General features: G+C 70.1%; 59 protein-coding genes (2 of these 59 only partly in view). 21 read left to right on the top strand and 38 right to left on the bottom strand.

The genetic code is table 11. The features are described from left to right. The 8 genes from ACE3TA_RS20080 to ACE3TA_RS20045 all read right to left on the bottom strand — a co-directional run. Positions 1-146: the 5' portion of a hypothetical protein gene (locus ACE3TA_RS20080; RefSeq protein WP_374576116.1), read on the bottom strand. It extends 826 nt beyond the left edge of the window; only the first 146 of its 972 coding nucleotides appear in the window; it begins with the start codon at positions 144-146; its stop codon lies off the left edge, out of view. 16 nt (positions 147-162) lie between these two features. Continuing rightward, on the bottom strand, positions 163-546 hold the full coding sequence (locus ACE3TA_RS20075) for a hypothetical protein (protein ID WP_374576115.1): 384 nt from the start codon (positions 544-546) through the stop codon (positions 163-165). A gap of 1 nt (position 547) precedes the next feature. After that, positions 548-1186, bottom strand: coding sequence for a hypothetical protein (locus ACE3TA_RS20070; protein ID WP_374576114.1), 639 nt, complete (start codon positions 1184-1186; stop codon positions 548-550). A gap of 72 nt (positions 1187-1258) precedes the next feature. Next, the gene (locus ACE3TA_RS20065) at positions 1259-2455 is read right to left on the bottom strand and encodes a P22 phage major capsid protein family protein (RefSeq protein WP_374576113.1); all 1197 of its coding nucleotides are present in this window, start codon (positions 2453-2455) and stop codon (positions 1259-1261) included. 238 nt (positions 2456-2693) lie between these two features. Then, positions 2694-3176, bottom strand: a complete 483-nt coding sequence (locus ACE3TA_RS20060) for a hypothetical protein (protein ID WP_374576112.1) — start codon at positions 3174-3176, stop codon at positions 2694-2696. A gap of 64 nt (positions 3177-3240) precedes the next feature. Beyond that, a complete protein-coding gene (locus tag ACE3TA_RS20055; protein WP_374576111.1) occupies positions 3241-3981 on the bottom strand; it encodes a polymorphic toxin type 44 domain-containing protein in 741 nt (246 codons plus the stop codon). Positions 3982-4040: 59 nt separating this feature from the next. Further along, positions 4041-4853, bottom strand: coding sequence for a hypothetical protein (locus tag ACE3TA_RS20050; RefSeq protein ID WP_374576110.1), 813 nt, complete (start codon positions 4851-4853; stop codon positions 4041-4043). A gap of 180 nt (positions 4854-5033) precedes the next feature. After that, the gene (locus ACE3TA_RS20045) at positions 5034-5603 is read right to left on the bottom strand and encodes a hypothetical protein (protein ID WP_374576109.1); all 570 of its coding nucleotides are present in this window, start codon (positions 5601-5603) and stop codon (positions 5034-5036) included. Positions 5604-5665: 62 nt separating this feature from the next. On the opposite strand from ACE3TA_RS20045, the gene ACE3TA_RS20040 reads away from it, so the two are divergent. Beyond that, complete coding sequence (locus ACE3TA_RS20040; RefSeq protein ID WP_374576108.1) at positions 5666-6133, top strand: hypothetical protein; 468 nt, start codon at positions 5666-5668, stop codon at positions 6131-6133. Between the two features lie 82 nt (positions 6134-6215). On the opposite strand, the gene ACE3TA_RS20035 is transcribed toward ACE3TA_RS20040, so the two are convergent. The 3 genes from ACE3TA_RS20035 to ACE3TA_RS20025 all read right to left on the bottom strand — a co-directional run bounded on the left by ACE3TA_RS20035 (position 6216) and on the right by ACE3TA_RS20025 (position 9385). Further along, positions 6216-8132 carry a portal protein gene (locus ACE3TA_RS20035; protein ID WP_374576107.1) on the bottom strand — a complete coding sequence of 639 codons (1917 nt, stop codon included), beginning with the start codon at positions 8130-8132 and terminating at the stop codon, positions 6216-6218. A gap of 117 nt (positions 8133-8249) precedes the next feature. After that, a complete protein-coding gene (locus tag ACE3TA_RS20030; RefSeq protein ID WP_374576106.1) occupies positions 8250-8777 on the bottom strand; it encodes a hypothetical protein in 528 nt (175 codons plus the stop codon). Then, entirely contained in the window at positions 8747-9385 is a 639-nt protein-coding gene (locus tag ACE3TA_RS20025; protein WP_374576105.1) for a hypothetical protein, read from the bottom strand. The genes ACE3TA_RS20030 and ACE3TA_RS20025 overlap by 31 nt, the downstream gene beginning before the upstream one ends. Before the next feature lie 73 nt (positions 9386-9458). Between ACE3TA_RS20025 and ACE3TA_RS20020 the strand changes: the two genes are divergently transcribed. Together ACE3TA_RS20020 and ACE3TA_RS20015 are read left to right on the top strand one after the other, a co-directional pair. Beyond that, positions 9459-9941 carry a lysozyme inhibitor LprI family protein gene (locus ACE3TA_RS20020; RefSeq protein WP_374576104.1) on the top strand — a complete coding sequence of 161 codons (483 nt, stop codon included), beginning with the start codon at positions 9459-9461 and terminating at the stop codon, positions 9939-9941. Then, positions 9938-10381, top strand: coding sequence for a lysozyme inhibitor LprI family protein (locus ACE3TA_RS20015; RefSeq protein ID WP_374576103.1), 444 nt, complete (start codon positions 9938-9940; stop codon positions 10379-10381). Before ACE3TA_RS20020 ends, ACE3TA_RS20015 begins: the two co-directional genes overlap by 4 nt. On the opposite strand, the gene ACE3TA_RS20010 is transcribed toward ACE3TA_RS20015, so the two are convergent. The 10 genes from ACE3TA_RS20010 to ACE3TA_RS19965 all read right to left on the bottom strand — a co-directional run bounded on the left by ACE3TA_RS20010 (position 10378) and on the right by ACE3TA_RS19965 (position 17408). Then, entirely contained in the window at positions 10378-11037 is a 660-nt protein-coding gene (locus tag ACE3TA_RS20010; protein ID WP_374576102.1) for a hypothetical protein, read from the bottom strand. The genes ACE3TA_RS20015 and ACE3TA_RS20010 overlap by 4 nt on opposite strands. Positions 11038-11221: 184 nt before the next feature. Continuing rightward, positions 11222-11707, bottom strand: coding sequence for a hypothetical protein (locus ACE3TA_RS20005; protein WP_374576101.1), 486 nt, complete (start codon positions 11705-11707; stop codon positions 11222-11224). Then, the gene (locus tag ACE3TA_RS20000; RefSeq protein ID WP_374576100.1) at positions 11704-12219 is read right to left on the bottom strand and encodes a hypothetical protein; all 516 of its coding nucleotides are present in this window, start codon (positions 12217-12219) and stop codon (positions 11704-11706) included. Before ACE3TA_RS20000 ends, ACE3TA_RS20005 begins: the two co-directional genes overlap by 4 nt. A 79-nt stretch (positions 12220-12298) precedes the next feature. Further along, entirely contained in the window at positions 12299-13216 is a 918-nt protein-coding gene (locus ACE3TA_RS19995) for a hypothetical protein (protein ID WP_374576099.1), read from the bottom strand. A gap of 137 nt (positions 13217-13353) precedes the next feature. Continuing rightward, positions 13354-13674 (bottom strand): hypothetical protein, encoded by a 321-nt coding sequence (locus ACE3TA_RS19990; protein WP_374576098.1) that lies wholly within the window; start codon positions 13672-13674, stop codon positions 13354-13356. Positions 13675-13717: 43 nt separating this feature from the next. Further along, positions 13718-14131 carry a hypothetical protein gene (locus tag ACE3TA_RS19985; protein ID WP_374576097.1) on the bottom strand — a complete coding sequence of 138 codons (414 nt, stop codon included), beginning with the start codon at positions 14129-14131 and terminating at the stop codon, positions 13718-13720. A gap of 73 nt (positions 14132-14204) precedes the next feature. Beyond that, positions 14205-14543: a hypothetical protein gene (locus ACE3TA_RS19980; RefSeq protein ID WP_374576096.1), complete on the bottom strand. Its 339-nt coding sequence runs from the start codon at positions 14541-14543 to the stop codon at positions 14205-14207. Positions 14544-14701: 158 nt separating this feature from the next. Continuing rightward, a complete protein-coding gene (locus ACE3TA_RS19975) occupies positions 14702-16021 on the bottom strand; it encodes a hypothetical protein (RefSeq protein ID WP_374576095.1) in 1320 nt (439 codons plus the stop codon). A 21-nt stretch (positions 16022-16042) separates the two neighbouring features. Further along, positions 16043-16867, bottom strand: a complete 825-nt coding sequence (locus ACE3TA_RS19970; RefSeq protein WP_374576094.1) for a hypothetical protein — start codon at positions 16865-16867, stop codon at positions 16043-16045. Positions 16868-17000: 133 nt separating this feature from the next. Beyond that, positions 17001-17408 (bottom strand): hypothetical protein, encoded by a 408-nt coding sequence (locus ACE3TA_RS19965; RefSeq protein ID WP_374576093.1) that lies wholly within the window; start codon positions 17406-17408, stop codon positions 17001-17003. Between the two features lie 517 nt (positions 17409-17925). Here ACE3TA_RS19965 and ACE3TA_RS19960 point away from each other — a divergent pair. Then, the gene (locus tag ACE3TA_RS19960; RefSeq protein ID WP_374576092.1) at positions 17926-18543 is read left to right on the top strand and encodes a DJ-1/PfpI family protein; all 618 of its coding nucleotides are present in this window, start codon (positions 17926-17928) and stop codon (positions 18541-18543) included. Here ACE3TA_RS19960 and ACE3TA_RS19955 read toward each other — a convergent pair. The 3 genes from ACE3TA_RS19955 to ACE3TA_RS19945 are packed head-to-tail and all read right to left on the bottom strand — an operon-like array spanning position 18540 to position 19682. After that, positions 18540-19115 (bottom strand): hypothetical protein, encoded by a 576-nt coding sequence (locus ACE3TA_RS19955; protein ID WP_374576091.1) that lies wholly within the window; start codon positions 19113-19115, stop codon positions 18540-18542. The genes ACE3TA_RS19960 and ACE3TA_RS19955 overlap by 4 nt on opposite strands. A 35-nt stretch (positions 19116-19150) precedes the next feature. Next, the gene (locus ACE3TA_RS19950) at positions 19151-19348 is read right to left on the bottom strand and encodes a hypothetical protein (RefSeq protein WP_374576090.1); all 198 of its coding nucleotides are present in this window, start codon (positions 19346-19348) and stop codon (positions 19151-19153) included. Continuing rightward, positions 19341-19682 (bottom strand): hypothetical protein, encoded by a 342-nt coding sequence (locus tag ACE3TA_RS19945; protein WP_374576089.1) that lies wholly within the window; start codon positions 19680-19682, stop codon positions 19341-19343. The genes ACE3TA_RS19950 and ACE3TA_RS19945 overlap by 8 nt, the downstream gene beginning before the upstream one ends. A gap of 79 nt (positions 19683-19761) precedes the next feature. On the opposite strand from ACE3TA_RS19945, the gene ACE3TA_RS19940 reads away from it, so the two are divergent. The 6 genes from ACE3TA_RS19940 to ACE3TA_RS19915 all read left to right on the top strand — a co-directional run bounded on the left by ACE3TA_RS19940 (position 19762) and on the right by ACE3TA_RS19915 (position 25739). Then, positions 19762-20412 (top strand): peptidase S24, encoded by a 651-nt coding sequence (locus tag ACE3TA_RS19940; protein WP_374576088.1) that lies wholly within the window; start codon positions 19762-19764, stop codon positions 20410-20412. Between the two features lie 66 nt (positions 20413-20478). After that, positions 20479-20919, top strand: a complete 441-nt coding sequence (locus ACE3TA_RS19935) for a hypothetical protein (protein ID WP_374576087.1) — start codon at positions 20479-20481, stop codon at positions 20917-20919. A 41-nt stretch (positions 20920-20960) separates the two neighbouring features. Continuing rightward, positions 20961-21515, top strand: a complete 555-nt coding sequence (locus ACE3TA_RS19930) for an SOS response-associated peptidase (protein ID WP_374576086.1) — start codon at positions 20961-20963, stop codon at positions 21513-21515. A 73-nt stretch (positions 21516-21588) separates the two neighbouring features. Further along, on the top strand, positions 21589-22044 hold the full coding sequence (locus ACE3TA_RS19925) for a MarR family winged helix-turn-helix transcriptional regulator (RefSeq protein ID WP_374576085.1): 456 nt from the start codon (positions 21589-21591) through the stop codon (positions 22042-22044). Continuing rightward, positions 22041-23492 (top strand): MFS transporter, encoded by a 1452-nt coding sequence (locus tag ACE3TA_RS19920; RefSeq protein ID WP_374576084.1) that lies wholly within the window; start codon positions 22041-22043, stop codon positions 23490-23492. Before ACE3TA_RS19925 ends, ACE3TA_RS19920 begins: the two co-directional genes overlap by 4 nt. A gap of 84 nt (positions 23493-23576) precedes the next feature. After that, positions 23577-25739 (top strand): transglycosylase domain-containing protein, encoded by a 2163-nt coding sequence (locus tag ACE3TA_RS19915; protein ID WP_374576083.1) that lies wholly within the window; start codon positions 23577-23579, stop codon positions 25737-25739. 7 nt (positions 25740-25746) lie between these two features. Here ACE3TA_RS19915 and ACE3TA_RS19910 read toward each other — a convergent pair whose 3' ends face one another. Continuing rightward, a complete protein-coding gene (locus tag ACE3TA_RS19910; RefSeq protein ID WP_374576082.1) occupies positions 25747-26757 on the bottom strand; it encodes an NAD(P)H-dependent flavin oxidoreductase in 1011 nt (336 codons plus the stop codon). Between the two features lie 150 nt (positions 26758-26907). Between ACE3TA_RS19910 and ACE3TA_RS19905 the strand changes: the two genes are divergently transcribed. Next, on the top strand, positions 26908-28344 hold the full coding sequence (locus tag ACE3TA_RS19905; protein WP_374576081.1) for a methylmalonyl-CoA mutase family protein: 1437 nt from the start codon (positions 26908-26910) through the stop codon (positions 28342-28344). Beyond that, positions 28341-30500 (top strand): methylmalonyl-CoA mutase, encoded by a 2160-nt coding sequence (gene scpA / locus ACE3TA_RS19900; protein WP_374576080.1) that lies wholly within the window; start codon positions 28341-28343, stop codon positions 30498-30500. The genes ACE3TA_RS19905 and scpA overlap by 4 nt, the downstream gene beginning before the upstream one ends. A 3-nt stretch (positions 30501-30503) precedes the next feature. Here the strand turns inward: scpA and dgcA are convergent, their stop codons facing one another. From dgcA to ACE3TA_RS19860, 8 genes are all read right to left on the bottom strand, one after another. Further along, positions 30504-31475, bottom strand: a complete 972-nt coding sequence (gene dgcA, locus ACE3TA_RS19895; RefSeq protein ID WP_374576079.1) for an N-acetyl-D-Glu racemase DgcA — start codon at positions 31473-31475, stop codon at positions 30504-30506. Between the two features lie 87 nt (positions 31476-31562). Then, positions 31563-32057: a hypothetical protein gene (locus ACE3TA_RS19890; protein ID WP_374576078.1), complete on the bottom strand. Its 495-nt coding sequence runs from the start codon at positions 32055-32057 to the stop codon at positions 31563-31565. Next, the gene (locus tag ACE3TA_RS19885; protein WP_374576077.1) at positions 32054-32602 is read right to left on the bottom strand and encodes a PleD family two-component system response regulator; all 549 of its coding nucleotides are present in this window, start codon (positions 32600-32602) and stop codon (positions 32054-32056) included. Before ACE3TA_RS19885 ends, ACE3TA_RS19890 begins: the two co-directional genes overlap by 4 nt. A gap of 203 nt (positions 32603-32805) precedes the next feature. Further along, entirely contained in the window at positions 32806-35520 is a 2715-nt protein-coding gene (locus ACE3TA_RS19880) for a polar localization protein TipN (protein WP_374576076.1), read from the bottom strand. Between the two features lie 180 nt (positions 35521-35700). After that, the gene (locus ACE3TA_RS19875) at positions 35701-35901 is read right to left on the bottom strand and encodes a hypothetical protein (RefSeq protein WP_374576075.1); all 201 of its coding nucleotides are present in this window, start codon (positions 35899-35901) and stop codon (positions 35701-35703) included. 122 nt (positions 35902-36023) lie between these two features. After that, entirely contained in the window at positions 36024-36650 is a 627-nt protein-coding gene (locus ACE3TA_RS19870) for a beta/gamma crystallin-related protein (RefSeq protein ID WP_374576074.1), read from the bottom strand. Positions 36651-36722: 72 nt separating this feature from the next. Continuing rightward, positions 36723-37250, bottom strand: coding sequence for a methylated-DNA--[protein]-cysteine S-methyltransferase (locus ACE3TA_RS19865; RefSeq protein WP_374576073.1), 528 nt, complete (start codon positions 37248-37250; stop codon positions 36723-36725). Further along, positions 37231-38742 (bottom strand): AlkA N-terminal domain-containing protein, encoded by a 1512-nt coding sequence (locus ACE3TA_RS19860; RefSeq protein WP_374576072.1) that lies wholly within the window; start codon positions 38740-38742, stop codon positions 37231-37233. The genes ACE3TA_RS19865 and ACE3TA_RS19860 overlap by 20 nt, the downstream gene beginning before the upstream one ends. Before the next feature lie 251 nt (positions 38743-38993). Between ACE3TA_RS19860 and cysD the strand changes: the two genes are divergently transcribed. Together cysD and cysN are read left to right on the top strand one after the other, a co-directional pair. Beyond that, a complete protein-coding gene (cysD, locus tag ACE3TA_RS19855; RefSeq protein ID WP_374576071.1) occupies positions 38994-39953 on the top strand; it encodes a sulfate adenylyltransferase subunit CysD in 960 nt (319 codons plus the stop codon). Further along, positions 39953-41857: a sulfate adenylyltransferase subunit CysN gene (gene cysN / locus ACE3TA_RS19850; RefSeq protein WP_374576070.1), complete on the top strand. Its 1905-nt coding sequence runs from the start codon at positions 39953-39955 to the stop codon at positions 41855-41857. The genes cysD and cysN overlap by 1 nt, the downstream gene beginning before the upstream one ends. A gap of 12 nt (positions 41858-41869) precedes the next feature. Here cysN and ACE3TA_RS19845 read toward each other — a convergent pair whose 3' ends face one another. Both ACE3TA_RS19845 and ACE3TA_RS19840 read right to left on the bottom strand, forming a co-directional pair. Further along, a complete protein-coding gene (locus ACE3TA_RS19845) occupies positions 41870-42334 on the bottom strand; it encodes a hypothetical protein (protein ID WP_374576069.1) in 465 nt (154 codons plus the stop codon). A gap of 236 nt (positions 42335-42570) precedes the next feature. Next, the gene (locus ACE3TA_RS19840; RefSeq protein WP_374576068.1) at positions 42571-43587 is read right to left on the bottom strand and encodes an NAD(P)-dependent alcohol dehydrogenase; all 1017 of its coding nucleotides are present in this window, start codon (positions 43585-43587) and stop codon (positions 42571-42573) included. A gap of 110 nt (positions 43588-43697) precedes the next feature. Between ACE3TA_RS19840 and ACE3TA_RS19835 the strand changes: the two genes are divergently transcribed. Further along, complete coding sequence (locus tag ACE3TA_RS19835; RefSeq protein WP_374576067.1) at positions 43698-44339, top strand: hypothetical protein; 642 nt, start codon at positions 43698-43700, stop codon at positions 44337-44339. On the opposite strand, the gene ACE3TA_RS19830 is transcribed toward ACE3TA_RS19835, so the two are convergent. After that, positions 44305-45465: an MFS transporter gene (locus ACE3TA_RS19830; protein ID WP_374576066.1), complete on the bottom strand. Its 1161-nt coding sequence runs from the start codon at positions 45463-45465 to the stop codon at positions 44305-44307. The two genes, ACE3TA_RS19835 and ACE3TA_RS19830, sit on opposite strands and share 35 nt — an antisense overlap. A 136-nt stretch (positions 45466-45601) precedes the next feature. On the opposite strand from ACE3TA_RS19830, the gene ACE3TA_RS19825 reads away from it, so the two are divergent. The 4 genes from ACE3TA_RS19825 to ACE3TA_RS19810 all read left to right on the top strand — a co-directional run bounded on the left by ACE3TA_RS19825 (position 45602) and on the right by ACE3TA_RS19810 (position 49397). Next, on the top strand, positions 45602-46225 hold the full coding sequence (locus tag ACE3TA_RS19825; RefSeq protein ID WP_374576065.1) for an exopolysaccharide biosynthesis protein: 624 nt from the start codon (positions 45602-45604) through the stop codon (positions 46223-46225). A gap of 65 nt (positions 46226-46290) precedes the next feature. After that, positions 46291-47568 (top strand): aminotransferase class III-fold pyridoxal phosphate-dependent enzyme, encoded by a 1278-nt coding sequence (locus tag ACE3TA_RS19820; RefSeq protein ID WP_374576064.1) that lies wholly within the window; start codon positions 46291-46293, stop codon positions 47566-47568. A gap of 21 nt (positions 47569-47589) precedes the next feature. Beyond that, entirely contained in the window at positions 47590-49020 is a 1431-nt protein-coding gene (locus ACE3TA_RS19815; RefSeq protein ID WP_374576063.1) for an amidase, read from the top strand. 14 nt (positions 49021-49034) lie between these two features. Further along, positions 49035-49397 (top strand): DUF423 domain-containing protein, encoded by a 363-nt coding sequence (locus tag ACE3TA_RS19810; RefSeq protein WP_374576062.1) that lies wholly within the window; start codon positions 49035-49037, stop codon positions 49395-49397. Here the strand turns inward: ACE3TA_RS19810 and ACE3TA_RS19805 are convergent. Further along, the gene (locus tag ACE3TA_RS19805; protein ID WP_374576061.1) at positions 49385-50608 is read right to left on the bottom strand and encodes a multidrug effflux MFS transporter; all 1224 of its coding nucleotides are present in this window, start codon (positions 50606-50608) and stop codon (positions 49385-49387) included. The genes ACE3TA_RS19810 and ACE3TA_RS19805 overlap by 13 nt on opposite strands. Positions 50609-50718: 110 nt before the next feature. On the opposite strand from ACE3TA_RS19805, the gene ACE3TA_RS19800 reads away from it, so the two are divergent. After that, complete coding sequence (locus tag ACE3TA_RS19800; protein ID WP_374576060.1) at positions 50719-51702, top strand: alpha/beta fold hydrolase; 984 nt, start codon at positions 50719-50721, stop codon at positions 51700-51702. A gap of 9 nt (positions 51703-51711) precedes the next feature. Next, positions 51712-52704, top strand: coding sequence for a prolyl aminopeptidase (gene pip / locus ACE3TA_RS19795; protein WP_374576059.1), 993 nt, complete (start codon positions 51712-51714; stop codon positions 52702-52704). Positions 52705-52720: 16 nt separating this feature from the next. Here pip and rodA read toward each other — a convergent pair whose 3' ends face one another. Beyond that, on the bottom strand, positions 52721-53648 hold the 3' portion of the coding sequence (gene rodA, locus ACE3TA_RS19790) for a rod shape-determining protein RodA (RefSeq protein ID WP_374576058.1). Its footprint extends 227 nt past the window's final position; the window shows 928 of its 1155 coding nt (coding positions 228-1155); its start codon lies beyond the right edge, outside the window; the stop codon is at positions 52721-52723.

Below are 53648 nucleotides of genomic sequence, written 5' to 3'. Positions count from 1 at the left end.
CTGACCAGCACCTCCCAATAGGTCTTTCCCGACAGCGCCGTGGTGGCGCGTGCGTAGTCGAGGAAGGCGTCCAGAACGGCGGTCAGATCGCCGTTCGACAGATGCGCGCCCGACGACTTGTCCGATGGATTCCAGGTCGTAGCCACGTTTCAGGCCCGGCGATCAGTCTTCGCTGCAGGCGATCGCCGCCGCCGCCACCGTTCCGCTTTCACCGTCGTTGATGGTCCGCGAGGTGGTCAGCGCGCCGACGTAGAGGCAGTTCCCGGACGTGGACGCATCCCAGATGGAGAAGTGGCTCACCGTTCCCCAATCGCCGCCCGAGGCGGTGAAGGTGTGGGTGGAGGTGTTCGACGCCGAGCCCGACGAGGCCGCGCCGAAAGTGATCGCCTGGCGAGCGTAGCCGTTCCCCGACAGCTCCCCGGTCGCGCCGGCATCGGTCGGATCGGCGGTGTGCAGCGCCAGGTAGCGCGCGCTGGGTCGCGTCGGCGTCGCTCCGCCCAGCAGCCAGTCGACCACAGCGGTCTCGGCGTAGTTGGCCTTGCTCACATCAGAACTCCGTCGTCGAGGATGAAACGGTTCGCAGCGTCTGCAGGCCCGGCTCCACCTGCAGCGGACCGGCTTCAGTCGTCTGGCCGGCGCGCAGGCCGGCGAGCGCGGCGTCATAGCCCGCGCTCCAGATCGCGATGGCGTCGGTGTCGCGCAGGTAGGGCGCGGCCTGCAGCAGCGCGCCGAAGAGGTAGGCGTCGGGCGCTTCGGCCAGCACCCAGTTGGTCGTCGTCGAGGCCGAGAGGGCCGGGATCTTGGCGTAGTAGGTCAGGGTCACGCCATAGGCCGCGTCGGGCGGCGGATGCAGGTGGAAGGCCTCGCCCACCACCGCATAGCGCCGGGGTCTCGCCGTTGCGCTCGCAGCGGCCTTCAGCGCCGCAAGCACCTGCGGCGGCGCGGGCGTCAGCACCTGGCCGTCGTCCAAGGTCAGGGCGATCACCTCCAGGAAATCACTCGGAACCGTGGTGAATTCCGCGTCCAGGCTCGCGGTCGATCTGGCGATCATCCGGCGCAGCCTGAGCGAGCGGTTCATCTGCGCCTCGGCCAGGGCGATGAAGTCCGGGATGCGCGCCGTCAGGTCGGCGCGGTCCAGCCAGTCGGCCACGGCCGACTTCAGGTCGGTGTAGGTGGAAAGCGTCATGGCCCCGCCGATGAATGGGAAAAGGTCGAGGGGCGGGACTGGTCCCCGCCCCTCCTGGTCAGCGCCGCGGCGCTAGTTGTTCGCCAGGCGGCAGGCCAGTTGCGGCCGCAGCGTCTGGTAGCCGTAGAGCACGTCCAGCCGGCACGGGAACTTGTCGTTGTTGATGTCGTACTGGCGCACGATCCGCATCGACACCCCGTCGAACACCTCGCGGGCGGCGAAATCCACGCCCCGCGGCATCACCATGTCGGCCGAGGCGAAGGCGAACGCGCCCTTGTGGTAGGCCATGGAGATCCCGTGCGGGGTCGAGGCCGTGCCGGCCACGGTGATCGCGGCATTGTCCGCCGGCGAGCCGGAGACGTTCTGCGTCGCGCCGGTGGTCACGATCGCCGGGCTGATCGCCACGGTCAGGTTGCCCGAGCCGTCCGCCACGCCGTCCGCCGTCGCCACGAACTGCTGCAGGATGCCCGTCGACTGCTTGGTCTCCGGATGCACGCGATAGACGCCGGCGATGGTGAAGACGTCGCCCGCCGTCAGCGCCGCGGTGGAGGCCGTCCAGCCGTCGGTGATCAGCGAGGCGCCGCTCTGGCTCGCCCCCTTCACCAGCGGCGTGCCCGCCTTGGTCCCCACGGTGTGCGAGGGCCACAGCGTGTTCTCCATGAAGTCGAACCCAGCCGTGCGGCCCATGTAGCCTTCGCGGTACTGCTTGGAGATGTTGGTCCGGTCGTTGAACAGGCCCTTCAGCGCGTCGACCAGGTCGACGTTGTCCTGGGTGTTCAGGTTGCAGGTCCGGCCGGCCAGCGGCGCCAGGTTGTCCACCAGGATCTTTCGGCCCTGCAGGATCTTGGCGAAGGTCGCCGTGGCACCGTGGTTGTTCACCTGGTTGTAGACGTCCTTGTACATCGACATGGCGTCCGCCTCGATGTTGGCGGCCAGCACCGACATCGCCGGCTCCAGGATGCGCTCGGAAAAATCGTCCAGCGACAGGGTCAGGTCCACCGAGGTGAAGTTCAGGTCGACCCCCTTCTGGGTCTGCACCTTCAGGTCCACGCTGGTCTCGGTGGAGTCCTGGGCGTCCAGAGTCGAGCCGGTCCGCACCGTGTACTGGTTGGGCAGGCGCACCTTCAGGGTGTCGCCGACCTTGGCGCCTTGCCGGGCGAAGCTGTCGTCGTATTCCCGGGTGATGGAGCCCACGAAGTTCAGCTTCTGGTGCAGCACCCGAAGCGCCTCACGGGTCACCGCCGTGGGCGTGAGAATCGTATTGGCCATAGGGCTTTGGAGGTCCTTCTTCAGGCCCTTGCGGAGCCGCGCTCGCGCACGGGCCGGATGGGTTGCGGATCACGCGGACGCAAGGTCCTGACCGCCCGGCCAGCTCGCGCGCGCAGGGTTGGTCGCGCCGCTTGCCAGCTGGCGCCTTGGGCGACTTCCTCAGGCGGATTGGTCGCCGATCGTTCAGAGTTGGCCGCGCCAAGCGGCGTCAGCCGACGCGCCCGGCCTTGCGGCGCATCTAGTGGAGGTCGACGCCTTGCTTGGCTTCCTGCCTGCGGAGCCAGGCCTCCTCGGCCGAGTCTTTTGGGGCCTCGGCCGCGTGGATCGTGCGATAGCGTACTGACACGCCCAACCCTTCCGGTTCTTCCCGGAACGGCTTGGCGCGGTCGTCGATCATGATGAGGAGCCCGTCGTGATCCCACGACGCCTTGGCTTCATTCCAGTCGAAACCGGCCACGGTCACCGCGCCTTTCTCGTCGAAAGCGTGGCCCGCCTGCGTGAGCACGATCTTGATGCTGTAAGCTGTCGTCGCGCCACAGTTCACACGCACGACATGGGCATCGACGCGGCCGTCAGGCGATGTCACGCGTTCCAGCACATCGTAGCCGCATTCCCCGGTGAGCCCGCCCGGCAGGAAGAAAGCGCCGTACGTGGACCAGAAGCCCCAGGCTGCGAAGGCGAGAACGACGCCCCCCAGCAATCCGGCCGCCCACTTCCACATCAGCTTGCCCTTGACGGTGGTTAGGTGCGCTCAAGCTAGCCCGAACAAAATGGGAACGCAACCGTCAGTGGCTGCCTGCGTATCGAATGCCCTGCTCGATCCAGTACTGGTCGACCGGATCGTCTCCAAGGGATTTAGTTCCTGTAAAGGGCAGGAATCGAATGCCGGGCGAGCCGAATTCCGAGTTGGATGTGTGATCCCGCGTCTGGGCCCGGCCCGCCTCTTGGAAGAGGTTCCCGCTCGGAATGCCGACGGGCCCAACGACCTTGCCGGTGGCCCCGTAGTGGAAGTTGCCGAAGGCTTCGTACTCGCCATTGTTTCCCCGCTGTTTGTAGTCCCAGGGCCCGCGGTTGGGGACCATCTGGCGGAACCAGAACGGATCATGGCTGCGCGCCTCAGCCATGTTGCTGTCGACGTCCGCGACCGCCGGCCCATTGGGCGCCAGGATCGGCCCCACCGCCGCCGCAGAACGACCATTCCCAAAACCCTCGTGCAGGGTGACCTGAGGGACATTGTCCTTGTCCATCCGGATCGTGGCTCGATCCGTGACGATGACGTCACCGGGCTTCGAGCGCGACAGGTCGATCACCGGCGACGCCTTCGGGTCGGTGTTCCGCAGATCCAGCGTCTTAGGACGATGTCCGTCATGGCCGTACTCTGAAGCGTAGAGTCCGCCCGCCGCGTCGTCGTTAGGTTGGCGCGTATCGGAACGGCTGGGAAGCCTTCCACTCGCGCCTCCGCTGCGATCCGCCGGAGCGCTCTGATCGGGAAGCGCGTAGGGAACACCCCGCCAGCCGGCTTCCATTGGCTCCTGGTCCCGCCGCTTAGGAGCCGTCATCAACCGAAGGCGCCAATTCTCCGCCATCAGCGCCCCCGCACGGCCTGGGCGTTGCGCCGCTTCATCCATTCGGCGGTGCCGAGCTCGTCGCGCACGCCGCCGCCGCCGGCCGCCGATCCAGTGACCTGCACGGCCGGGCGCACGGCCTGGGCCTGCTCCACAGTCCGCGCCATCTGTTGCTGGCGGGCCAGCTCGTCGCCCTGCTGGGCGCGGTGCAGGATCTGCCAGAGCCGAGGGTCGGCCGCCTCGCGCAGCTCATCCAGGGTCACGCCGAAGGCCTGGGCGTAGTCCACCAGCTTCATCGCCACCTCGGGCGACCAGCCCTCGATCTGTTGCGACAGCACCTGGCCGGTCTCGGCCAGGCGCTCGGACAAAGCCCGCTCGGCCTGCAGCCGCTGGCGCTCGCCGCGGTGCGCGATCATCCAGGCCAGCCGCTCGCGTCCTTCCAGGAAGGCCTGGTACTGCGCCCATAGCGCCTGGGCCCCTTGCGGGTCCTGCGAGGCGTAGAGCTCCCAGTCGACACCCTGGAACTCGGCCAGGGTCTCGTCCAGGCTGGCCATCCGCGCCTGGTCCATCATCTGCGCCTGGGCGCCTTCAGCCTGTTCGTGGAAGGCGCGCCGGTGAGCCTCCAGCGCGCGCCGCTGCTCGGCCAGCTCCTGGGTCTTGCGGGTGTAGTCGGCGTGGCGCATGAGCGCGCCCTTCAGCGCCGCCGGCGCCTGGTAGATCCGCCCGTCGTGCTCGATCTCCACCAGCTCGTCGCCGCCCGCGCCCAGGCCGGCGTCGTCATCAACGCGCGCGCCATCGCCCGCGTCCATCAAGACCGCGTCTTCCGTTTCCATGTTTTCCTCGGGATAGAGGGGCTCAGCGCCCCGTGGACCAGCTCGCGCAACCGGCGACGCCCAGGCCGTCCCGCGCCTCAGACGCAAGAACCGACGATAGAAACATCGTGCCGAAACCACGCGCGGAAGTCAAGAACAAAATACGAACATCGAAGCGCGCGCCGCCCTCGGCCGCGGCGTTCAGCGCCTCAGATTGTCGCTGATTTCGACCGCGCGCTGGCGCATCCAGTCGAGCGGATTCATGTCGTCGCGCAGGCGGGTCCGCACGCCCCAGAGCTGCCCGCCTTCCAGGCGCTTCCCCGTCAGCACCTGGTAGACATCAGCCGCGACGCTATTTGAGTTCTGGTTCGGCCAATAGCCTCTGCCGAGATCGTTCGTCTCGCGCACGATGTCGGCGGCTCTGCCGGCCAGGGCTTGTCCGGAAACATCGGGCAGAAATGTCGTGAAGTACCGCCTGACCGTCTTGTGCTTCGCCTTGACCATGTCGGGCTCGATGCTCTTGTCGATCGGCTCGACCTCACCGACGACATTCAGGTCGCCGGCCCTCACGGCCTCGTAGAATTCCGCCGGATCACGGCGGCTGGGACCGCCACGTACAATCCACCTCTTTCCTGATGCATTGTCCGTGATCACTAGAAATGCGTGGTTCGGCCCCAGCCCGTCTTCAGGTGCGAGCACGTCATAGGCCATCACCTCAATGGTCGCGCTATCCCGGACGCGTGCGGGACGATAGTCCTGGCGCGGGCTCATCTCTCATTGATCTCCTTGGCTTGCACTTGACGCTGGCAAGTCGACCGTCCACAAAGGAACAAATGAGGAACTCGCCTCGCCTTCGGAAATTCGTCGGGTTCTTCGGCCGCCGCGCCGTCATCGTCACGGCCTCGGGGGTTGGCGCTTCTACGCTGCTCTGGACACTGTCCTGGGGCGCTCTCGGCCTATGGACGGGCCTGGCCGCGATCCTGCTCGTCGGCCTCGCCGTCGCCGGTCGTCGGCTCGAGGCGTCGAGCGCCGATGGACGAGGCGGCCAGGTCGCCTTGGGCCGCGCGCTGGCCTTGGGGAGCGCGGCGATCGCAATGCTCTGGCTGGGCGTGGGCATCGCCGCGTTCGGCCTCGGATGGGCGTTCGTACTCGGCGAGGTCGGCGCGGCCTCAGCCACGATCTATGCGCTGGCTATCGCCAGCCTCGCCATCGGCGCGCTGTTCTTAGTGCTGGGAGCCGTGCTGCTGGCCAGCGCGGTTCTTTCGGCGTGGCGCAGCGACTTTCGGATGCGCTGGTTCTAGTTCTGGCCGCCGTCGAGCCCGCGGCGATCGGCCCGGGTCCGCAACCGGGCCGCCTAGCGCTTCACCTCTTCCATATGGAACTCTAGCTCGCCCTCCGTCCCGGCTCCCCTCCGCCTCCCGCCACCCTCATCCGCTGGGTCTGCGCTTCGAACGCCTCGATCTCAAGCTTGCGGGCGTGCAGGGCGCGGTCCTTCTCCAGCTCTTCGATCCGCGCCTTGGCCGCGGCCAGGGCCTGGACGATCTGGGCCATCTGCTGCCTGGCCTGCTCGATCTGCGGCGAGGGCGCATCGCCACGCACCTGCGGCGGCAGGAGCGAGGCCAGCCGCCCGGCGATCTCCTCGGCGCCCGGCCAGTCCAGGTTCCGCGCCAAGAGGTCGCCGATCACCGGCGCGGCCTGTGGGAAGGCGCGGATCAGGTCGATCATCTGGCTGGCGGCCTCTTCCCGGCGGCTGGTGAAGCTCGGCCCCGAGCGCACCGTCAGGTCGTACTTGCCCGCCGTCAGATCGTAGATCTTCTCGATCTCGCGCAGCTGGCCGTCCGGCCCCGCCGCCTGCTGGCGCACCTTCTGGTTCACGGCCACCGCCCCCGGCTCGCCGCCAGGGCCCAGCACGCGCACCACCCGCGGCGTCGCATACACCTTGGGGATAAGGTCGATCAGGATGCGCCCGGCGTGGCGGATCGCCCGGGAGAGGTTGTCGATGTAGTGGAAGGTCGAGACGTCCCCTTCCCGCTGCCGGGCCATGATCGCCCGGCCGGAGGTCTCGTTCGACCGTGCGCCCAGGCTCGCGTCATGCAGGCCCATGATCGACTTCATGTCGTCGCTGGCGTTCAGCGCCTCCTGCAGCGCCCCGGCCGGCACGCCGGAGAACGGCTGGCGCATCGGCGGCTCGGGCCCGTCGTATTCGATGTAGGCGTGGGTCTGCACGTTGGCCGTGGCCCACTTGGCCGCGTCGCTCTCGAACGCGCCCTTGCGGCCGATGAACGGCGCCTTGGGCGCCAGCGCCACCAGCTCGGTGGAGGTGGTGCGCCAGTAGTTGAACATCCGCTGCGGGTCCTTGGCGTCGCGCACCAGGCTCTTCAGCCGCCGCCGCCCGTCCACGTGCACCTCTTCGCCATAGACCGGCACGATGGGAATGAACCGGCCGACCCACTCCACCGTCTCCAGCACCTCGGCGCCGGTCATGATCCGCTGGACCACCTTTTGGCTGGCCACGTCCCGCGGCTGGCCCACCACCTTCACCCCCAGGGCGTCGAACAGCGCCTTCTGCTGCTCATAGGCCGAAAGTTCCATCACCTGGCCGTCCGACAGGGCGACGATGCGCCGGCGCACCGCCTCGCGCCGCCAGTACTCGGCCACCATCACCCGCTCGCCGTCCAGCCAGGGCGCCTTCATCCCGGCGTAGCCGTCCGCGGCCCAGTCCACCGGATCGGCGCCCTTCCAGCGCGCCTCGAACGCGGCCTTGGGCAGGGTGTCGACGACGAAGGCGGTGTTCCAGTCGCTGGAATCCACCGCCGTGGACTCCGGATCGCCGTAGACCGAGAAGGGATTGGCCACCCGCTCGATGGCGATGTCCTGGTCGAAGGCGTCGTCGCGCGAGTAGCGGGTGTTGATCCGGAAGTAGCCGAAGCCGCAGGTCACCGCGAAGTCGAGGGCGGTGTCGTAGGCGACCTCCGCGTCGCTCGACTGCTCGATGTGGCGGATCAGCCCGTTGAAGATCTCCGCCGTCGCCGGATCGGCCGCCCCGTCCACGGGATGCACGGTGATCGACGGCGAGTTCAGTCGCGCATCGTTCACCACCTGGCGAATGAACGCCGGCAGACGGTTGATGGTCAGGCACGGCCGGCCCTCCAGTTCCCGGTCGCGCCGCACCTTCTCCGGCCACTGCTCGCCAAGGCGCGCGAAGCGCAGGTCGTCCAGCGCCTCGCGCCGGTTCTCGGCCTCGTGCTCGGCCGCCAGGTCGAACGCCTCGCGGGCGTCCTTCAGGATCTCATCGGACATGGGGTCTCCTGCTCCGCCCGCGGGAAGCGGGGGATGTGAATATGCTCAGGCGCTTGTCGAAGGAGGAGGCGGCCGGCTCGGCCGCGCAATGAGCGCCACGGGGCGCAAAGACCTTTGTTATTGCTTGCGATACTCGACCACGCCGTCGAGGTCGCCGCGCAGCCAGAACTGCAGTACAGGCCGTTGGCGCGAGGCTCCTCCCCACTCGGTGGCGTCGTTGTACATCAGGCTGTTGGTCCAACCCGCCGGATATCCTTCGGCCTTGTCGCCCTCCAGCTCGACAGGTGCCCAGTAATCCAACCAGGTTCGACGATTGCCCGGCTTCCCCAATCGCCACGTGCCCGATACTGACACCCTCGGCACGGGGTTGTCGGTCTTGAGAAGCACGTCGCCTGGATCCATTTCCTCAATACTTTTCAGTGGGTAGGCGACGCCGACGAACCGCCCGTCGGCCGCGAAGACCAACTCGCCGCCCTTCTCGCTTGTCCAACGCCCAACAATGTCCTGGGGCGCGGGCGATCGCAGCCCGCAGCCGAAAAGCGGAAACCCGATCGCCAACAAGACGATGCCTATCGCCGCCGCTCTCGTCGCCAACCGCATCGCCGCCCTTTCGATCACTTCCCAGCCGGAATCGTTTCGGTCCACTCGAATGTCTGCGACGTCTTCGATAAGGGGCCCGTCGGCACCAGGCTATTCAGCGCTGGTCCGACAATCTCTTTGTAGGGCCCTGTATATCCCAGCACCGGCGGCCGCGTAGCTGATTCAAGCGTGGACTGGTTTGCTACCTTGAACGCCACTGCCTTTGAGCCGTCCTTGTTCACCGAAAGAACTCTGTACTCGAGTGGATACGAGCCGAGATAGGCTGCCGCTAGATTACCCACCCGACCGCCAGTTGGCACCGCCGAATAGACCTTCGCAAATTTCGGAACGCCCTGCCGTCCTCCAAGAGAAAAATTGTCGTGATAGGTCTTCCCAACTTCGAGCGTCGAATCCGCGATATGTTTTCGCAAGGTCGCAATGTGTTCATGCCCTCTCAGGATCTTGGTCGCCGGATCATTCTGTCCAAACTCATGGCGCCTCGGACCCAGCCCAGTCAGCCATTCGAGTCCAAGCCTGTAGTAGCCTGTGTCGTCTCCATCGCTCAGATCGGTGTCACCCTGCGCTAGGCGGCGAATGGATTTGATCATCGCGTCATAGGCATCGCCCGCGGCGTCAGGGACTGACCGCGGCTCGCCCCGAGGCATGGTGGCCATGGGCTGCTCCAGACTTGTGGATTGAAGGGAGGCGCCGGCCCCCGCCGATCGGCGCGCCGACCTTAAGTTGAGCTTGACCTCGGCCGCGGCTCCGAGAACATTAGAAGAACTTGGAGCGCGACCTCACACCGTGCCGAAACCAACGACCCTGCTTTGGCTGGCGCTGGCCGCCACGCTTTTCGCCAGCCCGGCCGCGGCGGCCCCTCTGCCACGTGCGGAGTCGCGCTACTCGGCTGAGTTCCGGGCCTGCCTGAAAGCCGCCGCGGACGCCGCCCAGGAACGTCGCTGCAATCAGGGCGAGTTCGCCCGCCAGGACGCGGCCCTGGAGGCGATCTATCGCCAGAAGCTCGCCCAATGGCCCGACGACGAATTCCAGAAAAAGTGGGTCAACAAGATGCGCGAAGACGGTATCCGCGCCCGTGAAGCGGTCTGCCGCTACGAGAGCCTCGACGACGAAAGCGGAACGCCCCCAGCCCTGGTCTTCGACCGCTGCCGGCTGCGACGCACCGCCGAACGCATCATCATGTTCCAGGCCGACGCGGCGTTCTGTCGATGACCTGGCCTCGTCACGGCTCAACCGCGCTTGTCTTCGCCCTCGCGCTCCTTGGCCTCACCGCATGGGCTGCGACTTCGGCGAACGCCGAAGAGGACAAGCCGCCGTACAATTTCGATCTCAAGGCTTGCACGACCGCCGCGCGAACGGGGGCGGCGATCGACGATTGCATCCAACGCGCTTACCTCCAGGAAGATGAAGCGCTTAACGCCGCGTACCAGCGGCTCATGAGACGTCTCGCGCCGGCTGAAAGATCACACTTGCGAACGGTCGAGCGCGCCTGGATCAAGGCTCGGGACGCCGAATGCGACATGGTCTATTCGGACGCCGGCCTCGGAACGCTGTCGCGGACGAACGGCATCTCCTGCAATTTCGAGGAAACCCGGAAGCGCCGCGAACGCCTCGAGGCGATCGAAGCCAGGCTCGGTCCAAGCGCGCCCTAGGGGAACAAGGGAATCCCGAGCGCCATCAGTTCCTCGGCCCCGACGATGGCGTCCAGGCGCGTTCGGTCGCGCGCGATGCGCCTTCGCTGATCGTCGGCGCTGTTGGGGAAGTTCTTATCCACATTGTCCAGCTTGTACGTCTGGATGGCGTCGACGATCTGGCGGTCGGTCGCCGTTTTGAGGTCGAGACCGGCCAGCGCATGGGCCAATAGCTCGGAGTTCTGCCCATGCTGGATGGAGGTTGCGAAAACGGCCTCCCGCGCGGCCCGCCCGCGCGTGGACAGATCCACGCCTTCGCGGCGCAGCCGTTCCATGGGCCGTTCGTAGTAGGTCTTCAGCACATACCGCTTCTGCGCCTTTCCGAACTCCGGATCCCCGTCTGCGAGCGCGACCCACGTTGCGTCGAAGGCCGGCGTGTCGGGGGTCAGCCCGGCGAACTGGGCGTCGTAGCCGCTCGATCGCAGGAACTCGCCGAGCGCGCCGCGTTTGCTGAAGAATTGATAGGTTCCGTAGCTCGCACCGCCCTTGTCCTTCTTCTGCCGACCGATCGTCGCCGGCCCCTTGTGCGAACTCTCCTCGGCCTCGGCCAGGCCGCCGAAATCCGGCTCTAGACCGTCGATCAGCGCGTCGCCGGCCTGGTTCGTCCTGGGGGCCATGGGCGGCCTCCTGTTCTTGATTGTTTCGCGAAGAGCGCGCCCGCGCCGAGACGCCGGCGAGGCGCATCACGCCCCCGGCGCGCTGGCGACTGCTCGGGTTCAGCACTCGCCGGCTCGGCGAGGCGCCGAGCTCGAGAAATGGTCTCACGCCGGTCGCAATGCGGCCCTGATGGGGCTGGGCCGCCTAGCGGATCTGGCCGATGCGCGCGCCGTTCACGGTCAGGACGCCGTCGTCGTCCAGCAGGATCGCGTAGCCGCCCGGGCAGGCCTTGGAGAGGCTCTCCTGCTCCAGGGTCATCTTGATCCCGTGTGGCGTGCGCACCGTCTTGGCCGAAAGCGAGGCGTAGAGGTCGAGCCTGGGATCGGCCCAAAGCACGCCGCCGGGCTTGGTCTCCCCCTCGTCGCCCTGGGTCGCGTAGATGACGGCGTAAGCCACCCAGGCGCCTTTCGCGGGCTGATCCTCATCGTCGAAGGGCCAGACGACGATCACGCCGCCGAGGGGCGTCTTGAGGCTTGAGTCCATGGACTCGGCGGCAAGCCGGCCGATCGCCGAGACGCTCAGACGCGCGTCCGGCTCGAAGCGGAAGGCCTTGGCGCAGTCGTCCGCCCAGGCCGGCCCGGCTACGACCACCGCCAATCCCAGCGCACATGCGGTCCTGCGCCAGGTCATGGAAGCGTCGGCGTCACGCCGATCCGGGTCCCGTTCGCCCAAAGCACGCGTTGGCCGTCCAGCTTGAAAGTGAATCCATTCACGCAGCCGCTCATCGGCTCGGAAGGCCGAACGACAAGGAAGATGTCCTTGCCCGCCTTGCGCGTCTCAACCGTGCCCCAACTGCCAAAGGCCGAACGGTCTGTCGTCCAGAGCACTCCGCCGATGACATCAGCGTAGCCGGAACCGTCCGAAGCATAGACGACCGCCAACTCATCCCACTTGCCTCGCGACGGGTACCCTTCCCAGAAGGTCGTCGCAGCGGCGAGGACGCGATCGTCGGCCGCCCGAACACTCGTGTAGTCTCCAAAGGCGATGAACTCGTTCACCGTCAGCTTGGCGTGCGGATCGAAGTAGAAGACGCCCGCGCAGTCCTTCCCCTCGGCGCGGGCCGCGCCGCCGACGAGCGCCAAGGCCCCGGCTAGCGCAGCAACCGCCGCCTTCGCCTCGATCGGCGCGCCACCGCTCGTCATGACCACCTCGCCTCACTACTTCAGGTAGGAATGATCATGACGGCTCAGCCGCGTCAAGAACAAAATAAGAACTTCGTCGTCACCGCTGTCCCGACACATGGACGTGAGCCTGATGGCCACCACGAACTGATGGCCATTGCACAGGAGGAGCTCCAGACGAAAGCACCTTGGTTTGGCTACGTGGGCCAAAGTTGTCGCGGATGTTTGATTGGCGCGCCATGACCGCTTGCAAGTGTGCGGCGTCGTCGGACTGCGGCGTCACGCGAGCGCTGTTGATCCGGTTCATGTCGACGGCCTGATCCGTGTAGTGTCGGCTCTTCGGGTCATGCTTCCCGCCCGTCGTGCTGTTGACGTTCACCAAGTCCACGCCGGAATCCACGATCCCGCCGGCGACCATCCGGGCTGTCGGCGTGGTCAGCGGCTGATTGGGGCTGGGGTTTGCGGGTTCATCATTGACGAAGGTGACGTGCGGCCCCGGATCCACGGGCTTGCCGGCCAAGAGGTCCACGATCTTGCCCTTGAGCTCGTCCGTGCTCATCGGCTGTTGGCCAAGGCCGCTCGCCGGATAGGGATCGATGTAGGAGCGGCTGCGGTCGATGTTCCCATGCTCGTCCCTGGCGTAGGTGGTCATGAAGGGATTGGCTTCCGGGTGGGTCAGGTCCGCCAAATAGCGGCCCTGCGGCGCGGCGACGGCCGGCCTGGGCGGCTCCGCCGGCTGCGGCCCGCGCAGGCCGACGTCCTTGGCCTTGGGCCGCACCGCCTGGACCACCGCATCGCCCGCCGCGCGCAGCGCCCGCGCCTGCTGCGCCGCCTGGAGCTGGGCGGCGCTGGTCTGGGCCTCGGCGTAGGTCCGAAGGCCCTTGGCGGCCGCATCCGCTAGGTCCTCGCCCCGCTCCCAGGCCAGGCGCGTCTGCTCCTCCAGCTTGGCCTTGGCCGCCGCGATCTGCTCGGCCGAGCGCTGGAAGAAGCCGCCTTGCGACGATGACTTGCCGCTCATCTGCATCTCCGGCATGCGGACGCGCGCGCCGTCCGGCGGACGCGCGACCCTTGGTTTTCTGAGGTCTCGAAGAGGTGGCGGCGCTAGGAGCGCAGCCGGTCAGTTCAGGCGCGGCGGCGGCTCATGCGGCGCGGCGCTCACGCCCTGGCGGCGCGCAGCAACATGACGCCGCTCACCAGGGCGACCACGGTCGCCGCCAGGTAGGCGAGGTTCCAGGCCGGCGAGAGCCACATGCCGAACGCCAGGCGCATGCCCGCGTCGGCCGCGCCAAGCGCACCCAGCGCGACCAGTGCGCCCGGCCCGATTGCGTGCTTGGCCAGGAGCGTGCCGCAGGCCATCAGCGCCAGCATCACGATCAGCGCCATCGACATCGGGCCGGTAAGCAAGCCGAACCCTACGTAGAGCGCCACGGCCGCCGCCGAGATCACCCCCGCCCATCGCACGATCCGATTGTCCATGACCTCGCCCCCTCCTGCTGGCCCTGACGCAACTATGCCGGGTCTACCGCCCCTTGTCCTGCGCCGATCCCGACACGGAGCGTTCGAAGGCGTCGCCCAGCGAGTACATCCCGCCGCCCAACGTCGCCGCGTCCGCGCCGGTCAGGCCTTCGCCGACGACGCCGGTCACGCCGGCTTTCGACGCCAGCCCCGGCGCGCCGCCGCCGGCGACCGCCCCGGCTCCGATCGTCGCCAGGTCGCGCGCCACGCCGCCCCAGTCGATGTACTTGGCCCAGGTCCCGAAGTCGAAGGGCCCGGTCGTGCGCCACCCCGGGATCGGCTGCAGCTTGCCGTCCGGACCGGGAACGAACACGTCGGTCTTGGACGGGTCGATCCGCTGGCTCGCCTGACGGTCCGCCTTCATCGGCACGCCTCGGGCGCGCAACAGAGCCCGTGTCGGATTGGTCTCAGACCCCATGAAGCACTCCTAGCAACTGAAAGGCTGTATCGTCTCGCGGCCGACTAGGCCGACTCTTGGCTCGGCGCGGGTCCTAGAAGTAGCACCCCGTCTCGTCGTTCCAGCCGCCGCCACGATCCAGGCAGGTGTCGATCTCGAAAAACCGAATGACCGACGGCGTGCAGCCCGCCGCCGTCAACAGCAGCGCGCCGACGACAGCAAGCCAGATCTTGATTGCTCTCCTGCTCACCGGCGGAACACTACAAGAACATTTATGCCCGTCAAGGTGGCGCCGGCGCACGAATTGGTAGTTGTCGGGCAGGCCCGCCGGTCGAAATTGGGAGCATGTTTGGTCGCGGTAGTCGCCAGCAAAATCGCCGATCGCTTCTGCGCTTTGGATCGGATGAGCCAGGATATCTTCCGACCTCTTCACATGGCCGGCGGCTTGCGTAAGCGCGTCTTCCGCCGAGCGTCGCGCAGACGCGCCATCCAGTAGTCGTATGCTTCACCTGCAGCGTCGGGCACGCTGCGCGGCTACCCTCTGGGCATGGTCGCCATTTCTAGTCCTCAGTCCAACGCGAAAGCTGGGCCCTACCCCATCCAGCTCCGCGCGCCGGCGTCCGTCGCCGCCCGCCGCGCCACCGCGCCGCGCCGGTTGAGCGCAAACTCGCCGAAGGCGTCGGCGCCGTGGCTGGCCGCGTCGTGCAGCGGCCCGGCGTAACTGCGGGTCGTCTTGTTCCAGCGCTTGCGATAGGCGCGCAGCCGGTCCAACCCCGGCCCGCATTTCTCCGCGTCGAACCACGTCGTCGGGATCATCAGCCGGCCGGCGTTGATCCGCTCCTCTGGATCCGTCGCCGCGCCCACCGCGACGGGCGAGACGCCCAGTCCCGCCAGGGTCTCGTAGCGGCTGCGCCCGGCCGCCCCCAGTTCGCGCACCATCACGTCGTGAGGCAGGTGGTGGGTCCCGTAGACATAGGGCTTGGACGCGATCGCCTCGCGCGCCACGCTCTGCAGCCCCTCGCCGCCGGTCTCGTAGTAGTCGATGGCCCGCACCTCGCGGCCGACCTGCTGGAAAAACCAGATGGCCGTGTAGTCGTCGATCCCCAGATCCCAAGCCGTGTCGACCCGCAGCGCCGGATCGTAGGGCACGCGTGCAATACGGCCCGCCTTGTCCGCCTCGGCCAGCAGGCTGGCGTAATAGGCGCCGGGCGCGGCGGCGTCGAAGTCCACCAGGTACTCGCTGGCGAAGCGGGCGTGGCCCTCCGCCTCCGATCCCAGCTCAGCGATCAACTCGGTCCGCTCCCGGGCGAGCTGGCCTTCGGTGAAGACGTCCGTCTCGGTCGCCGGCGAGCGCAGGGTGAACCAGGCGGGATCGCCGCGCCGCGCCTCAAAGGCCCGCACCGCGTGGTTGCGGCCCCTGGGCGTCCACAGGAACACGGCCCAGCCGCCGTTCTCCGCCAGGATCGGGCGGATGTAGGCCCAGGCGTCCGGCTTGGCGAGCGCCCACTCGGAGAACACCACGCCCACCGGCGGCGCGCCCATCAGGCTGTTGAAATTGTCCGACCCGGCCACCTGCCAGACCGAGCCGTTGGCGAAGCGGACGCTCATCTCCGCATCGCGCGTCGCGGCCCGCAGCGCCTTGGGAAACGCTTCGTCCACCCGCCGCCGGCCGGTGTGCGGGTTCACCGCGTCCCAGATCGCCTTGCGCCCCTGGGAGGCTTCCGGCAGCAGGTGCCAGTAGACGCCCGGCCGCTGGTGGGCGGCCACCGCCGTCCAGTTCAGCGCCACCTCGTCCTTGCCCCACCGCCGATGGGCGGCCACGTCGGCCCTCAGCCCTCCGCTCTGCAGATAGCGCCAAAGACCGGACTGGTAGCCGCGAGGCGACCAGCCGGCTGGAAGTTGAAAGTCCATGGTCACTCGCTGGGGCGCTCTCTAGCGGCCCGCTTCAGCCATTTGCGCGGGAGTGCATGTGGGAATCCGGCTGATGACGGCATCGATGGCCGCCTGCGGCGCAGGCGTCAGTCCGCCGACGCTCCAGACCGTTTCGCCTCTTGGAACGCCAAGCTCGGCGGCGACCGCTTCATAGGCCTCGCCAAGTTCCTTGGAGTCCTTCGGCCAGAACCCGACCACCGGCCGCCCCATGATCAACTCCATCTTGTCGCGCCGGGGCGTGATGAACGTCATGCGATTGAGCGTCGAGCGCCTGTCGGGCGACATGCACGCCGTCACCAGAAGGCCCGGTTGATAGAGGAAGGACGTCGGCAGGCCTCGCCGCCTGTAGAACGCCGCCTCCTTGGCCGACAGGGCGCGTCCCTCCGCGGCGCTCTCCGGCGTCTCGTCGGCGAATTTCAGCGCGTCGATGTACGACGCCGTGTGATGAAACCCGACGAGCGCTCCCTGCAGCACCACAGCATTGGGCGTGGGCGCATAGACGAAGTGCGCGCAGGCCGACACGCAAATTCCGGCGATCTCGAGCCTCAGGCGCCGCCGCTCAATCAGGTCCGCAAGCGCCATCGCCGCGGGGCCCTCGCCTCCATTGCTGGTCAGCCGGACACGAGAGTCTCCAGGTTTCAGGGCCTTCTGGATACGCTCGACGAAAGCCGGCTCCAGCCTCCCGCAGGCGGCGACCCCGCCTTCGATCCGCATGAGCCCGGCGGCGCACACTTCCGAAAGCCGGGGCTCTCGCGCGCCATGGGCCTGGCACGCCGTCAACGCCGTGATCGCAACGACGACAAGCGCTCCCAGCCGCGCAAGCATGCTCCCTCCCCGGCCCGTCAACGATATCGGCCCTGCCGGTTTGCATACCATTCTGGATTGTTCAAGCGCCCGGCTTCGCCTGCGATATGCGCGCCGGACTCGCGCAAGGACTCCGCCCGCTGGCGCATCTCGCTCACTCCGCCTCCCCCGCCTCGAGCTCGCGCCCGTCCGCGCCGAAACGGCGGATGACGACGGTCACCGGGCCGCCTTCGCCGGCCGGTTCGCCGGCCTTGGGCTTGCCCCCGGCGCGGTCCAGCACCTCGCGCGCGGCGGCGAGCCTGGCGGTGTCCGACCCGCTCTCGCGCATAATCTTCTCCAGGGTCTCCATCGCCAAGCCGGCGATCGAGCGGGCCGCCTCGCGAAGGTCGGCCGGCGGCGGTGGGATCTCCTTCGCCGGAGGCGCCGCCTTCTTCCTGGCGGGCGCGGCCGGTTTGCTCGCAGGCGCGGCCGGCTTGGCCGGCTTTGCGGCCCTCAGTTTCGGCGCGATCGGGACGACTTTTCGCTCTTCGTCCCCCGTTCCGCCGCCCGTCGCCCGCGCCATCCGTCCTCCAGCTCAACGACACCTTCGCGCGGCACACCCCCGCGCCCGCTCACGCTCCACGAGAAGCGCCTTGAAAGCGGCGGGCGCGGGGGGCCTGGGCGCGTCACGCGCAAGCATCTTGGAGCTTGGGCGACGGCCGCGCCGGTCCCGCGCGGCGCGCCCTCGGCGGAGGGAGGGACGCTAGGCGCGCAACGACTGCAGGCGCAACGCGCCGTCGCCGGATCGCGGCTCCTCCTGCGGCGCGCAACTGCGCGCGGCGGGTCGGCCGCGATCCCTTCAAGCTCTTGGAAAATCCGGGCCCGGCGTCTCGGCGCGGAGCCCGTCTCACACGTGTCGCGCGCCGCAGACGCAGACGCAGACGCACGATCCAACGTTACAAAATCTTCGCCGAAAACCGCGCGGAAGTCAAGAACAAAAAAGGAACAAATAGGCCGTCCAGACCATTCCCGCGCGAACCGTCGGCCTGTACAATTACACCTCGCAGTCCGCGAAGGGCGGCCCGCGAAGGAGAGCCGCCATGAACGTCGCCGTCCTCACCTTCGAGGCTTTCAACGAGCTCGACTCGTTCGTCGTCGCCGCCCTGCTCAACCGCCTCTCCGAGGAAGGCGTGCGCGCCTACATCACCGCGCCGACCGAGACGGTGGTCTCCAAGAACGGGGTCGCGGTTCAGGCGCAAAAGCCGCTGGAGTTCGCCAACGAGGCTGACGCCGTGGTCATCGGCAGCGGCATGAAGTCGGCCGAGGTCGCCGCCGATCCCAAGATCCGCGCCGTTTTGAAGCTCGACCCCGCGCGCCAGCTCATCGCCAGCCAGTGTTCAGGCGCCTTCCTCCTCGCCGCGCTGAGGCTCGTCGAGCCGGGACGGCCGATCTGCACCGATCTCGCCAGCGCGCCCGCGATCAAGGCCCTGGGCTTCACCACGCCGGGCAAGCCGTTCCACGCGGAGGGCGACGTGGCCAGCGCCGGCGGATGCCTGTCCTCGCAGTACCTCGCCACCTGGATCGCCGCGCGCGCCCTGGGCCTGGAGGCGGCCGAGCGCATGATCTGGGGCGCGGCCCCGGTGGGCGAGAAGGACGCCTGGGTCGAACGCGCGCTTTCCGCCGTGCGGCCGTTCCTGCGCCTCAGCGCCGCCGCTTAGGCTTCTGCCAGGATATCCAGCGCCACGGTCAACACGGCTTCCAGCCGGCCGGCCTCGCGCTCGCCGCCGGCCGCTTCGCGCGGCGTCAGTTCCTCGCCGCAGACAAGGTCGCATGCGCTCACCAGTTCGGACTGGTTCGACAGCCGCGCGCGGAACGCCGCCAGCCGCGCCGCCGCCGAAGCCGTCCGCTCGGCGTGGCTCAGGATCGCGTTCAGCGACGGACCGCCGCTGTCGCTGCGTCCCGGCTTCACGTCCAGGCTCGAGGGGATGGCGCCCTCGCGCTTGGCCCGGCGATAGGCCGCGCCATAGCGCTCGCCCGCCGCCCGCTGCACGGCGGTCAGCCGCCCCTTGCGCGCCAGCCAGTCCAGGCCCGGCTGCCGGCGATAGGGCTTCTCGCGTTCGCCGCGGCGCACGGCCGGCGCCTCGAAGCCCGCGCCCCGCGCCTTGGAGAGCGCCACGGTCTCGGCGACGCCCGCGGCCACCGCGCTCGCCTCCGCGCGGGCCTCGGCCCGGCGCTCCAGAACCAGCAGTCGCTCGCGCTCGCGGCGCGCGGGATCGAACGGACGGGCCATGCGTCGGGTCTCCAGGACGTTGGGGATGATCAGCTTCAGTCGCGGCCGCCGGCCACCACCGCGTCGGCCAGGCGATAGACCGCCTCGCTCGCCTTGGCCTCGCCTTCCAGCACCACCAGCCCGGCGGCCGTGTGCGCCAGCAGTTCGCGCAGGAAGAGCCCGCGCTCCTCGGCCGAACGGGCGCGCAGTTCGGCGGCCACCCAGCCAGCCACGTCGTTGCGCCGGCTAGCCATGACGGCGGCTCGGATCGCAGATCGAGTCCGGCCAGGCCAGCTTCGCCGTCAGCACCGGCCGGCCGTCGCTCGCGCGCGTCTCCACCAGGGCCGGGAAGCCGCCCTCGGCCATCACCGCCCGCACGTGGGCCGCATGGCGGGCGAACCGCGGGGTCTGCTCCCCGCCACCGCCCATCACCCGGGCCGCGAACAGGCTTTCCAGCGCCTCGGCCTTGCGCGCGTCCAGCGCCAGTTGCGCGCGGGCGGCCTCGGGCGTGGCGCCGCCGCGCCGCAGGACAGCATAGGCGGCGGGATCGGCCGGTCGGGTGGTGGAAGGGATCGAAGGATTAGGCATGGTGGTAATGTATGAAAGATACATACCTTGCGCAAGGCGAATCTGTATGCAAAATACATTTCATCCACAGGCAGGCCCCATGACCGACGACCGCTCCCACCGCCTGCGCCAGGCGCGCCTGGAACGAGGCTACGAAACCGCCGCCGCGGCGGCCGACGCCTTCGGCTGGAACCGCAACACCTACGCCTCCAACGAGAACGGCAACGCCCCCTTCTCCTATCGCAAGGCCAAGGAGTATGCGGCGGCCTTCGGCGTGCGCCCCGAATGGCTCTATGACGCCTCAGGCCCCATGCGGCCGGCGGCGGAGAGCGGCCTGGTGCCGGTGATCGGCCGGGTCGGCGCCAATCCGGATGGCATCGTGCTGTTCGCCAACGGTCAGGAACCTGGGGATCTGGCTCCGATTCCGCCGGGCGGCACCGATCGCGCCGTGGCCCTGCGCGTCGTCGGCCATTCCATGCGCGGCGTCGCCGACGACGGGGCGCTGATCTACTTCGAAGACCAGCGCACCCCGCCCACCCCGGACATGCTCGGCCACGTGGTCGTCGTGGAAACCGACACCGACGAGGTGCTGGTCAAGCGCCTGCTGCGCGGCTCCGGGCCCGGCCTCTACGACCTGGAGAGCATCGCCGGCCCTACCCGCCAGGACGCGCGCCTGCGCTGGGCCGCGCATATCACCGCGATCATTCCGCCCTATCAGGCGCGCCGGATCATCCGCACCAGCGCCGCCTGAACACGGGCACGTATCTGATATACGGTTCTGGTTGACGCAGGATTGTATATTTTATACATTACCCTCATGATCACCGCTTCAGAAGACCTCAACCGCCTGATCGCCCTCGAACAGTCGACCGATCGGGCCCAGATCGCCGCCCGCGATCGCGAGGCCGCCCGCCACGGCGGCGTGGCCTGGTCCGGCTTCTCCCCGCCCCCGGTCGCGCCCAGGCCGGCCGCCGCCCTCGCCGCCGAGGCGCGCGAAAAGCTGGCCCGCCTGCACTCCTGGCGTGCCTCCAGCGCCGGCCGCCTCCTGGCCGCCGTGGCCGAAAGCCAGCGCGCCGCCGCCGCGGCCCACGCCGCCGGAGAGGCGGCCCGCGCGGCCCTGTCCCGTGGCGCATCCTCCGGGGTCGAGGGCTGCGCCACCGCCGCCGAGGAAATGGCGGACAGGGCCCTCGCCGCCTGCCGCGCCGCGCGCCGGGCCCGCCGCATCGCCCGCGGCGCCGCGACCGGCGAAACCGACTGATCGGGCTTCCGAATCCCGCCTGATCGGCGCCTCATGGCGCCATGTGCAACGAAGTCCGCTTCCGCCAGTCGCTCGACCAGATCGTCCAGGACTTCGAGGTCCTGGAGATTCACATCGACTGGCCCGGCGGCGCACCCAACCTGGAGCCCCGCGACTCCATCCGCCCCACCGACCCCGCCGCCGTGCTGGTGGGCCGCCCGGGCGGGGCGGAGTTGCGCCAGCTCCGCTGGGGCTTTCCCCGCCCCAAGGGCGGCCCGGTGATCAACTTCCGCTCCGAGGGCCGCCGCTTTGCGACCGGCCGCTGCCTGGTGCTCGTCGACGGCTTCTATGAGTTCACCGGCGACAAGTCGCCGAAATCCAAGTGGCTGTTCACGTCAAGCGAAAGCGAGCTCTTCTGCATCGCCGGCCTGATCCGCGAAGACCGCTTCACCCTGCTCACCTGCGCGCCCGGCCCGGACATCGCGCCCTACCACGACCGTCAGGTCGTCATGCCGCCGCGGTCGCAATGGGCGGCCTGGCTCGATCCCGGCGCCGCCGACGCGCCGCCCATCGCCCCCTCGCCCGCCGGCTTCCTGCAGGTCGAACGCGTCCGTTAGCACGGCGCCCTTGATCGACTCGGCACGCGCCTATATAGATAGTTAGGAAATCTAACTAAATTAACCGTCTCTCGTGCCGCTCAACGCTCTCGCCGACAACCCCGCCGACCCGGTCGCCCTGGCTGAAGCCCTGCGCCCGGCGATCCTGCGCGTCTCGCGCCGCCTGCGGCAGGAGGCCAACAAGGTCGGCGCCTCGGCTCTCGACGCCCTGCTCCTGGGTCAGATCCTGCGCACGCCCGGCGTCGGCGTCTGCGACCTGGCCGACGAAGAGAAGATCTCCCGTCCCACCATGAGCAGCCACATCAAGCGGCTCGAGGCCGCCGGCTGGGTCAGCCGCGCCACCGACGCCGAGGACGGCCGTCGCTCTGGCCTGACCATCACCGACGCCGGTCGCGAGGCGCTCGCCGCCATCCGCCGCCAGCGCAACGACTGGCTCGCCGCGCGGCTCGCCCAACTGCCCGCCGAAGCGCGCCAGGCCCTCGCCGCCGCGGCCGCCCCCCTCCTCGAACTGTCTGCGATCGAAAATTGAGCCAGGCCGAAACTCCCCTCCGGTCGGCTTCGTCCGACGCCTCCTCCGGCGAGCCCACCGAACGCGTGGGCTGGATGGTTCCGGCGATCATCGGCTCGGCGCTGCTGATGCAGACGCTCGACTCCACGGTCCTGTCCAACGCCCTGCCGACCATGGCCCACGCGCTGCACACCGACCCGCTGCGCCTGAACCTGGCCATCACCATGTACATGCTGGCCACGGCGGTCTTCCTGCCGGTCAGCGGCTGGGCCGCCGACCGCTTCGGCGCCAAGCGCATCTTCATGGCCGCCATGGTGCTCTTCGCGGTGAGTTCGGCCGCCTGCGGCTTCGCCCACTCGCTGCTGGACCTCGTGCTCGCCCGCATCTTCCAGGGCATGGCCGGCGCCATGATGGTGCCGGTGGGCCGCCTGGTCCTGCTGCGCACCACGCCCAAGCACGAGCTCGTCGGGGCCATGTCGGTGCTCACCATGCCCGCGCTCCTGGGGCCGGTGATCGGCCCGCCGATCGGCGGCTTCATCGTCACCTTCTGGGACTGGCGCTGGATCTTCTTCGCCAACCTGCCGATCGCCACCGTCGGCGTCGCCCTGGTCGCCCGCTTCGTGCCCAACGTGAAGGAGCAGGAGGTCTCCCCGATCGACTGGACCGGCCTTTGGCTCACCGGCTTCGGCATGGCCGGCCTGATCTTCGGCTTCGAGAACCTGGGGCGGGACCTGCTGCCCGCCCCCGTCGTCGCCGGCCTCTTCGTCGGCGGCGGCATGTGCCTCTACCTCTACGTCCTGCACGCGCGCCGCGCGCCGAACGCCATCCTGGACCTGTCGCTGTTCAAGGTGCGCACGTTCAACGCCTCGGTCGTCGGCGGCGCCTTCATGCGCATGGCCATGGGCGCCAACCCCTTCATGCTGGCCATGCTCCTGCAGATCGGCTTCGGCATGTCCGCCTTCCGCGCCGGCACCCTCACCTTCGTCAGCGCCGCCGGGGCCCTGGTGATGAAGACCGCCGCCCCGCCGATCCTGCGCCGCTTCGGCTTCCGCACCGTGCTGTCGATCAACGCGGTCATCGTCGGCCTCAGCTTCATGGCCTACAGCCTGTTCCGGCCCACCACGCCGCACTGGCTCCTGATGATCGTGCTGCTGATCGCTGGCTTCTTCCGCTCGCTGCAGTTCACCAGCCTCAACGGCATGGCCTACGCCGACATCGAGCAGTCGCACATGAGCCGGGCCTCGACGATCTCCAGCATGGGCCAGCAGCTCATGCAGTCGATCGGCGTGGGCCTGGCGGCCATGCTGCTGCATCTGCTGATGACCGCCCACGGCCAGACCCAGATGACGGCGGCGACCATCTCGCCCGCCTTCCTGGTGATCGGCGCGATCACCTTCATCTCCCTGGCCTTCTACCTGCGCCTGCCCAAGGACGCCGGCGACGCGATGAACGGCCGCGTCGCGGCCTGAGCGGCCAGGGCGCGGCGGCCCTTGCGGTCGGCGCGCGCGCCTAGTCCAATGCGCCCGCGCTGATCCGCGCGCGTGGATTCCCCCTTGCCGCCCAACAGCTTCGCCAGACGCACCAAGCCGCCCGAGCCGCCCCGCCGGCGCCTGCGGCTATGGCCGATGCTCGGCGCGCTGCTCTGCGTGGCCCTGGTCGGCGCGGCCGGCTTCGGCCTGGCCGTGCAGCGCTTCTACGTGGCCGGCCTGCCGCAGATCCCGGATCGCGCGACGCTCTGGTCGGCGGGCCGGCCTCCGGGCGTCACCTTCATCGGCCCCGACGGCCAGGTCCTCGCCTATCGCGGCCCGCGCCACGGCCGCCGCGTGGAGCTGGCCGACCTGCCGGCCCGCGTGCCCCAGGCCTTCCTGGCCGCCGAGGACAAGCGCTTCTACCAGCACGGTCCCATCGACCTGCGCGGCCTCCTGCGCGCCGCCGCGGTCAATCTGCGCGCGGGCCGCCCGGTCGAGGGCGCCTCGACCCTCTCCCAGCAGCTCGCCCGCACCCTGTTCCTCAAGCCCGACAAGACCATCAAGCGGAAGATCCAGGAGGCGTTCCTCGCCGCCCGCCTGGAGCAGGCCCTCTCCAAGGACGAGATTCTCCAGCTCTACCTGAACCGCATCTACTTCGGCGACCGCGCCTACGGCCTCGCCGCTGCGGCCGACGGCTACTTCGGCAAGGACCCGCGCGACCTCACGCTTGGCGAGGCGGCCCTGCTGGCGGCCCTGCCCAAGGCGCCCACGCGCCTGTCCCTCACCAAGGACCTGCCCGCCGCCTGGAGCCGGGCGCGCCTGATCCTGACGACCATGGCCGAGATGAACTGGATCACGCCCGACGAGGCCCGGGCCGCCCTCGCCGCCGCGCCCAAGGTCCGCGCGCCGGCCCCCTCGTCGGAAGGCGACATGGCCTGGGCGCTCGACGCCGCGCAGAAGGAGGCCGAAGGCCTCGTCGGCCCCGGCGCGGCGCCGGACCTCGTCGTGCGCCTGACGGTCGATCCCGCGCTCCAGGCCGCCGCCGCCCAGGCCCTGCGCCGCAACCTCGGCGCTGCGGGCCGCCAGGGCGCGCTGGTGGCCCTGGCGCCCGACGGCGCGATCCGCGCCATGATCGGCGGCGTCGATCACGGCAAGAGCCCCTATGACCGCGCGCTGCAGGCGCGCCGCCAGCCGGGCTCGTCCTTCAAGCCCTTCGTCTGGGCCGCGGCCCTCGAGCAGGGCGTCGGCCCCTTCGACGTGCGCATGGACGAGCCCATCGCCATCAACGGCTGGACGCCGCAGAACTATGGCGGCGGCTATCACGGCCCGGTCACCGTCGAGCGCGCCCTGCAGTTGTCGCTCAACACCGTCTCGGTCCGCCTGGCGCGCGAGGCCGGCGTCGACCATGTGGCCTCCCTCGCCCGCCGGTTCGGCCTGTCCACCATTCCGGAACACCCCGGCCCGTCCCTGGCGCTGGGCGCCTACGAGGTCAGCCTCCTTCAGCTCGTCAGCGCCTACCAGGTGCTGCAGAACGCCGGCTCACGCGTCCAGCCCTACCTCGTCGCCGAGGTCACCAACGCCCGCGGCGACGTGCTCTACCGGCGCGCGCCGAGCGCCGGCGCCCCGGTCTATTCTCAGTATCAGGCCGGCCAGATGGTCAGGATGATGCAGGGGGTGATCACCGCCGGCACGGGCCGCCGGGCCGACATCGGCCGCCCCGCCGCGGGCAAGACCGGCACCAGCCAGGACTACCGCGACGCTTGGTTCGTCGGCTTCACGCCCGACTGGGCCTGCGGCGTCTGGGTCGGCCACGACGACAACCGCCCCATGCGCGGCGTCACCGGCGGCTCGACGCCGGCTACGATCTGGCGCGCCTTCATGACCGTCGCGGAAAAAGGCCTTCCGGTGCGCGACTTCGACTGGGCGCCCGAGCTGACGCCGCCGCCAAGCTGGTTCGACGACCAATACGCAGAAGACCCCTACGCCGAAGACCCCGGCGAGACCGGGGACGACGGCCGCTGGCCGGACGGCGCGCCTTGGGAATCGCCCCAGGGGCCGGGCTCGGTCACCTACGCCGAACCGCGCGGGCGCGCCGTCGGCCCGCTCTTCCCGCCCGGCTACGGCCGCGCCCGGGCGCCCGCGGACATCCGTCCGCCGACGCCCCGGGACGACGCCGACCTGGCCGAAGAGCGCGCCGGGTCCGAGTCCGGCGGCCGGCCGACCTGGTCTCCCAGCACGCCCTTCTAGAGTTCGGCTATTCCGCCGCCGCCAGGGCGTTCACCTGTCCGCGGGTCAGCGCGACCTTGGCCGCCAGCGAGGCCACGGCCTCGTCGTACTCGCGGGTCAGGCGGGCGACCAGTTCGGCGGCCGACGGGATCTCCTTGACCGCGCCGATGCCCTGGCCGCAGCCCCAGATGTCCTTCCAGGCCTTGGCCTTGGTGTTGCCGCCCGAGCCGAAGTTCATCTTCGACGGGTCCGATTCCGGCAGGTTGTCCGGGTCCAGGCCCGCCGCCACGATCGAGGGGCGCAGATAGTTGCCGTGCACCCCGGTGAACAGGTTCGAATAGACGATGTCGTCGCCGCTCGAGGCCACGATCATGTCCTTGTAGCCCTGGACGGCGTTGGCCTCCTTGGTCGCGATGAACGCCGAGCCGATGTAGGCCAGGTCCGCGCCCATGGCCTGGGCGCCCAGGATCGCGCCGCCGTTGGCGATCGCGCCCGAAAGGGCGATCGGCCCGTCGAACCACTCGCGCAGTTCCTGGATCAGGGCGAAGGGCGACAGCCGCCCGGCGTGGCCGCCGGCGCCCGCCGCCACCGGGATCAGCCCGTCGGCGCCCTTCTCGATGGCCTTGCGGGCGAAGGTCGAGTTGATCACGTCATGCAGCACCACCCCGCCATAGGAGTGGATCGCCTCGTTCACGTCGGTCCGCGCGCCGAGCGAGGTGATGATCACCGGGACCTTGTACTTCACGCACAGCTCGAGATCCTGCTCGAGCCGGTCGTTGGTCTTGTGCACGATCTGGTTCACCGCGAACGGCGCGGACGGCGTGTCCGGATGGTCGCGGTCCCACGCGGCCAGTTCCTCGGTGATCCGCGCCAGCCATTCGTCCAGCAGGCTGATCGGCCGGGCGTTCAGCGACGGGAAGGAGCCGACGATCCCGGAGGTACACTGGGCGATGACCAGGTCCGGGTTCGAAATGATGAAAAGCGGCGAGGCGATCACCGGCAGGCGAAGGCGGTCGCGAAGGACGGGCGGCAGGGCCATGGACGAGGTCCTCTCGAGTATAAGTTTCCTCTCTAATATTTACAGCGTACGCATATAACGCGGGCTCACGCAAGCGCCCTGGCGTCGCGCCCGCGCGGTTCCGCTACGGCGACTTGACGGGCAAGGCGCGCGCGGCCCATCTGGCCGGCGATGGCCGATACATCCTCCCTCGCCGCCGCCTTTCCCGCCGCGAGCGCGGCCGACTGGCGCGCCCTCGTCGCCAAGACCCTTGGCGACAAGCCCTTCGAAAGCCTCGTGGGCGCCACGGTCGACGGCGTGCCGGTCGAACCGCTCTACGCCGCCGCCGCCGACGCGTCGCCGCCTGCCGTCGCCCCGCGCCCGTTCGACGCCGACCGGCCGTGGGACGTGCGCGTGGCGGTCGCTCATCCGGACCCCGCCCGCGCCAACACCGAGCTCCTGCGCGATCTGGAGGGCGGCGCGGCTTCGGCGATCCTGCGGATCGACCCCACCGCCCAGGACGGCGTCGCCGTCGGCTCGGCCGACCAGCTCGCCCGCGCCCTTGAGGGCGTGCTCCTCGAACTCGCGCCCGTCGCCCTCGACGCCGGCTTCCTCGGCCCCAAGGCGGCCGATTGGCTGGGAACCGTGGCCAAGGCCTCGCCGACCGCGCGCCTGCTCTTCCACCTCGATCCCCTGAGCGCCTTCGCCGGAGCCGGCGCCAGCCCCGGTCCGATCGAGAGCCATCTGGTCTCCGCCGCCACCGTCGCCGTGCGCCTGGCCGAGACCTACCCCCAGGCCCAGCTCTTCCTCGCCTCCGGCCGCGTGGTGCATGAGGCCGGCGGCGGCGAGGTCGGCGAACTCGCCTTCGCTGCGGCCGCGGCGGTGGCCTACGCCAAGGCGCTGGTCCGCGCCGGCATGGCGATGGACAAGGCCTTCTCTACGATCACCCTCAGCCTGGCGGCCGACGCGGACTACTTCCTGTCCATCGCCAAGCTGCGCGCCGCCCGGGCGATCTGGGCGCGCGTCACCGAGGCCTGCGGCGCGCCCGGCCCCGCCCGCATCGAGGCCCGCAGCTCGCGCCGGATGCTCGCCGCCCAGGACGCCTGGACCAACATGTTGCGGCTCACCTCGGCCGGTTTCGGCGCGGCCGTCGGCGGCGCCGACGCAATCCAGCTCGGCGCCTTCACCGACGCCATCGGCGCGCCCACTGCCTTCGCCCGCCGCCAGAGCCGCAACACCCAGCTCGTGCTGATGGAGGAATCCCACGTCGGCCGGGTCAGCGATCCGGCCGCCGGCGCCGGCTACGTCGAGGCCCTCACCGACGGCCTCGCCCGCGCCGCCTGGGCCGCGTTCCAGGCCATCGAGGCCCAAGGCGGCCTCATCGCGGCGCTCGCCAGCGGCCACGTCGCCGAGGGCGTCGCTCACGCCGCCCAGGCTCGCGTCGCCGCCGGCCAGCCGAAGATCGTCGGCGTCACCGCCTTTCCGCCTACCCAGGCCGCGCCGGTCGAGGTCGAGACCCCGGCGCGCACGCCGGTCGAGGCCCCCTCGCCCCGCCTGCCCGGCCCCGACGGCGCCTGCCCGCCGCTGACGCCGATCCGCCTAGCCGAGCCGTTTGAGGCCGCCCAATGAGCCGCTTCCCTGACTTCTCGACCCTGCCGTTCACCCTGGACGCTTCCACCGCCGCCCAGCCGCCCGAGGCGCCGTGGGACACGCCCGAGGGCATTGCGGTCAAGTCCGCCTACACCGCCGCCGATATCGCCGGCTTCGACGCCCGCCGCGGCTATCCGGGCCTGGCGCCGTTCCTGCGCGGCCCCTACCCGACCATGTACCTCACCAACCCGTGGACCATCCGCCAGTACGCGGGCTTCTCCACGGCCGAGGATTCCAACGCCTTCTACCGCCGCAACCTGGCCGCCGGTCAGAAGGGCCTGTCCGTCGCCTTCGACCTGGCCACGCACCGCGGCTACGATTCCGACCATCCCCGCGTGAGGGGCGACGTCGGCATGGCGGGCGTCGCCATCGACTCCATCCTGGACATGCGCACCCTGTTCGACGGCATCCCGCTCGATCAGATGAGCGTGTCGATGACCATGAACGGCGCGGTGCTGCCGATCCTGGCGCTCTACATCGTCGCTGGCGAAGAACAGGGCGTGCCGCACGCCAAGCTCTCCGGCACGATCCAGAACGACATCCTCAAGGAGTTCCTGGTCCGGAACACCTACATCTACCCGCCCGGACCTTCGATGCGGATCATTTCCGACATCTTTTCCTATACTTCGCGCGAAATGCCGAAGTTCAACTCGATCTCGATCTCCGGCTATCACATCCAGGAGGCCGGCGCGACGCTGGACTTGGAGCTGGCCTACACCCTGGCCGACGGCGTCGAATACGTCCGCGCCGGTGTCGCCGCCGGCATGGACGTCGACCGCTTCGCCCCGCGCCTGTCGTTCTTTTGGAACGCCGGCATGAACGCTTTCATGGAGATCGCCAAGCAGCGCGCCGGGCGCCTGCTCTGGGCCAAGCTCATGAAGGAGAACTTCGACCCGAAGGACGCCCGCTCGCTGGCCCTTCGCGCCCACACCCAGACCAGCGGCTGGAGCCTGGCGGCGCAGGACGTGTTCAACAACGTGCCGCGCACTTGCATCGAGGCCATCGCCGCCACCAGCGGCCAGACCCAGAGCCTGCACACCAACTCGCTGGACGAGGCCCTGGCGCTGCCCACCGACTTCTCGGCCCGCATCGCGCGCAACACCCAGCTCTTCATCCAGATGGAGAGCGGCCAGACGCGGGTGATCGATCCCTGGGGCGGCTCCTACTACGTCGAGCGCCTCACCGCCGACCTTGCCGAGCGCGCCCTGCAGCACATCGCCGAGGTCGAGGCCCTGGGCGGCATGGCCAAGGCCATCGAGGACGGCCTGCCCAAGCGCCGCATCGAGGAGGCCGCCGCCCGCACCCAGGCGCGCATCGACTCCGGCCGCCAGAGCGTTGTCGGCGTCAACCGCTACCGCCCCGACAGCGCCGACGTGATCCCGGTGCTCAAGGTCGACAACACCGCGGTGCGCGAACGCCAGCTCGAAAAGCTCGCCCGCCTGAAGGCCGAGCGCGATCCGGCCGCCGTGGCCAAGGCCCTCGAAGCCCTCACCAACGGCGCGCGCGGGAGCGGCAACCTCCTGGAGCTGTCGGTCGAGGCCGCCCGCGCCAAGGCCACCGTCGGCGAGATCAGCGACGCCCTGGAGGCCGTCTTCAACCGCCACAAGGCCAAGGCCGATGCGGTCAAGGGCGTCTATCTGCGCGAATCCGGCGCCACGCCCGCCGCCGAGCGCGCCCGCGCCCTGGTCCAGGCGTTCGCCCAGGCCGACGGCAAGAAGCCGCGCATCCTGGTGGCCAAGATGGGCCAGGACGGCCACGACCGCGGCCAGAAGGTGATCGCCTCCGGTTTCACCGACCTCGGCTTCGACGTCGACATCGGCGACCTCTTCCAGACCCCGGCCGAGGCCGCCGCCGAGGCCGTCGAGGCCGGCGTCCACGTGGTGGGCGCCAGCTCCCTCGCCGCCGGCCACCTCACCCTGGTGCCGGAGCTGAAGGCCGAGCTCGCCCGCCTGGGCCGGCCGGACATCATGGTGGTCGTCGGCGGCGTCATCCCGCCGGAAGACTTCGACGCCCTGCGCGACATGGGCGTGGCGGCGATCTTCCCGCCCGGCTCGCCGGTGCCCGAATGCGCGATCGAGGTCATCGAGCGCCTGAACGAGCAGCTCGGCTATGCTCAGGTCGAACCGGCCCGCTAGGCTCTAGCCCCAGAGCTCGGACGTCGGCGGCTCGATCATCGAGCCGACGAACGTCAGCCCCGGCTCCCGGTCCCTGGCCAGCAGCAGCGGCCCGTCCAGGTCCACGAACCGCGCCCCCTGGGCGATGATCATCGCCGGGGCCATGGCCAGCGAGGTCGCCACCATGCAGCCGGCCATGATCTCCAGGCCCAGCGCCCGCGCCTCGGCGCAGAGCGCCAGGGCCTCGGTCAGGCCGCCGGTCTTGTCGAGCTTGACGTTCACGCAGCCGTAGCGCCGCGCGCAGGCGGCCAGCTCGGCGCGCGTGTGCAGGCTCTCGTCGGCGCACAGCATCACAGGGCTTTCGAAGCCCTCCAGCGCCTCGTCCTCGCCGGCCTTCAGCGGCTGCTCGATCAGCTTCACGTCCAGCCGCGCGAACTCCGGCGCCAGGGCCTGCAGCTCCGCGAAGCTCAGCGCCTCGTTGGCGTCCACCACCAGCCTCGACTTCGGCGCGGCCGTGCGCACGGCCTCCACCCGGTCCAGGTCGCCCGGCCCGCCGATCTTCAGCTTCAGCATCGGCCGGCGCGCGGCCGCCCGCGCCGCCTCGGCCATCGCCTCGGGTGTTCCCAGGCTGATCGTGTAGCAGGTCTTCACCGGGTCCAGCCGCTCGCGGCCCGCCAGCCGCCAGGCCGGCTCGCCCGCCAGCTTGGCCTCCAGGTCCCACAGGGCGCAGTCGACGGCGTTGCGCGCCGCCCCGGCGGGCATCAGCTCCAGGAGGTCGATGCGCGTCGCCCCGGCCTCGACGGCGGCCCGCGCCGCCTCGATCTCGGCCAGCACGCTCTCCACGCTCTCTCCATAGCGGGCGTAGGGCACGGCCTCGCCCCTGCCCCGCGCCTCGCCCTGACGCACTTCGGCGACCACGACGTGGGCCTCGGTCTTGGCGCCGCGCGCGATGGTGAAGGCGCCGGCGATCGGCCAGCGCTCGTCCTGAACGGTCAACTTGCGCAGGGGATGTCTCCTGGGTGCGGTTGCGCCTCAGGCCTAGCCGCCGGCCCGCGCCGCTTCAAGCCGCCGGCCCGCGCCGCTTCAAGCCGCCGGCGTCGCGTCCGGCTTGGTCGGCGCCGCATAGCGCTGGCTCACCTGGCGCAGGCCGCTCAGCACCGCCTCGGTCTGCTCGGCGTTCTGCGCGCTTTCTGTGTGCAGCAGCAGCTTCAGCGCCTGCACGTGCACTTGCAGCGCCTCCACGTCCCAGCGGCCGGTGGTGTGCAGGTGGTCGATCAGGTCGCACAGGCTGTGCAACGCCACGTCGATGGCGCCCAGGCCGCAGACCGAGGCCACGCCGATCGGCGGGCTGACGAGGCCGTAGAGCTCCATCAGGAAGCCTTCGTCATACGTCGGCGGGCTCTTGGCCATGCAGGCCTCGGCCTTGTCGATGCTCTGCCCCACCTCGGCCACGCACGCGCCGGCCAGCTCGCCCAGGTTGGCTGTGGCCTTGGCGATCGCCTCCTCGACCGGCAGCCCTCCGGGCGCGCGCAGCAGCGCGCTGAGCTGGCGTTTGGGGGTGAAGAAGCTGACGCTCACAACTGGACCTTCCGGCTGGTGACCATGTTGTCGATCATCTCTTGGTCCATGTTGGGCATGACCGCCTCGCCCACCTCGGGCGGCAGGTCGTCGCGACGTCGTCCCTGCCCGCCGCCGGGCACGCCCTCGTTCTTGATGCGCCGGTCCGGGCCCACATAGGTGTCGCAGTCCACGAACTTGCGGCCCTCGCGGGCGATGAAGACCACGCGCTCCAGCACTGTCTTCGGCGTCAGCGGCTTCTTCATGATGAAGTCGGCGCCACAGGCGCGGGCCTGCTCCACCGCGTGGCTCGGGGTGTGGCCGGCCGTCAGCAGCACCGGCGTGAAGCAGTTGGGCTCGATCTTGCTGCGCCTCAGCCAGTTGACGAACTCATAGCCCTCGCCCGTCGGCGAGGCGTCCACCACGGCCAGGTCCACGGCGAAGCGCTTGATGATGTCCTGCGCCTCGTCGAGGTTGCTGGCGCGATGCAGCGTCCTGGCGCCGAAGCCGGTCAGGAGCTGGACCAGGATCTCCATGCCCATGGGCGTGGTTTCGAACAGAAGCACCGAAGCCCGTTCGAAATTGAAGCGTGCGCGGGATTTTGGATCCAACCCCATTTCAGCGCCTCGCTGTCAGCCTGCCCACGCCAACTCCCTCGGCGACGTTCTTTCAGGCCGCGGGCTCAAGGACCGGCCCGAGCCCGCCTCCGCAGTACCGTTCAGAATAGCCGCCGCCCCCGTTAAGGAACAATTGCACGGCCCTGGCCGCCTCAGCCGGCGTCGCCGGCCGCGGCGTCCAGCAACAGGTACGCCCGCCCGGCGTCGGACGCCAGCAGGGCGCTGAGCTCCAGGCCGTCCTTGTCCCGCTTGGCCGCATCGGCCAGCAGGCGCTGGTGACGCGTCAGGTAGCGGCGCACCTGCTGCTTCAGCGCCGGGTCCGTGAACAGCCGCCGGGCCAGGCGACGCGTCGCGGCCGGCGCCATCCGCCGCACCAGGGTCCGGCAGGCGTCGCCGTCGTCCGACTGCAGCAGCTCGACGATCTCCTCCACCCGGGCCCGGGGCAAGAGCGCCGCCGGATCGATGCCCATGCTGGTGATCTCGGAGATCAGCGTGTCCTCCACCCGCGCGTCGGATACCGCGCCCGGATCCTCGTCGATCGACGACAGGAGCTCCTTCCAGGTCCAGCCCTCGGCGTCCGAGCTCTGGTCGCCGCCGCGCCCGCCGGCGGCCTCGAACACGCTGCTGAACTCCTGGTCCGTGGCCGTCGGCGTCAGCCTCAGCCGCGGCCGGGGCCCGGCGTCGGCGGCCGGGGGCTTGCTCGCCGGCTTCTTGGCTTGCGGCGCCTCCACGGGAGCCTCCAGCTCAAGCGGCTCGGTAGGCGCCGCCGGCTGCGGCGGCTGGGCCTTGGGCTCCCGCGGCGCCGGCGACGAGGTGCTGGCCACCGTGCCCATCAGCCGCACGGCCTCGCTCAGCATGTCGTAGTTGCGGCGCACGCGCTCCTGGAAGGCCAGGTCGATCGCCTCGGTCTCCTCGGCCGTGCGCTTGGCGTGCGCCATCAGCTCGTCCATGCCCTGGATCACCGCCGCGCGCACTTCCTCGGCTTGCTGGCGCGCCGCGGCCGGCATCTGCGCCGCGCGCGTCTCGATCTCCGCCAGCATCCGCTGCAGTTCCTGCAGGGCCCCGCGCGCCGCGGTCGCCCCTTCGTCGAGCTTGCGGGCCGTGGCCGCGCCCGCCTGCTCCACCATCTGGGCGGAGCGCTCGATCAGGTCCCGCGCCTCGGCCAGGCGGGTCTCGAACACCTGGTTGGCGTTCTGGCCCGCGGTGAACGCGGCTTCGGAAAGCTGGTCCACCTGGGCGCGCGCGGCTTCGGCGTGGCGCTCGGCCGCCGCGCGCGTGTCGTCCGAGGCCTTGATCAGCGCCTCGATCGCCGCGCGGGTCTGCGCCTCCAGCTTCACCCGTTCCTCGGCGGCGCCGGCGGCCACGGCTTCAAGCGACTCCTTGGTGGAGGCGCCGAAGGCGTCACGCTCGATCTTGGCCTGTTCGGCGAACTCCCTGAACTGGTCGGCCGCCTCGGCGATCAGGCCGCGCAGGGCGTCCGCGCCCTTGATCGCCCGATCGCCCATCTCCGAGGCCGACTGGCGCGCCTGGGCGATGAATTCCGAAAGCTTCGCCGTCTGGCTTTCCGCCTCGGCGGCGAACACCTCCTGGTCGGCCCGCAGCGCCTGGCTGGCCGTGACCAGGGCGGCGCGCTGCTCCACCAGGCCCGCTTCGACCACGCTGATCTGTTCGGCCACGCCGCCGCCGGCCGTCTCCAGCCGCGCGATGTGCCGCGTCAGGTCCTCGCTCGCCGCCCGCGCCGCGTCGCCCGCCTGGCCAACGGCCGCGGTCAGATCCGCGGCCCGCGCCGTCAGCGAGGCTTCGGATTCGCGAAGCTGCGTCACCGCCAAGTCGGAGGCCTCGGCCACCACCCGCGACTGGCGGCCGATCGCCTCGACCACCGAGGCCGATTGCGCCTCCAGCGCCTTCGCCGTCTCCGACATGCCGACGCGCTCGCGGCCCAGCGTCTCGGCCAAGCCGTTCGCCGCGCGGGCCGAAGCGCTGGTCGCCTCGGCCAGCCGGCCCGCTTCGGCCGCCAACGCCTCGCGCAGCGCCGCCAGCGCCTCGCGCGCTTCCTTCGCGGTCTGGCCGGCCTGGGCGATCTCGGTGCGGATCGCCTGCACTAGGTCGCCCGTGCGCCCCGCCGCGATCACCGCCGGCGAGACCATGTCGTCGGCCAGCGCCTTGGCCCGCATCGCTTCCAGCGCGAGCAGCCGGCCCTGCCGGGCGAGATAGGCGGCGATCCAGATCAGCGCGACAGGGCCGAGCGCCAGCGCCGCCAGCGCCGCCAGGGCGATGGGGTCGGCCGTCAGTCCGGGCGCGGCGGCGCGATAGGTCCAGGCCGCGCCCGCCAGCGCGCCGACCCAGCCCAGGCTCGCCAGCCCCGCAAATCCGTAGATCGCCCCGGCCGACGGCGGCCGTTCGCGACGCCCCGGCGCCTTTCCGGCGCCGGCGGGCCGCCTCGGCTTGGCTTTCGACGCCGCTGGCCGCATGGGTCCGAGCTCGGGTTCAGGCCTGGGCGCGGGCGCTTCCCGCGGCGCGTCCATGCGCGGCTTCGGCGCCTCCACCGGCCTGGCTTCGGGCTGCGGCTGGGCGGGAGCCGGCTTCTGCGGCTCGGCGCGCGCGGCGACGGGCTTGGCTTCGCGCGCCTTCTGCGGCGGCTCCGGCGCCCTGGCGGCGACGGGCGCGGGCTGCGCGGCCCTTTCCGGCGCGGGCGCGGCGACGGGACCGGCCTGCTGGCTCACGCCGTCGTCGTTGCTTGGCGGCTCGATCGGCTCCAGGTCGAAATCGGGCGCGGCTTCGAGCGGCTCGGCCTCCTCGAACTCCACCGACGGCCCACCGGCCAGGGCTCCGAAATCCAGCGGCGCCCGCCGCTTCTTGATCTTCATACGCGATCCGCCTGGCGCGGGCTGCCACTCTGCGGTCGAAGACGCACGCGACCACGCGCGCCGCCCCGCACTCGCGCCTTGAGCGAAGGATTACCGACGAAGTCGCCTAAGGCAAAGCGAGTTCCGCCAATTCGCCGCCGAGATGGACACGATGCCGCCGATTCCACGGCGGCTGTGTCCTCAGGTCTTCACGACCTTCGAGCGCGGGGTCGGACAGTCGGCCACCGGCGTCGCCGGCTGCGGCGCGGTGCGCGCGACCGTGCGTGCGGCCGGAGCGGGCTGCTCGACCTGATGTGCTTCAACGGGCACGCCGAAATGCGAGAACGCCGCCGCGGAGGAGTGAACCACCACGGCCGCCACGATCTCGGTCAAGGTTTGCATCGGACCTCTCCCCGAATTCCGATACGATTCCGTCGAGCGGCGTTATCCGACAAGCTTCGCGCTGCGGCAACATGACGCTACGTGAATTTTTGGTCATCCTCCGCCGCGGACGCCGCCGCGGATCAGTACCGGCGGCACAGCACGTCGCGCAGCACGTTGGTGTTGGCCACGTAGCGCCCCTGGGCGTCCACGGCCTGGGCGGCGCGCTGGCTGGAGTCCAGATAGAGCGCCTGCCCCAGGCCCTGCGAACGGCAGAAGGCGTCGGCGGCGTTGTTGCCGGTGGCGATGTCGCGCCCGTTGTAGGTCGGATAGGGGAAGAACACCGAGCGGAAGCCTTCGGTCGGGCGCGCCTGCCCGCCGCCGCCGGGAGGCCGGCCAGGATTGTAGCCCCCGCCGCTGCCGCCGCCGTATCCGGTGTCGGGCTGCAGCGAGGAGATTCGCTCGGCCATGCCGATCCGGCCGAGGTCGGGCACGTCGCCGCGCACCTGCTGGCAGCGCCCGCCGAAGCCGGCGTCCTCGCACACGCGCCAATCGCCCCGGAAGCGGGCGCTGCGCGCCTTGTCGTTGAAGCGCATCCCCGCCAGATTCGACTCGCCGCCATAGATGTCCACGCTGCGGCCCTGGTAGTTGTAGCCCTCGTAGAGGGTCGCCATCGGCCCCCTGTCGCGATCGTACTGCTGGGCGCTGGCGGACGCCGCCAGGCAGCCGGCCGCGCCGGCGATCGCTGCAATGAGACGAAGTTTGGGCATCTGAAGCCTCCCAGTGGCGTTCGCTGGACCTTAGCCCACGGCCTCGGCCGGCGAAAAGCCGCCCCGTGCGCTTCAGGACGCCGCCGCGCCCTCGTGCGCCAGCAGCCAGCGCTTGCGCTCCAGCCCGCCGCCGTAGCCGGTGAGCGAGCCGTCCGCGCCGATCACCCGGTGGCAGGGCACGACCAGGCTGATCGGGTTGGAGCCGTTCGCCAGGCCCACGGCCCGAACCGCCGCAGGCCGGCCGACGCGCGCCGCCAGCGCCGAATAGCTGCGGGTCTCCCCTGCCGGGATCTCGCAGAGCGCCGCCCACACCGCCTGCTGGAAGGCCGTGCCGTTCGTGCGCCAGGCCAGGTCGTCCAGGGCGTCGATCCGCCCGGCGAAATAGGCCTCGAAGGCGGCGCGCACGGCGGCCGGCGCGCGGCCGGTGGAAATGTTCGCGCCGCGGTGGTGGCGTTCCAGCAGCCGGCGCATGCGCGCCTCGAAGTAGTCTTCCCAGTCCACGGCGCAGAGCACGCCTTCGGCGTCCGTCGCGATCACCGCCTCGCCGATCGGCGTCGCCATCCGATCCAGCGTCAGCGTTTCAGGCCGCTTGCCGTTCATCCCGCTTCCCCTTCACGCGCTTCATCGGCGCCGCGGCGTCGGCCGCCCACAGATGCAGCGCCGCGTACGCCCTCCAGGGACGCCAGCGCTCGGCCCGGGCCAGCAGTTCCGCCGGGCTCGGCCGACGCCCGTCCTCGTCGGCCAGGGCGCGCATGAGGCCAATGTCGCCGTGCGGGAACGCGTCCGGCTCGCGCAGCTCGCGCATGGCGATGTACTGCGCCGTCCACTCGCCGATCCCCGGCAGGTCGCGCAGCCGCGCCACAGCCTCGTCCAGGCTGGCCCGCGGGGCGAAGAGGTTCCGATCGCGCACGGCCGCCTCGGCGAGCGCGCTCAGCGTCCGGGCGCGCGAGGCGGGCATGCCCAGGGCGGCGATGTCGGCGCCGGCCAGCCGCTCGGGCGTCGGGAACAGGTGCGTCAGCCCGGCCTCTCCCGCCAGCTCGGGCGACAGCGGCTCGCCGAACGCGGCGGTCATCCGTCCGGCCAGGGTCGTGGCCGCGGCCACGGTGATCTGCTGGCCGAGCACCGCCCGCACGGCCAGTTCGAACCCGTCCCAGGCGCCTGGCGCGCGCAGGCCGGGCCGCGCCGCCACCAGCGGCGCCAGCGCCGGGTCCTCGCGCAGGTGCGCGGCGATCGTCTCCGGCTCGGCGGTCAGGTCGAACACCCGCCGCACCCGCGCGATCACCGCCGGCAGGGCCGAAAGCTTGGCGAAGCGCAAGGTGGCCTTCAGGTGGTCGCCCTCGCCCGGCTCCACGACGACCAGCCCCTGTTCGCCCCCCACCTTCAGCGTGCGCGCGTAGCGCCCTGGCGACACCGTCTCCACGCTCGGGATCGCCCGCATCGACAGGAACGCGGCTATGCCCTCCCAGTCGTAGGGCGCGCGGTAGCTGAGCTTCAGGCTCACGGCGCCGCCCGCGCCCGCCGCGCTTTCCCGCGCCCCGGCGCGGCGAAGCGCCGCCGGCGGACGGTCGAAGAGCTGCTGGAAGGTCTCGTTGAACCGCCGAACGCTGCCGTAGCCGGCGGCCAGCGCCACCTCCGCCATCGGCAGCGAGGTCTCGTGAATAAGCTGCTTGGCCAGGAGCACGCGCCGGGTCTGGGCCACCGCGATCGGCGAGGCGCCCAGGTGCTGGCGAAACAGCCGCCGAAGCTGCCGCTCGCCCAGCCCCAGCCGGTCGGCCAGGCTCTCCACGTCGCCCTCGTCCAGCGCCCCGGCCTCGATCAGGCCCAGCGCCCGCGACACCGTGTTCGACGTGCCGCGCCACGAGCCGAGGTCCGGCGAGGTCTCCGGCCGACACCTCAGGCATGGCCGAAAGCCCGCCTCCTGGGCCGCCGCTGCGGACGGGTAGAAGACCATGTTCTCGCGCTTGGGCGTGCGCGCCGGGCAGATCGGCCGGCAATAGATCCCGGTGGTCTTCACCCCGCCGAAGATCTTGCCGTCGAACCGCGGATCGCGCGTGACGACGGCGCGGTAGCAGGCCTCGTGGTCCATATCCATGCGCGAAGCATGACCCCGCCCGGGGTCCAAGTCTCGCGGTTTTCGGACATTCTCGTGGTCCGGCCCGCCGCTTGCAGGCCGGATCGCCAAGCCCCGACGCTTATGTCGACGGGAGAATTTCTAACGCAGAGCGCAAGAAACCGCCCATTGCCGTAAGAACCCGCCTCCCCTAGATCGAGATCAAGGGGCCGCAACGCACGCCGATCACAATATGGCGCGCGCCTTTGTTTCTTTAGTACAAGGTTGCCCGAATGAGCGCCGTCGCCGCGCCAGACCTGAGGTCCATGGCCGCATCACCTTCGATCACGCCCGAGCGTCTGACCCACCTCCAGCGACTGGAGGCGGAGTCGATCCACATCATGCGCGAGGTCGTCGCCGAGGCTGAGCGCCCGGTGATGCTCTATTCGATCGGCAAGGACTCGGCCGTGATGCTGCATCTGGCGGCCAAGGCCTTCTATCCGTCGCGCCCGCCGTTCCCGCTGCTGCACGTCGACACGACGTGGAAGTTCAAGGCCATGTACGAGATGCGCGAGCGCATGGCCAAGGAGCTCGGCTTCGAGCTGATCGTCCATCAGAACCCCGAGGCGCTGGAGCGGGGGATCAATCCGTTCGACCACGGCTCGGCCCTGCACACCGACATGTGGAAGACCGAGGGCCTGAAGCAGGCGCTCGACAAGTACGGCTTCGACGCGGCCTTCGGCGGCGCCCGCCGCGACGAGGAGAAGTCCCGCGCCAAGGAGCGCATCTTCTCGTTCCGCTCGGCCCAGCACCGCTGGGATCCCAAGAACCAGCGTCCCGAACTCTGGCGGCTCTACAACGCCCGCAAGAACAAGGGCGAGTCGATCCGCGTGTTCCCGATCTCCAACTGGACCGAGCTGGACATCTGGCAATACATCCACCTGGAGAGCATCCCGATCGTGCCGCTCTACTTCTCGGCCGAACGGCCGGTGGTCGAGCGCGACGGCGCGCTGATCATGGTCGACGACGAGCGCTTCCCGCTGAAGCCCGGCGAGACGCCGCAGATGAAGTCGGTGCGCTTCCGCACCCTCGGCTGCTATCCGCTGACCGGCGCGGTGGAGTCCGCCGCCGCCACGCTTCCCGAGATCATCCAGGAGATGCTGCTCACCACGACGAGCGAGCGCCAGGGCCGCGTGATCGACCACGACCAGGCCGCCTCCATGGAGAAGAAGAAGCAGGAGGGCTACTTCTGATGGCCCACCAGAGCGCCCTCATCGCCGAGGACATCGAGGCCTACCTGGAGGCCCACCAGCACAAGTCGCTGCTGCGCTTCCTCACCTGCGGCTCGGTGGACGACGGCAAGTCGACCCTGATCGGCCGGCTCCTCTATGATTCCAAGATGATCTTCGAGGACCAACTCGCGGCCCTCGAAGCCGATTCCAAGAAGGTCGGCACCCAGGGCGGCGATATCGACTTCGCCCTCCTCGTCGACGGCCTGGCCGCCGAGCGCGAGCAGGGCATCACCATCGACGTCGCCTACCGCTTCTTCTCCACCGACAAGCGCAAGTTCATCGTCGCCGACACCCCCGGCCACGAACAGTACACGCGCAACATGGTCACCGGCGCCTCCACCGCCGACGCGGCCGTGATCCTGATCGACGCACGCAAGGGCGTGCTCACCCAGACCCGCCGCCACTCCTATCTCGTCAGCCTGCTCGGCATCCGCCACGTGGTCCTGGCGATCAACAAGATGGACCTGGTGGAGTGGTCGAAGGAGGTGTTCGACACGATCCTTCAGGAGTACCGCGACTTCGCCGGCCAGATCGGCCTGACCGATTTCACCGCCATTCCGATGTCGGCGCTGAAGGGCGACAACATCACCGCGCGCAGCGACGCCGCGCCCTGGTACGAAGGCCCCGCCCTCCTGCCCCACCTGGAGGACATCGAGGTCGAGGATCTCGAACGCGGCAAGCCCTTCCGCATGCCGGTCCAGTGGGTCAACCGGCCGAACCTCGACTTCCGCGGCTTCTCCGGCCTGATCGCCTCGGGAACCGTCAAGCCCGGCGACCGGATCAAGGCCCTGCCTTCCGGCCGCGAAAGCACCGTCGCGCGCATCGTCACCATGGGCGGCGACCTCGCCGAAGCCGTCGCCGGCCAGTCGGTGACGATCACCCTCGCCGACGAGATCGACATCTCCCGCGGCGACGTCGTCGCCGCCGCCGCCTCCCCGCCGGAGGTCGCCGACCAGTTCGAGGCGACCATCGTCTGGATGGACGAGGAAGCCATGCTTCCGGGCCGCCCGTATCTGATCAAGATCGGCGCGCGCACCACCGGCGCGGCCGTCACCGAGCCCAAGTACAAGGTCAATGTGAACACGCTCGAGCACCTGGCCGCCAAGCGCCTGGAGCTCAACGAGATCGGCGTCTGCAACCTGTCGCTCGACGCGCCGATCGCCTTCGATCCCTACGCCGAGAACAAGGACCTGGGCGGCTTCATCCTGATCGACCGGATGACCAACCGCACGGTCGGCGCGGGCATGCTGCACTTCGCCCTGCGCCGCTCGCAGAACATCCACTGGCAGGCGCTGGACGTCGACCGCGCCGCCCGCGCCGCGCTGAAGGGCCATCGCGGCCGGGTCGTGTGGCTGACCGGCCTGTCCGGCTCGGGCAAGTCGACCATCGCCAACCTGGTCGACAAGCGGCTCTACGCCGACGGCCGCCACACCTACCTGCTCGACGGCGACAACGTGCGCCACGGCCTGAACAAGGACCTCGGCTTCACCGACGAGGACCGGGTGGAGAACATCCGCCGCGTCGCCGAGGTCGCCAAGCTGATGGCCGACGCCGGACTGATCGTGCTCGTCTCCTTCATCTCACCGTTCCGCGCCGAGCGGCGCATGGCGCGCGAGCTGATGGCCGAGGGCGATTTCGTCGAGGTCTTCGTCGACACCCCGCTGGAGGTCGCCGAGGCCCGCGACGTCAAGGGCCTCTACAGGAAGGCGCGCGCGGGGCAGTTGAAGAACTTCACCGGCATCGATTCCCCCTACGAGGCGCCGGAGAATCCCGAGATCCACGTCGACACCCTGAAGCACTCCCCCACCGAAGCCGCCGAGCGGATCGTCGAATGGCTGGAGGGCGCGATCGACTACTCGATCTGAGCCCCGGCCGCGCTAGTAGCTTTCGAAGGTGTCCAGACCGAGCGTGTCGACGAGGCTTCCGATCGCCGTCACGCGATCGACGTCGGCGAGCCGGTTGCGAAGTTCGGCTTCACGGCCTTCCTCGCCCTCGCTCCAGAAGTCGGGATGCGCCTTGATCGACGCCCGAGCCCGCGCTTGAACCTCCTTGAGGGTCACCGGCTCGAGCGCTTCCAACTCGTGCTCAATTCGCGATTGAGGCGGCGCGCCGAGAAGCCTGCGGAGCGACAATAGGGGCTCCGCCCGACCGGTCCGAGTCACCGACAGAACACGCCAACGGCGACCGTCGGAAGCGATGATCTCCATGCCGTCCTGCATGCGGTCCTTGAGCGTAAGCGACCCGCACTTCGTGAGCCGATCCAGGTCGGGCCAGCCCCAGATGTCCTCATCGGTCGTGAAGCCGATCACGGGAAAGGCGAAGTCGACTTGCGACGTCTTCATTGGAGCCTCCACTTCATCCATGCGCCCGCCATCGACGGCATTCTCGCCATTTCGTTCTCCGTGTGAGACTTGATGAGCTTCTGGAGTCCCACCGCCGTACAAGACGCCCCGCGCGAACCATGCCCGCGCGCGGACGCTTGGACGCCCCAATCCCAGCCGCCACTCTCTCATGGCAACCTTGACTTGTGAAGAACAAATAGGGAACTATTCGCCCTGTGGCGGGCGCGATGGGCCGCTCAGAACTCCAGCACGATCTTGCCGAAGTGTTCGCCGGCCTGCATCGCCCGGAAGGCCGCGCGCGCTTCGGTCCAGGGGAACACCTTGTCGACCACCGGGTGGATTCGGTGCAGCTCCATCGCCCGGCACATGGCCTCGAACATGGCGCGCGAGCCGACGGACAGGCCCTGTAGCTTGGCGTTGTTGCCGATCAGCACGGCAGGGTTGAAGCCCTCGGCGGCGCCGGCCACCACGCCGATGATCGCGATGTGCCCGCCGATGCGCACGGCGCGCAGGCTCTGCTGGATCGTGCCCGCGCCTCCGACCTCCATGATGAAGTCCGCGCCCACGCCGCCCGTCGCCTCGCGCACGGCGGCGGCCCAGTCGGGCTGGGCCTTGTAGTTCACCAGATGATCCGCGCCCAACGCCTTGGCGCGTTTCAGCTTTTCGTCGGACGACGAGGTGATCACGGTGCGATAGCCGGCGGCCTTGGCGAACTGCAGGCCAAAGATCGACACGCCCCCCGTGCCCTGCAGCACCACCGTGTCGCCCGGCTCCAGCCGCGCGTCCTCGAACAGCCCCCGCCACGCGGTCAGCGCCGCGCACGGCAGGGTCGCCACCTCGTGGTCGCTCAGGAAGTCGGGAACCTTGGAGACGCCGTCCTGGCTGAAGGTGGCCAGTTCCCGCCCAGCACCTGGGATCGGGTGGCCGAGCGAGGAGCTCAGGTTCTCCAGCCGCGCCGGCCCGGAATTCCAGTTCTGGAAGAACAGGGTGGCGACCCGGTCGCCGGGCTTCACCCGCGTCACGCCCGGCCCCACCGCCTCGACGATCCCGCAGCCGTCGGAAAACGGGGTGATCGCGCCGTGCATCGCCGAGCCGCGGCTGTACATTCCGTTGACCATCAGCAGGTCGCGGTAGTTCAGCGACAGGGCTCGCATCCGCACCAGCACCTGGCCATGCGCCGGGCTCGGCGCCTCGACCTCCACCACGTCCAGGCGGTCCAGCCCCCAGGGCTCGGTGACTTGCAGCGCGCGCATCGCGTCCTCCCTTGCGTTTTCGCCCATCATCGCCCGGCCGGATGGGCTCGCAAGGCTGTCGCCGCGGAAGCAGTCGTCGATTTCTTCTCAGGCCCGGCTATAGTTTTCCGATGTCCCGGCCCCGCCTTCTCGTCTGCGGCTTCGGCGCCTTCCCGGCCGCGCCGCGCAACCCCGCCGGCGAGGCGGTGGAGGCGCTGGCGCGAAGCGGCTGGGCGCCCGCCGCGGCCGATGTCGATTTCCTCACCGTGCCCGTCGCCTGGCGCGGCGCGGTCGAGGCGGTCCACGAACGCCGCCTCGCGGCCGCCTACGACGGCGTGCTGGTGGTGGGCGTCGCCGTCGAGGCCGACGGCTTCCGCGTCGAGACCCTCGGCCGCAATCTCGCCGCCCCCGGCCGTCCCGACCATCTGGGCGAGCTTTGGCCCGCGGCCACCATCAGCGCCGACGCCCCGGCGACGCTTGCGGTCACCGCGCCTTGGGCCGCCATGCTCGAGGCGCTTCAGGCCGCCGGCCTGCCGGCCCGCGCCTCCGATCACGCCGGCGAATACCTCTGCAACTTCATGCTCTTCAGGCTGCTTCTGGAGGCGGCGGCTCCGGCTGCGGGCTTCCTGCACGTGCCTCAGGCGCGGGAATGCGAGCCGGGCGCGGCCTTCGCCCTCTCCGACATCGAGGCCGCCGTCGCCGCCTGCGCCGGCGCCTTCGCCGCCGACCTCGCCGCCGCTACGGATCCAGCCGCGCGACGCCGTACAGCCTGAGCGCGCCGATCAGGCCGGCCGCGGCCATCGCCGACATCAAGAGATAGCCCTTCGCGCCGCCGTGGTCGTAGAGCCAGCCGGAGGCGATCACCGCCGCCCCGCTCAGCAGCCCGCCGGACAGGGCCGAGTTGATCGACTGGGCCGCCGAGGCGTTGTCCGGCGTCGACAGGCGCTCGACGATCTGCAGCGAGGCCAGGAAGGTCGCCGAGAACGACAGGGTGTGCAGCGTCTGCAACGGAACCAGCGCCCAGAGCGGCGGGGCGAACGCCAAGGCCGTCCAGCGCACCACCGCCGCGGCCCCGCCCAGCACAAGCAGCCGTCGCGGTCCGACCGTCCGCCGCCACGGCTCCATGAACCACATGAAGATGATCTCCACGACCACCCCCACGCCCCAGAGCACGCCGGTCAGCACCTCGGGAATGCCCTGCTGCTTCCAGACCAGCGCCGAGAAGCCGTAGTAGAAGGCGTGCGCCGACTGGATCAGGCCGATGGAGAACACGGCTAGCAGGAAGCCGCCGTCCTTCAGGAGCCCGCCGAGCCCGGCCATGCGCTCCGAGAACCGCCCGGCCTCGCTGGTCTCGCGCACCGGATCGGGCGGCAGGAAGATCTGCGCGCAGGCCCCCGCCAGGCCGGCCGCGATCACCGTCCAGAGCAGCACAAGCTGCGGCGAGAAGCGCACCACCAGCGCCCCGGCCCCGACGTTGGCGACGATGAACGCCGCCGAGCCGATCCCGCGCGGCCAGCCGTAGTTGAAGCCCTCCAGCCGGGCGCGGCGCAGCGCCACCACGTCGATCAGCGGCGACATGGTCGAGATCAGCGACGAGGCGAAGAACCAGACGCCGAACCACCACCAGAAGCCGAACGGAACGGCCAGCAGCGCGTAACCGACCGCCGAACCGGCCCCCAGCAGCATCAGCGGCGTGCGCCGCAGCTTGAAGCTGTCCGCCCACATGGCGATGCCCGGCGCGGTGACCGCCCGAGCCAGCATCGGCGCGGAGAGGATCAGCCCGATCTGCGCCCCGTTCAGGTGCTGGGAGGCGAACCAGACAGGCATGTAGGGCGAACTGGCGCCCGAGCCCACGAACAAAGCGGCGTAGACGAGGCCGAGGCGAAGGGGCAGCTGCATGTGGGTCCGCGAGAGGGGCGATTCGCCGAGATGAGCGTGCGCGCGCTCCCGGCGGCCGGCAATGGACCTCTCTGCGACGCTTTTTCACCGATCGCCCTTCGCCTGAAGCGCCGGTCGTGCTAGCGGCGGAGCCCTGATGGCTCACAAGTCCCAGGCCGCCAGCGTTTCGCAGATCTTCGACCAGATCAGCGCGCGGAAGACGCGCAAGGTCTCGGTCGCCGACGTCCTCGACGCCTTCGGCCACCGCGCGTTCGGCGCGCTCATGTTCGTGTTCGCCGCGCCCCTGGCCCTGCCCATGCCGCCCGGGGCTTCGGCGATCCTTGGCGCGCCCCTGATGTTCATCACCGCCCAGTGGATGCTGGGGCGGCGCACCCTGTGGCTGCCCAAGTTCCTGCTCGAGCGCACCATGAGCATGAGCGACTTTCGCGCGGTCACCACCAAAATGACGCCCTATCTGGAGCGCCTCGAACGGCGCATGCGCCCGCGCCTGACCTTCATGTACAACCGCGTCGGCGACCGGCTCCTGGGCGCGGTCTGCTTCCTCTTGTCGATCATCGTCTTCCTGCCGATCCCCTTCGGCAACATGCTGCCCTCCTTCGCCATCGCCGCCTTCGCCATCGGCGCGGCCGAGCGCGACGGCGTGGCGGCCATCGTCGGCTGGATCGCCACCATCCTCAGCGTGCTGGTGCTGGCCGTCCTCTCCAAGGCGATCATCGCCGCGGTGATCGTCTTCTTCGTCACCCTGGCTCACATCTTCTAGGTCGGCGGTTGCCGCGAGGCCCGCGCGGGATAAGGTTGTCGCTGTTCACCTGAGGGAGGCGCGCCATGACCATCGCCAACAGCCGCGACCGCGCGCTGCGCGAACGAGCCGCCGCCGTGATTCCCGGCGGCATGTACGGACACCAGGCCGTCGGCCTTTTGCCGGACGACTATCCGCAGTTCTTCGAGCGCGGCGAAGGCGCGCGCATCTGGGACGTCGACGGCAACGGCTATCTGGACATGATGTGCGCCTACGGGCCCAACCTGTTCGGCTACGCCAATCCCGAGATCGACGCGGCCTATGTGCGCCAGCTCAGCCTGGGCGACACCCTGACCGGCCCCACCGAGCTGATGGTCCGCCTGGCCGAGGAAATGGTCGCCATGGTCAGCCACGCCGACTGGGCGATGTTCTGCAAGAACGGCACGGACGCCACCTCCATGGCCCTCGTCGCCGCCCGCGCCCAGACCCGCAGGAAGACCATCGTGCGCGCCAAGGGCGCCTACCACGGCGCCGCGCCCTGGTGCACGCCCCGCGGCGCCGGCGTGCTCGACACCGACCGCGCCAACCAGATCTTCTGCGACTACAACGATGTCGCCAGCCTGGAGGCCGCCGTGGCCCAGGCCGGCGACGACCTGGCCGCGATCTTCGCCGCCCCCTTCAAGCATGACGCCTTCATCGACCAGGCCATGCCCGATCCGGCCTACGCCCGCCGGGCCCGCGAGCTGTGCGACGCGCGCGGGGCGATGCTGGTGGTCGACGAGGTGCGCGCGGGCCTGCGCCTGTCGCGCGACTGCAGCTGGTCGCTGGTGGGCGTGAAGCCGGACCTGTCCACCTGGGGCAAGTGCCTGGCCAACGGCCACGCCCTCTCGGCCCTCATGGGCGCCGACAGCGCGCGCAAGGGCGCGGCCGCCATCTATGTCACCGGCTCGTTCTGGTATCAGGCCGCGCCGATGGCCGCGGCGCTGGAGACCATGCGGCTGGTGCGCGAGACCGACTACCTCGACCGGCTGGCGTCCCTGGGCGAGCGACTGCGCGCCGGCCTGGCCGAGCGCGCCGCCGCCGCGGGATTCGGCTTGCGCCAGACCGGCCCGGTGCAGATGCCCCTGTTCCTGTTCGACGACGACCCGGACCTGCGCAAGGGCTTCTTCTGGTCCAGCCGCATGTTGGAGCGCGGCGTCTACGTGCACCCCTGGCACAACATGTTCCTGTGCGCGGCCATGACCGAGGCCGACATCGACGGCCTGCTGGACGCGGCCGAAGCGTCCTTCGCCGACCTCAAGCGTCAGGGCCCGGCGCTGGAGCCGGTGGAGAAGATGGCGTTCCTGGCGGGCGCCCCCCGATAGCCCCCAAGAGGTGAGGACCGCATGAGCTTTCCCGAATTCGCCGACTACGACGGCCTCGGCCTGGCCGCCCTGGTCAGGTCCGGCGAGGTCTCGCCCGCCGAACTGGTCGAGGCCGCCATCGAGCGGATCGAGCGGCACAACGGCGCGCTCAACGCGGTGGTCTACAAGGCCTACGACGAGGCCCGCGCCGCGGCCAAGGGAGCCCTCCCCGACGGCCCGTTCAGGGGCGTGCCCTTCCTCATCAAGGACCTCGGCATGCCGGTGGCCGGCTGGCCGCGCAGCTACGGCAGCCGCTTCGCCCGGGACATCGTCGACCAGGAGGACGGCGGCCTCACCGCCCGCTATCGCGCCACCGGCGTGATCCCGATGGGCAAGACCAACACGCCCGAATACGGCATCACCGGCACCACCGAGGGCGCCTATCTGGGCGCCTGCCGCAATCCCTGGAACCCCGAGCACATCTCGGGCGGCTCCTCGGGCGGCTCGGCCTCGGCGGTGGCGGCCGGCATGGTCCCCCTCGCCCACGCCAGCGACGGCCTGGGCTCGATCCGCATTCCGGCGGCGATCTGCGGCCTCGTCGGCATGAAGGTCACCCGCGACCGCAATCCCAACATGCCCGACGGCTTCGACTACGCCGCCGGCTTCGTGGTCGACCACGTGGTCAGCCGCACGGTGCGCGACAGCGCCGCCATGCTCGACGCCACCGGCTATCCCGAGCCTGGCTCGCCCTACCCCGCGCCGCCCAAGGCCAGGCCCTACATGGAGGAGATCGAAACCTCCCCCGGGCGCCTGCGCATCGCCTGGTCCTCGGAGACCCCCAGCGGCAAGCCGGTCCACCCAGAGGTGCAGGCCGCGCTGGAGCGCACCGCCGCCCTCCTCAAGGGGCTCGGCCACGAGGTGATCGAGCGGGGCCTCGGCATCGACTATCGCGCCCTCTACACCGCCCGCGCCCCGCTCAGCGGCGCCAACTTCGCCGCCGGCATGGCCCGCCTGATCGACCAGATCGGCCGCGAGCCCGAAGAGGACGAGCTGGAACCCCTCACCTGGGCCTCGCTGAAGGGCGGCCGCAAGGTCTCCGGCGCCGACGCCCTGCGCAGCCTGCAGGAGCTGCGCATGCTCAACCGCCGGACGCTCGCCGCCTTCGAGGACATCGACGTCTACCTCAGCCCGGTCACCGGCGCGCCCACGCCCAAGGTCGGCTACATCGACCCGGTGGCCGTCGAGCCGCGCGAGCTCAACCGCCGCCAGGCCCAGGTCTTCCCCTTCACCCCGCCGTTCAACTTCTCGGGCCAGCCGTCCCTGTCGCTGCCGCTGGAGCAGTCGTCCGACGGCCTGCCGCTGGGGATGATGTTCACCGGCCGCTACAGCGACGAGGCGACGCTCTTCCGCCTGGCCGCCCAGCTCGAGAAGGAAGCGCCCTGGGCCGGCCGCCGCCCGGCGCTGTGGAACTGAGGAGCGCCCGGTCAATGCGAATCTGGATGATGTTGGCCGCCATCGGCGGCTTCCTCGGCGTGGCCGGCGGCGCGTTCGGCGCCCACGGCGTATCCGATCCCCTGGCCAAGGAGTGGCTGCGCACCGGCGCGCTCTACGCCTTCGTGCACGTGCTGGCCACATTCGCCAGCCAGGTGTTCGTGGCCGCCGGCGCCCGCCGCGCCCGCTTCGCCCCGGCCTTCTTCGTGCCCGGCGTCGTCTTCTTCACCGGCAGCCTCTACGCCATGGCGCTCGGCGCGCCGCTCTGGCTGGGGGCGATCACGCCGATCGGCGGCACGCTGTTCCTGATCGGCTGGGCGACGCTCGCCTGGTCGGCGCTCCAGCTTCAGCGGGCCTGAGCCGGCCGCTCCAGCGGCAGCGCCAGCACCCGCAGCGCCAGGGTCGAGCCGGCCATGGCCGCGAACATGATCAGCGCCATCGGCCGCGCCGTGCCGTCGTACAGCAGGCCCGAGATGCTCGAGGCCAGCGCCCCGGTGGCGAAGGAGGCCGCGCCAAACAGGGCCGAGGTCGAGCCCGTGCGCAGGGGATCGACGCTCAGCGCCCCGGCCGTGGCGTTGCCCTGCACGAAGCCGTAGCTGGCCAGCAGCAGGAACAGCAGCGGCAGCACCGTCCAGGGCCCGCCCAGGCCGGCGAAGGCCGCCAGCACCAGCACCGCGGCGATCGCCGTGGAGGCCACGCTGGAGACCCGCAGCACCCGGTCCGGCGTCGTGCGGCGCAGGATCATCCGGTTGATCTGGCCCGCGCCGATCAGCCCCGCCGCGTTCAGGCCGAACAGAAGGCCGAACTGGCCGGCCGGCACGTGGTAGGCGCCGATCAGCAGGTCCGGCGACGTCGAGATGTAGGTGAACAGGGCCGCGCCGTTGCACGCTCCGGCCAGGCCGTAACCCACCAGCCGCCGCTGGCCCAGCAGCGCCAGATACGCCCGCAGCGGATGTTCGGCCCGGGCCTGCCGCGCGGTCTCGTCCGACCGCGACTCCGCCAGCCCGAGATAGCTCGCCAGGCCCACGGACGCGCCGAACGCCACCAGCACCCAGAAGATCGCCCGCCAGCCGGCCGCGAGCAGGATCGCCCCGCCGGCGAGCGGCGCCAGGATCGGCGCCAGCCCCATCACCAGCATCAGCAGCGACAGCATCCGCGCCGTCTCCACGTGGTCGAAGCGGTCGCGCACCACCGCCCTGGCGACCACCGCCCCCGCGCATCCGCCCAGCGCCTGCACGAACCGCGCGCCGATCAGCATCTGCGGCGAGGTCGCCAGGGCGCAGGCCGCCGAGGCCGCGACGTAGACCGCCGAGCCGATGAAGATCGGCAGCCGCCGCCCCAGCCGGTCGGACGCGGGGCCGTACAGCACCTGGCCGATCGCCATGCCCGCCAGGAACGCCGAGACCGTCGCCTGGGTCTCGCCCGCCGAGGCCGACAGCGACTTGCCGATAGCCGGCAGGCTCGGCAGGTACATGTCGATCGACATGGGCGCGAAGGCCGTCAGCGTGCCCAGGAGGATCACAAGCCCCCATGGCGTCTTTGTCGGCGTCTGGTCGCTACGCTCGGTCATCACCGCCTTCTAGCCGCGCTCACGCAAAGGCGAAGCGCGAAATCCTTGCGCCGTCCCTCGCGCCCGGCCACGTTGCGCGCAAAGCTCGCCAGAGGTCAGGAAACGCCCGCATGTCCGCTCCCATCGCCGGGATGCCGCCGGTCCAGTACGCGCCGGTCAATGGAATCAACATGGCCTACTATGAGGCCGGCCCGCGCGAGGGCGTCCCCGTCATCTTCTGTCACGGCTTTCCGGAGATCGCCTACTCCTGGCGCCACCAGCTCGCCGCCTTCGAGGCCGCGGGCGTCTGGGCGATCGCCCCGGACCAGCGCGGCTACGGCCTGACCTCCCGGCCCGACGCCGTCACCGACTACGACATGGAGCATCTGGCCGGCGACCTGGTCGGTCTTCTCGACCACCTCGGCGTGGAGAAGGCGGTCTTCTGCGGCCATGACTGGGGCGGCCTGATCGTCTGGCAACTTCCGCTGCTGCATCCCGACCGCTGCGCCGGGATCATCGGCTTGAACACGCCCTTCCTGCGCCGTCCGCCCATGGATCCCATTGGCGGGATGCGCGCGGTGTTCGGCGATCAGATGTACATCGTCTGGTTCCAGACGCCGGGCGAGGCCGACGCCGCCCTGGCCGAGGACGTGGACAAGACCATGCGCTTCTTCATGCGCCGTCCCCAGGCGATCGGCGCCGCCGCGCCGGCCCAGGAGGGCGAGCGTCCCACCTTCGCCTTCGGCCCGGCGCTGAAGGCCTGGGACAAGTCCGACACCGCCTACCAGCTCCTCACGCCGGAAGAGCTGAAGGTGTTCGTCGACAGCTTCGAGCGCACCGGCTTCACCGGCGGGATCAACTGGTACCGCAACATGACCCGCAACTGGGAGCGCTCGGCCGACCTGCCCACCCGGATCGACGGCCTGCCCTGCCTGATGATCATGGCCGAGAAGGACGCGGTGCTGAGCCCGGCCATGGCCGACGGCATGGAAGCGGTCATCGGCGACCTGGAAAAGGTGCTGGTCGAGGGCTCGGGCCACTGGACGCAGCAAGAGAAGCCGGATGAGGTCAATCGCTTGATCCTCGACTGGATGGCCCGCCGCTTTCCGAAGTAGAACAAGATCATGGAACGCACGACCCCGCCGCCCCCCTTCTCCTCCACGGCCAACCGCCGCGGTCTGTTCCCCGAAAACGAGCCGTTCGCCTACGGCTGGCTGCCCGAGCGCGACGGCCACGAGGTGTTCTACGAGGAATGCGGCCGGCCGGACGGCAAGCCGTGCGTCATCCTGCACGGCGGCCCCGGCGGGGCGATCAATCCGACCATGCGGCGCTTCTTCGATCCGGCGAAGTGGCGCATGGCCCTGTTCGACCAGCGCGGCTGCGGCCGCTCGCGGCCGAACGCCAGCCTCGACCACAACACCACCTGGACGCTGATCGAGGACATCGAGCGCCTGCGCGAACACCTCGGCGTCGAGAAGTGGACCGTGTTCGGCGGCTCATGGGGCTCCACCCTGGCCCTGGCCTACGCCATCACCCATCCGGAGCGGGTCTCGGGCCTGGTGCTGCGCGGCGTCTTCCTGCTCACCGAGCGCGAGCTGAAGTGGTTCTACCAGGACGGCGCCTCGTTCCTCTTCCCGGACGCCTGGCGGCGGTTCTCCGCGCCGATCCCGGCGGCCGAGCGCGGCGACATGATCAGCGCCTACCACAAGCGCCTCACCCACGCCGACCGCCGCATCCAGGCCGAGGCGGCCGCCGCCTGGAGCCAGTGGGAGGGCGACACCATCTCCATCCGCGGGCCCGAGGCGCGCCCGTCGAAGTTCAACGAGGTCGACTTCGCCATCGCCTTCGCCCGCATCGAGTGCCACTTCTTCGTCAACCACGGCTTCTTCCCGGAAGACGGCTGGATCCTGAAGAACGCGGCGAAGCTGCGCGACATCCCCGGCTGGATCGTCCAGGGGCGCTTCGACGTGGTCACGCCCATGGAGGCGGCCTGGAACCTGAAGTCGGCCTGGCCCGAGGCGCGGTTCGAGGTGATCTGGGACGCGGGCCACGCCTCCACCGAGCCGGGCATCGTCGACGCCCTGGTCCGGGCGACCGATCAGGCGCTGAAGGTCTAGCGGCCGCCGCGGCGGCCTAGAGCAGGCTGCCCTTGCCGCTGGTGACCTCGGTGTAGCGGTGCACGCGCACCGACTGCACCAGGCCGAAGCCGATCATCACGGTCAGCATCACGGTGCCGCCGTAGGACAGCAGCGGCATCGGCACGCCCACCACCGGCGCCAGGCCCATCACCATCGCCCCGTTGATCAGCACGTAGAAGGCGAAGGTCGCCGTCACGCCGGCCGCCGACAGCCGGCCGAAATGGCTGTGGGCGATATAGGCCGTGCGCAGGGCCATGTAGATCACCGCCGCATAGAGCAGCAGCACCGAGATGCAGCCGACGAAGCCGAACTCCTCGGCCAGGGTGGCGAAGATGAAGTCGGTGTGCTTCTCCGGCAGGAAGTTGAGCTGGCTCTGCGAGCCCAGGCCGTAGCCCTTGCCCAAGAGCCCGCCCGAGCCCAGGGCGATCTTCGACTGCAGGATATGGTAGCCCGAGCCCGAAGGGTCGCTCTCCGGGTTGAGGAAGGTCAGGATGCGTTTGCGCTGATAGTCGTGCATCCCGAAAGTGATCAGCGCCGGCACCGCCAGGACCGCGGCCACCACCCCCGCGCCGATGATCCGCCACGACAGCCCCGCCAGCACCATGATCGTGCCGCCGGTCAGGGCGATCAGCATCGCCGTGCCCAGGTCCGGCTGTTTGGCCACCAGCAGCACGGGCACCCCGATCATCGCCGCCGGGACCAGCAGCCACCAGGACATCTTGGCGCTCTGCGCCGACAGCCCGTGGTAGAAGCGCGCCAGGGCCAGCACGATGCCGATCTTCATCACTTCGGAGGGCTGGAAGCTGATCACGCCCAGATCCAGCCAGCGCTGCGCGCCCATGCGAGTGTCGCCGATCACCTCCACCGCCACCAGCAGCAACAGGCCGAACCCGTAGATCGGATAGGCGAGCACCGACCAGACC

Source organism: Phenylobacterium sp. (assembly GCF_041916435.1).
In the GTDB taxonomy this organism is placed as follows: Bacteria; Pseudomonadota; Alphaproteobacteria; order Caulobacterales; family Caulobacteraceae; genus Phenylobacterium.
This window is presented reverse-complemented; position numbering and strand designations above follow the sequence as displayed.

What these genes read in the sequence shown, in the direction of transcription:
- ACE3TA_RS19865 (WP_374576073.1), bottom strand. Translation starts at nt 37,250, where the DNA reads ATGAACGGCAAGCGGCCTGAAACGCTGACGCTGGATCGGATGGCGACG.
- ACE3TA_RS19950 (WP_374576090.1), bottom strand. Translation starts at nt 19,348, where the DNA reads ATGGCTAGCCGGCGCAACGACGTGGCTGGCTGGGTGGCCGCCGAACTG.
- cysN (WP_374576070.1), top strand. Translation starts at nt 39,953, where the DNA reads ATGGCCCACCAGAGCGCCCTCATCGCCGAGGACATCGAGGCCTACCTG.
- ACE3TA_RS20045 (WP_374576109.1), bottom strand. Translation starts at nt 5,603, where the DNA reads ATGAGCCCGCGCCAGGACTATCGTCCCGCACGCGTCCGGGATAGCGCG.
- ACE3TA_RS19955 (WP_374576091.1), bottom strand. Translation starts at nt 19,115, where the DNA reads ATGGCCCGTCCGTTCGATCCCGCGCGCCGCGAGCGCGAGCGACTGCTG.
- ACE3TA_RS19845 (WP_374576069.1), bottom strand. Translation starts at nt 42,334, where the DNA reads ATGAAGACGTCGCAAGTCGACTTCGCCTTTCCCGTGATCGGCTTCACG.
- ACE3TA_RS19820 (WP_374576064.1), top strand. Translation starts at nt 46,291, where the DNA reads ATGACCATCGCCAACAGCCGCGACCGCGCGCTGCGCGAACGAGCCGCC.
- ACE3TA_RS19970 (WP_374576094.1), bottom strand. Translation starts at nt 16,867, where the DNA reads ATGCTTGCGCGGCTGGGAGCGCTTGTCGTCGTTGCGATCACGGCGTTG.
- ACE3TA_RS19800 (WP_374576060.1), top strand. Translation starts at nt 50,719, where the DNA reads ATGTCCGCTCCCATCGCCGGGATGCCGCCGGTCCAGTACGCGCCGGTC.
- ACE3TA_RS19875 (WP_374576075.1), bottom strand. Translation starts at nt 35,901, where the DNA reads ATGCAAACCTTGACCGAGATCGTGGCGGCCGTGGTGGTTCACTCCTCC.
- ACE3TA_RS20005 (WP_374576101.1), bottom strand. Translation starts at nt 11,707, where the DNA reads ATGACCTGGCGCAGGACCGCATGTGCGCTGGGATTGGCGGTGGTCGTA.
- ACE3TA_RS19975 (WP_374576095.1), bottom strand. Translation starts at nt 16,021, where the DNA reads ATGGACTTTCAACTTCCAGCCGGCTGGTCGCCTCGCGGCTACCAGTCC.
- ACE3TA_RS20050 (WP_374576110.1), bottom strand. Translation starts at nt 4,853, where the DNA reads ATGGAAACGGAAGACGCGGTCTTGATGGACGCGGGCGATGGCGCGCGC.
- ACE3TA_RS20055 (WP_374576111.1), bottom strand. Translation starts at nt 3,981, where the DNA reads ATGGAAGCCGGCTGGCGGGGTGTTCCCTACGCGCTTCCCGATCAGAGC.
- ACE3TA_RS20035 (WP_374576107.1), bottom strand. Translation starts at nt 8,132, where the DNA reads ATGTCCGATGAGATCCTGAAGGACGCCCGCGAGGCGTTCGACCTGGCG.
- ACE3TA_RS19905 (WP_374576081.1), top strand. Translation starts at nt 26,908, where the DNA reads ATGGCCGATACATCCTCCCTCGCCGCCGCCTTTCCCGCCGCGAGCGCG.
- ACE3TA_RS20010 (WP_374576102.1), bottom strand. Translation starts at nt 11,037, where the DNA reads ATGGCCCCCAGGACGAACCAGGCCGGCGACGCGCTGATCGACGGTCTA.
- ACE3TA_RS20065 (WP_374576113.1), bottom strand. Translation starts at nt 2,455, where the DNA reads ATGGCCAATACGATTCTCACGCCCACGGCGGTGACCCGTGAGGCGCTT.
- cysD (WP_374576071.1), top strand. Translation starts at nt 38,994, where the DNA reads ATGAGCGCCGTCGCCGCGCCAGACCTGAGGTCCATGGCCGCATCACCT.
- ACE3TA_RS19880 (WP_374576076.1), bottom strand. Translation starts at nt 35,520, where the DNA reads ATGAAGATCAAGAAGCGGCGGGCGCCGCTGGATTTCGGAGCCCTGGCC.
- ACE3TA_RS19860 (WP_374576072.1), bottom strand. Translation starts at nt 38,742, where the DNA reads ATGGATATGGACCACGAGGCCTGCTACCGCGCCGTCGTCACGCGCGAT.
- ACE3TA_RS19985 (WP_374576097.1), bottom strand. Translation starts at nt 14,131, where the DNA reads ATGGGGTCTGAGACCAATCCGACACGGGCTCTGTTGCGCGCCCGAGGC.
- ACE3TA_RS20060 (WP_374576112.1), bottom strand. Translation starts at nt 3,176, where the DNA reads ATGTGGAAGTGGGCGGCCGGATTGCTGGGGGGCGTCGTTCTCGCCTTC.
- ACE3TA_RS19810 (WP_374576062.1), top strand. Translation starts at nt 49,035, where the DNA reads ATGCGAATCTGGATGATGTTGGCCGCCATCGGCGGCTTCCTCGGCGTG.
- ACE3TA_RS19830 (WP_374576066.1), bottom strand. Translation starts at nt 45,465, where the DNA reads ATGCAGCTGCCCCTTCGCCTCGGCCTCGTCTACGCCGCTTTGTTCGTG.
- ACE3TA_RS19995 (WP_374576099.1), bottom strand. Translation starts at nt 13,216, where the DNA reads ATGAGCGGCAAGTCATCGTCGCAAGGCGGCTTCTTCCAGCGCTCGGCC.
- ACE3TA_RS19960 (WP_374576092.1), top strand. Translation starts at nt 17,926, where the DNA reads ATGAACGTCGCCGTCCTCACCTTCGAGGCTTTCAACGAGCTCGACTCG.
- ACE3TA_RS19965 (WP_374576093.1), bottom strand. Translation starts at nt 17,408, where the DNA reads ATGGCGCGGGCGACGGGCGGCGGAACGGGGGACGAAGAGCGAAAAGTC.
- ACE3TA_RS19870 (WP_374576074.1), bottom strand. Translation starts at nt 36,650, where the DNA reads ATGCCCAAACTTCGTCTCATTGCAGCGATCGCCGGCGCGGCCGGCTGC.
- pip (WP_374576059.1), top strand. Translation starts at nt 51,712, where the DNA reads ATGGAACGCACGACCCCGCCGCCCCCCTTCTCCTCCACGGCCAACCGC.
- ACE3TA_RS19840 (WP_374576068.1), bottom strand. Translation starts at nt 43,587, where the DNA reads ATGCGCGCGCTGCAAGTCACCGAGCCCTGGGGGCTGGACCGCCTGGAC.
- scpA (WP_374576080.1), top strand. Translation starts at nt 28,341, where the DNA reads ATGAGCCGCTTCCCTGACTTCTCGACCCTGCCGTTCACCCTGGACGCT.
- ACE3TA_RS20000 (WP_374576100.1), bottom strand. Translation starts at nt 12,219, where the DNA reads ATGACGAGCGGTGGCGCGCCGATCGAGGCGAAGGCGGCGGTTGCTGCG.
- ACE3TA_RS19835 (WP_374576067.1), top strand. Translation starts at nt 43,698, where the DNA reads ATGTCCCGGCCCCGCCTTCTCGTCTGCGGCTTCGGCGCCTTCCCGGCC.
- ACE3TA_RS20015 (WP_374576103.1), top strand. Translation starts at nt 9,938, where the DNA reads ATGACCTGGCCTCGTCACGGCTCAACCGCGCTTGTCTTCGCCCTCGCG.
- ACE3TA_RS20025 (WP_374576105.1), bottom strand. Translation starts at nt 9,385, where the DNA reads ATGGCCACCATGCCTCGGGGCGAGCCGCGGTCAGTCCCTGACGCCGCG.
- ACE3TA_RS20040 (WP_374576108.1), top strand. Translation starts at nt 5,666, where the DNA reads ATGAGGAACTCGCCTCGCCTTCGGAAATTCGTCGGGTTCTTCGGCCGC.
- ACE3TA_RS19990 (WP_374576098.1), bottom strand. Translation starts at nt 13,674, where the DNA reads ATGGACAATCGGATCGTGCGATGGGCGGGGGTGATCTCGGCGGCGGCC.
- ACE3TA_RS19930 (WP_374576086.1), top strand. Translation starts at nt 20,961, where the DNA reads ATGTGCAACGAAGTCCGCTTCCGCCAGTCGCTCGACCAGATCGTCCAG.
- ACE3TA_RS19815 (WP_374576063.1), top strand. Translation starts at nt 47,590, where the DNA reads ATGAGCTTTCCCGAATTCGCCGACTACGACGGCCTCGGCCTGGCCGCC.
- ACE3TA_RS19945 (WP_374576089.1), bottom strand. Translation starts at nt 19,682, where the DNA reads ATGCCTAATCCTTCGATCCCTTCCACCACCCGACCGGCCGATCCCGCC.
- ACE3TA_RS19910 (WP_374576082.1), bottom strand. Translation starts at nt 26,757, where the DNA reads ATGGCCCTGCCGCCCGTCCTTCGCGACCGCCTTCGCCTGCCGGTGATC.
- ACE3TA_RS19825 (WP_374576065.1), top strand. Translation starts at nt 45,602, where the DNA reads ATGGCTCACAAGTCCCAGGCCGCCAGCGTTTCGCAGATCTTCGACCAG.
- ACE3TA_RS19805 (WP_374576061.1), bottom strand. Translation starts at nt 50,608, where the DNA reads ATGACCGAGCGTAGCGACCAGACGCCGACAAAGACGCCATGGGGGCTT.
- ACE3TA_RS19935 (WP_374576087.1), top strand. Translation starts at nt 20,479, where the DNA reads ATGATCACCGCTTCAGAAGACCTCAACCGCCTGATCGCCCTCGAACAG.
- ACE3TA_RS20070 (WP_374576114.1), bottom strand. Translation starts at nt 1,186, where the DNA reads ATGACGCTTTCCACCTACACCGACCTGAAGTCGGCCGTGGCCGACTGG.
- ACE3TA_RS19940 (WP_374576088.1), top strand. Translation starts at nt 19,762, where the DNA reads ATGACCGACGACCGCTCCCACCGCCTGCGCCAGGCGCGCCTGGAACGA.